Annotated in this window: 50 protein-coding genes and 1 other RNA gene (1 of these 51 cut by a window edge); 33 read left to right on the forward strand and 18 right to left on the reverse strand. The window is 49.0% G+C overall.

What is annotated here, in order from left to right:
* Positions 1–68: 68 nt before the first annotated feature.
* The 5 genes from coaBC to DN748_RS04910 all read right to left on the reverse strand — a co-directional run bounded on the left by coaBC (position 69) and on the right by DN748_RS04910 (position 4,251).
* Complete coding sequence (coaBC, locus tag DN748_RS04890; protein ID WP_112370650.1) at positions 69–1,289, reverse strand: bifunctional phosphopantothenoylcysteine decarboxylase/phosphopantothenate--cysteine ligase CoaBC; 1,221 nt, start codon at positions 1,287–1,289, stop codon at positions 69–71.
* Positions 1,290–1,293: 4 nt separating this feature from the next.
* The gene (locus DN748_RS04895; protein WP_112370651.1) at positions 1,294–1,620 is read right to left on the reverse strand and encodes a DNA-directed RNA polymerase subunit omega; all 327 of its coding nucleotides are present in this window, start codon (positions 1,618–1,620) and stop codon (positions 1,294–1,296) included.
* A 10-nt stretch (positions 1,621–1,630) separates the two neighbouring features.
* Positions 1,631–2,425 (reverse strand): outer membrane protein assembly factor BamD, encoded by a 795-nt coding sequence (locus DN748_RS04900; protein WP_112370652.1) that lies wholly within the window; start codon positions 2,423–2,425, stop codon positions 1,631–1,633.
* Positions 2,426–2,837: 412 nt separating this feature from the next.
* On the reverse strand, positions 2,838–3,722 hold the full coding sequence (dapA, locus tag DN748_RS04905; RefSeq protein ID WP_112370653.1) for a 4-hydroxy-tetrahydrodipicolinate synthase: 885 nt from the start codon (positions 3,720–3,722) through the stop codon (positions 2,838–2,840).
* Between the two features lies 1 nt (position 3,723).
* Entirely contained in the window at positions 3,724–4,251 is a 528-nt protein-coding gene (locus DN748_RS04910; RefSeq protein WP_112370654.1) for a DUF6913 domain-containing protein, read from the reverse strand.
* Between the two features lie 37 nt (positions 4,252–4,288).
* On the opposite strand from DN748_RS04910, the gene DN748_RS04915 reads away from it, so the two are divergent.
* The 3 genes from DN748_RS04915 (at position 4,289) to rnpB (ending at position 6,111) form a co-directional block, all read left to right on the forward strand.
* Complete coding sequence (locus DN748_RS04915; RefSeq protein ID WP_112370655.1) at positions 4,289–5,146, forward strand: 5'-nucleotidase C-terminal domain-containing protein; 858 nt, start codon at positions 4,289–4,291, stop codon at positions 5,144–5,146.
* Positions 5,147–5,243: 97 nt separating this feature from the next.
* Positions 5,244–5,765, forward strand: a complete 522-nt coding sequence (locus DN748_RS04920; protein ID WP_112370656.1) for a DUF7935 family protein — start codon at positions 5,244–5,246, stop codon at positions 5,763–5,765.
* A 35-nt stretch (positions 5,766–5,800) separates the two neighbouring features.
* Positions 5,801–6,111: RNase P RNA component class A (gene rnpB / locus DN748_RS04925), an RNA gene on the forward strand.
* 63 nt (positions 6,112–6,174) lie between these two features.
* Here the strand turns inward: rnpB and cysM are convergent.
* The 3 genes from cysM to porX all read right to left on the reverse strand — a co-directional run bounded on the left by cysM (position 6,175) and on the right by porX (position 9,190).
* Positions 6,175–7,056 carry a cysteine synthase CysM gene (gene cysM / locus DN748_RS04930; RefSeq protein ID WP_112370657.1) on the reverse strand — a complete coding sequence of 294 codons (882 nt, stop codon included), beginning with the start codon at positions 7,054–7,056 and terminating at the stop codon, positions 6,175–6,177.
* 69 nt (positions 7,057–7,125) lie between these two features.
* The gene (gene tsaE / locus DN748_RS04935) at positions 7,126–7,533 is read right to left on the reverse strand and encodes a tRNA (adenosine(37)-N6)-threonylcarbamoyltransferase complex ATPase subunit type 1 TsaE (RefSeq protein ID WP_112370658.1); all 408 of its coding nucleotides are present in this window, start codon (positions 7,531–7,533) and stop codon (positions 7,126–7,128) included.
* A gap of 109 nt (positions 7,534–7,642) precedes the next feature.
* On the reverse strand, positions 7,643–9,190 hold the full coding sequence (gene porX, locus DN748_RS04940) for a T9SS response regulator signal transducer PorX (protein WP_112370659.1): 1,548 nt from the start codon (positions 9,188–9,190) through the stop codon (positions 7,643–7,645).
* A gap of 93 nt (positions 9,191–9,283) precedes the next feature.
* Here porX and DN748_RS04945 point away from each other — a divergent pair, with 93 nt between their 5' ends.
* The 14 genes from DN748_RS04945 to DN748_RS05010 all read left to right on the forward strand — a co-directional run bounded on the left by DN748_RS04945 (position 9,284) and on the right by DN748_RS05010 (position 24,349).
* Positions 9,284–10,540 (forward strand): HD domain-containing protein, encoded by a 1,257-nt coding sequence (locus DN748_RS04945; protein WP_112370660.1) that lies wholly within the window; start codon positions 9,284–9,286, stop codon positions 10,538–10,540.
* Positions 10,541–10,679: 139 nt separating this feature from the next.
* Entirely contained in the window at positions 10,680–11,708 is a 1,029-nt protein-coding gene (gene lpxD / locus DN748_RS04950) for a UDP-3-O-(3-hydroxymyristoyl)glucosamine N-acyltransferase (protein ID WP_112370661.1), read from the forward strand.
* Positions 11,701–13,110, forward strand: a complete 1,410-nt coding sequence (locus DN748_RS04955) for a bifunctional UDP-3-O-[3-hydroxymyristoyl] N-acetylglucosamine deacetylase/3-hydroxyacyl-ACP dehydratase (RefSeq protein WP_112370662.1) — start codon at positions 11,701–11,703, stop codon at positions 13,108–13,110. The genes lpxD and DN748_RS04955 overlap by 8 nt, the downstream gene beginning before the upstream one ends.
* A 39-nt stretch (positions 13,111–13,149) precedes the next feature.
* On the forward strand, positions 13,150–13,935 hold the full coding sequence (gene lpxA, locus DN748_RS04960; protein WP_112370663.1) for an acyl-ACP--UDP-N-acetylglucosamine O-acyltransferase: 786 nt from the start codon (positions 13,150–13,152) through the stop codon (positions 13,933–13,935).
* Positions 13,936–13,975: 40 nt separating this feature from the next.
* Positions 13,976–14,542 carry an elongation factor P gene (gene efp / locus DN748_RS04965; protein ID WP_112370664.1) on the forward strand — a complete coding sequence of 189 codons (567 nt, stop codon included), beginning with the start codon at positions 13,976–13,978 and terminating at the stop codon, positions 14,540–14,542.
* Between the two features lie 14 nt (positions 14,543–14,556).
* Positions 14,557–15,495: a UDP-3-O-(3-hydroxymyristoyl)glucosamine N-acyltransferase gene (locus DN748_RS04970; protein WP_112370665.1), complete on the forward strand. Its 939-nt coding sequence runs from the start codon at positions 14,557–14,559 to the stop codon at positions 15,493–15,495.
* 128 nt (positions 15,496–15,623) lie between these two features.
* Positions 15,624–16,496, forward strand: coding sequence for a succinate--CoA ligase subunit alpha (sucD, locus tag DN748_RS04975; RefSeq protein WP_112370666.1), 873 nt, complete (start codon positions 15,624–15,626; stop codon positions 16,494–16,496).
* Positions 16,497–16,779: 283 nt separating this feature from the next.
* Entirely contained in the window at positions 16,780–17,526 is a 747-nt protein-coding gene (fabG, locus tag DN748_RS04980; RefSeq protein ID WP_112370817.1) for a 3-oxoacyl-[acyl-carrier-protein] reductase, read from the forward strand.
* Positions 17,527–17,549: 23 nt separating this feature from the next.
* Positions 17,550–19,571 (forward strand): VWA domain-containing protein, encoded by a 2,022-nt coding sequence (locus DN748_RS04985; RefSeq protein ID WP_112370667.1) that lies wholly within the window; start codon positions 17,550–17,552, stop codon positions 19,569–19,571.
* Between the two features lie 48 nt (positions 19,572–19,619).
* Positions 19,620–20,435 carry a prohibitin family protein gene (locus tag DN748_RS04990; protein WP_112370668.1) on the forward strand — a complete coding sequence of 272 codons (816 nt, stop codon included), beginning with the start codon at positions 19,620–19,622 and terminating at the stop codon, positions 20,433–20,435.
* Between the two features lie 79 nt (positions 20,436–20,514).
* Positions 20,515–21,180 (forward strand): DUF2461 domain-containing protein, encoded by a 666-nt coding sequence (locus DN748_RS04995; RefSeq protein WP_112370670.1) that lies wholly within the window; start codon positions 20,515–20,517, stop codon positions 21,178–21,180.
* A 172-nt stretch (positions 21,181–21,352) separates the two neighbouring features.
* On the forward strand, positions 21,353–23,164 hold the full coding sequence (locus tag DN748_RS05000) for a DNA polymerase III subunit gamma/tau (protein ID WP_112370671.1): 1,812 nt from the start codon (positions 21,353–21,355) through the stop codon (positions 23,162–23,164).
* Between the two features lie 122 nt (positions 23,165–23,286).
* The gene (murQ, locus tag DN748_RS05005) at positions 23,287–24,108 is read left to right on the forward strand and encodes an N-acetylmuramic acid 6-phosphate etherase (protein WP_112370672.1); all 822 of its coding nucleotides are present in this window, start codon (positions 23,287–23,289) and stop codon (positions 24,106–24,108) included.
* A complete protein-coding gene (locus DN748_RS05010) occupies positions 24,095–24,349 on the forward strand; it encodes a DUF6095 family protein (protein WP_112370673.1) in 255 nt (84 codons plus the stop codon). Before murQ ends, DN748_RS05010 begins: the two co-directional genes overlap by 14 nt.
* 69 nt (positions 24,350–24,418) lie before the next feature.
* Here DN748_RS05010 and DN748_RS05015 read toward each other — a convergent pair whose 3' ends face one another.
* The 4 genes from DN748_RS05015 to DN748_RS05030 all read right to left on the reverse strand — a co-directional run bounded on the left by DN748_RS05015 (position 24,419) and on the right by DN748_RS05030 (position 31,397).
* Positions 24,419–26,260, reverse strand: a complete 1,842-nt coding sequence (locus DN748_RS05015) for a CocE/NonD family hydrolase (RefSeq protein ID WP_112370674.1) — start codon at positions 26,258–26,260, stop codon at positions 24,419–24,421.
* Between the two features lie 186 nt (positions 26,261–26,446).
* Complete coding sequence (locus DN748_RS05020) at positions 26,447–28,405, reverse strand: protein-disulfide reductase DsbD family protein (RefSeq protein WP_112370676.1); 1,959 nt, start codon at positions 28,403–28,405, stop codon at positions 26,447–26,449.
* Positions 28,406–28,508: 103 nt separating this feature from the next.
* Positions 28,509–29,816 carry a tRNA lysidine(34) synthetase TilS gene (gene tilS, locus DN748_RS05025; protein ID WP_146746559.1) on the reverse strand — a complete coding sequence of 436 codons (1,308 nt, stop codon included), beginning with the start codon at positions 29,814–29,816 and terminating at the stop codon, positions 28,509–28,511.
* 282 nt (positions 29,817–30,098) lie between these two features.
* Entirely contained in the window at positions 30,099–31,397 is a 1,299-nt protein-coding gene (locus DN748_RS05030) for an anthranilate synthase component I family protein (protein WP_112370678.1), read from the reverse strand.
* 337 nt (positions 31,398–31,734) lie between these two features.
* Between DN748_RS05030 and DN748_RS05035 the strand changes: the two genes are divergently transcribed.
* The 13 genes from DN748_RS05035 (at position 31,735) to DN748_RS05095 (ending at position 45,329) form a co-directional block, all read left to right on the forward strand.
* Entirely contained in the window at positions 31,735–32,436 is a 702-nt protein-coding gene (locus DN748_RS05035; RefSeq protein ID WP_112370679.1) for a GNAT family N-acetyltransferase, read from the forward strand.
* A 72-nt stretch (positions 32,437–32,508) separates the two neighbouring features.
* Positions 32,509–33,705, forward strand: a complete 1,197-nt coding sequence (argG, locus tag DN748_RS05040) for an argininosuccinate synthase (RefSeq protein ID WP_112370680.1) — start codon at positions 32,509–32,511, stop codon at positions 33,703–33,705.
* A 150-nt stretch (positions 33,706–33,855) separates the two neighbouring features.
* On the forward strand, positions 33,856–34,833 hold the full coding sequence (argC, locus tag DN748_RS05045; RefSeq protein WP_112370681.1) for an N-acetyl-gamma-glutamyl-phosphate reductase: 978 nt from the start codon (positions 33,856–33,858) through the stop codon (positions 34,831–34,833).
* 27 nt (positions 34,834–34,860) lie between these two features.
* Positions 34,861–35,655: a pyrroline-5-carboxylate reductase gene (gene proC, locus DN748_RS05050; protein ID WP_112370682.1), complete on the forward strand. Its 795-nt coding sequence runs from the start codon at positions 34,861–34,863 to the stop codon at positions 35,653–35,655.
* Positions 35,656–35,750: 95 nt separating this feature from the next.
* Positions 35,751–36,869, forward strand: a complete 1,119-nt coding sequence (locus tag DN748_RS05055) for an aspartate aminotransferase family protein (protein WP_112370683.1) — start codon at positions 35,751–35,753, stop codon at positions 36,867–36,869.
* Positions 36,870–36,949: 80 nt separating this feature from the next.
* Complete coding sequence (locus DN748_RS05060; protein ID WP_112370684.1) at positions 36,950–37,897, forward strand: N-acetylornithine carbamoyltransferase; 948 nt, start codon at positions 36,950–36,952, stop codon at positions 37,895–37,897.
* Between the two features lie 10 nt (positions 37,898–37,907).
* Entirely contained in the window at positions 37,908–38,687 is a 780-nt protein-coding gene (gene argB / locus DN748_RS05065) for an acetylglutamate kinase (protein WP_112370685.1), read from the forward strand.
* A 51-nt stretch (positions 38,688–38,738) separates the two neighbouring features.
* Positions 38,739–39,797 carry a M20 family metallo-hydrolase gene (locus DN748_RS05070; RefSeq protein WP_201741429.1) on the forward strand — a complete coding sequence of 353 codons (1,059 nt, stop codon included), beginning with the start codon at positions 38,739–38,741 and terminating at the stop codon, positions 39,795–39,797.
* A gap of 98 nt (positions 39,798–39,895) precedes the next feature.
* Complete coding sequence (locus DN748_RS05075) at positions 39,896–40,273, forward strand: four helix bundle protein (RefSeq protein ID WP_112370686.1); 378 nt, start codon at positions 39,896–39,898, stop codon at positions 40,271–40,273.
* 86 nt (positions 40,274–40,359) lie between these two features.
* Positions 40,360–41,637 (forward strand): argininosuccinate lyase, encoded by a 1,278-nt coding sequence (argH, locus tag DN748_RS05080; protein ID WP_112370687.1) that lies wholly within the window; start codon positions 40,360–40,362, stop codon positions 41,635–41,637.
* Positions 41,638–41,810: 173 nt separating this feature from the next.
* Positions 41,811–42,623: a mechanosensitive ion channel family protein gene (locus DN748_RS05085; protein WP_112370688.1), complete on the forward strand. Its 813-nt coding sequence runs from the start codon at positions 41,811–41,813 to the stop codon at positions 42,621–42,623.
* 121 nt (positions 42,624–42,744) lie between these two features.
* Complete coding sequence (locus DN748_RS05090) at positions 42,745–43,611, forward strand: DUF6438 domain-containing protein (protein WP_146746560.1); 867 nt, start codon at positions 42,745–42,747, stop codon at positions 43,609–43,611.
* 206 nt (positions 43,612–43,817) lie between these two features.
* The gene (locus tag DN748_RS05095) at positions 43,818–45,329 is read left to right on the forward strand and encodes an AsmA family protein (RefSeq protein WP_112370690.1); all 1,512 of its coding nucleotides are present in this window, start codon (positions 43,818–43,820) and stop codon (positions 45,327–45,329) included.
* Positions 45,330–45,376: 47 nt separating this feature from the next.
* Here DN748_RS05095 and mgrA read toward each other — a convergent pair whose 3' ends face one another.
* From mgrA to DN748_RS05110, 3 genes are all read right to left on the reverse strand, one after another.
* Complete coding sequence (gene mgrA / locus DN748_RS05100; protein WP_112370691.1) at positions 45,377–46,396, reverse strand: L-glyceraldehyde 3-phosphate reductase; 1,020 nt, start codon at positions 46,394–46,396, stop codon at positions 45,377–45,379.
* Positions 46,397–46,499: 103 nt separating this feature from the next.
* Entirely contained in the window at positions 46,500–46,928 is a 429-nt protein-coding gene (locus DN748_RS05105; RefSeq protein WP_112370692.1) for a Dabb family protein, read from the reverse strand.
* 97 nt (positions 46,929–47,025) lie between these two features.
* Positions 47,026–47,562, reverse strand: a complete 537-nt coding sequence (locus DN748_RS05110) for an NADPH-dependent FMN reductase (protein WP_112370693.1) — start codon at positions 47,560–47,562, stop codon at positions 47,026–47,028.
* Positions 47,563–47,903: 341 nt separating this feature from the next.
* On the opposite strand from DN748_RS05110, the gene DN748_RS05115 reads away from it, so the two are divergent.
* Complete coding sequence (locus tag DN748_RS05115) at positions 47,904–49,001, forward strand: heparan-alpha-glucosaminide N-acetyltransferase domain-containing protein (protein WP_112370694.1); 1,098 nt, start codon at positions 47,904–47,906, stop codon at positions 48,999–49,001.
* Between the two features lie 82 nt (positions 49,002–49,083).
* Here the strand turns inward: DN748_RS05115 and lpdA are convergent, their stop codons facing one another.
* On the reverse strand, positions 49,084–50,490 hold the full coding sequence (gene lpdA, locus DN748_RS05120; RefSeq protein WP_112370695.1) for a dihydrolipoyl dehydrogenase: 1,407 nt from the start codon (positions 50,488–50,490) through the stop codon (positions 49,084–49,086).
* 105 nt (positions 50,491–50,595) lie between these two features.
* Positions 50,596–52,005, reverse strand: a complete 1,410-nt coding sequence (locus tag DN748_RS05125) for an MATE family efflux transporter (protein WP_112370696.1) — start codon at positions 52,003–52,005, stop codon at positions 50,596–50,598.
* Positions 52,006–52,266: 261 nt separating this feature from the next.
* On the opposite strand from DN748_RS05125, the gene DN748_RS05130 reads away from it, so the two are divergent.
* The gene (locus DN748_RS05130) at positions 52,267–53,415 is read left to right on the forward strand and encodes an MFS transporter (RefSeq protein WP_112370697.1); all 1,149 of its coding nucleotides are present in this window, start codon (positions 52,267–52,269) and stop codon (positions 53,413–53,415) included.
* A 43-nt stretch (positions 53,416–53,458) separates the two neighbouring features.
* On the opposite strand, the gene DN748_RS05135 is transcribed toward DN748_RS05130, so the two are convergent.
* The gene (locus DN748_RS05135) at positions 53,459–56,707 is read right to left on the reverse strand and encodes a cytochrome c biogenesis protein CcsA (RefSeq protein WP_112370819.1); all 3,249 of its coding nucleotides are present in this window, start codon (positions 56,705–56,707) and stop codon (positions 53,459–53,461) included.
* A 297-nt stretch (positions 56,708–57,004) separates the two neighbouring features.
* Here DN748_RS05135 and DN748_RS05140 point away from each other — a divergent pair, with 297 nt between their 5' ends.
* Positions 57,005–57,671 carry the 5' portion of a succinylglutamate desuccinylase/aspartoacylase family protein gene (locus DN748_RS05140; RefSeq protein ID WP_201741430.1) on the forward strand. 425 nt of this gene lie beyond the right edge of the window, so only the first 667 of its 1,092 coding nucleotides appear in the window; the start codon lies at positions 57,005–57,007; its stop codon lies beyond the right edge, outside the window.

Below are 57,671 nucleotides of genomic sequence, written 5' to 3' on the forward strand. Positions count from 1 at the left end.
ATATAGCAGGTTGCCGGCTACAGGTTTATAATTTACAGAAATGTCATTCAGAGCGAAGCGCAGCGTAGTCAAGATATCTCTATCCCGGTTCTCCGGCCTATTTCCCTGAAAATATCCAGGGCCACTTCCGTCTTGGGTTTCAGTTCAAACGGGGTCATGTGCCGGTCCCGGTCTATAAAAGTAATCTTATTTGTGGATTTCCCAAAACCTGCCCCTTCGTCTCTCATGGAATTCAGCACAATGGCATCCAGGTTTTTCCTCTGAAGTTTTTCGAGGGCATGCTCTGTTTCACGATCCGTTTCCAGGGCAAACCCTACCAGGAACTGGTGTTTCTTTATGTTCCCCAGCGAAGCCAGAATATCTTTTGTAGGTTCCAGGGTCAGCGTCAGCGAAGCATCTTTTTTCTTGATCTTGCTGTCGGTTACCACAGCAGGACGGTAATCGGATACGGCCGCGGCCAGTATGGCAATATCGGCATGGTCAAAAGCACGGTGTACAGCGATATACATCTCTTCGGCGCTTGTGACCCTTACGGTATCGATACGGGAATGATCTGCAGACAGCGAAGAGGGGCCCAGCACCAGCGTAACCTCTGCCCCGAGACCGGCCGCAGCCTGTGCGAGTGCCATTCCCATCCTGCCTGACGAGTGATTCCCGATAAAGCGTACCGGATCTATGGCTTCGTAGGTAGGTCCTGCCGTAATGAGCACCTTTTTACCGTAAAGAGGCAACGATTGCAGAATATGGTCTTCCATAAAACCCACGATCTCTGCGGGTTCTTCCATACGTCCCTCTCCTGTCAATCCACTGGCCAGTTCACCATGTCCGGCAGGAATGATCACATTGCCAAACCCCTGCAGGGTCTTGAACGTGTTTCTTGTGGAAGGGTGTTTATACATGTCCAGATCCATCGCAGGGGCGATGTATACCGGGCATTTGGCAGAGAGATAGGTAGCGAGAAGAAAATTATCGGAAACCCCGTTGGCCATCTTTGCCATCGTATTGGCCGTTGCAGGGGCCACAATCATGTAATCGGCCCACAGCCCCAGCTCGACGTGGTTATTCCATAACTCACTTTCCCTTTCCTTGTCCGTAAACTTGGAGAGTACCGGGTTTCTGGACAGGGTGGACAGGGTAAGCGGAGTAACAAACTCCCTGGCATTTTCGGTCATGACCACCCGTACCTCCGCACCCGCCTTTATAAAAAGCCTTACGAGAAAAGCAGTCTTATAAGCGGCAATGCCCCCGGTTATGCCTAAAAGGATTTTCTTGCCGCTTAACACCGACATATCGCTATGCTTCCTTTTCGGTATCCCTGTAGTAAATCTTGTCGTTCAGCCACTCTTCTACGGCAATGGCGTGAGGTTTGGGAAGTTTTTCGTAGAACTTGGATACCTCTATCTGCTCCTTGTTCTCGAAAATTTCCTCGAGGCTGTCGGTATAGGTAGCAAACTCCTCCAGTTTTTCGATCAGCTCCTTCTTGATCTCCGCATTGATCTGTGTTGCCCTCTTGGCAATGATCGATATGGCCTCGTAGATGTTCTCCGTAGGGGCATCTACCTTATTCTTGTCAAGGGTAATGGTAGAAACCGGGGCTTCTGTTTTTCTCAAATTGCTCATTGCACTCTTCTTATTTGCTAAATTGTTGTAATTCTTCTTCCACTGTTGCCATCATCTTGTCGGCTTCACCGGTATACTGTGTTTCAGGATAATACCGCTTTAAGGTATTATATGCATCCCTGGTATCATTATAGCGTTCTTCCTGCAGGACATATATACTGTTTACTGCCAGGTTATAGGATGACAGCATACGGTAGTACATCGCATCTTCCCGGTATACCGTGCCCGGATAATTGGACAGAAAATTGTCCAGGGACTTGATCGCCGCCTTGTAATCCTTGATACGGTTGTACTGTTTGGCTATTTCCAGGTCCTTTTTTTCCAGTTTGGACCTCAATTCCCTGATCAGTACATTGGCATCGTCCAGGTATTCCGAATCCGGATAACTGTTTATGAACAGTTGCAGTTTATCCAGTGCCGTATTGGTTTCTGTCTGGTCGAGGCTGTATTTGGGAGACAGCATATAATAACTCCGGGCCCCGAGGAACGCGGCTTCTTCTGCCTTGTCACTTCTCGGGTAGGACTTTGAGAACCTGTCGAACTGATAGGCAGCCAGGTAATAGTCCTTGGTCTGGTAATATGCGTTGGCGTGAAAATACACCACCCTCTCCCCCTGTGGTTTGCCTGCGTACTGGGGGACGATCTGTTCAAAAAGCCGGTTGGCCTTTTTGTAATCTCCCTTCTCGTAAAGCTTCTCCGCCAGATCGTATTTTACTTTGGTATCTTCGCTTTTCAGAGCTTTCTGAAACTCGCTGCACGAACCCAGCAAAGCCGCAGTGATTGCAATATACAAAAATCTTTTCATGAATAATCGCCTGGTTTTTAGTGACCTTTCACCTGAACACCCATCACGGCATCTACCGCTAAAATGAGCGGCAAAATTAGCCAATAATCGGATAATACAAAACTAATTATCGCCGAAGATACAATTTAGCGGTATTCCCGGAAAGAATACGGGACTAATTTTAACCATATTTTAGAGTTTTGTAGTTCTTAGTTGTTAGTTCGTAGTTTCAACTGGTTGCTGGTTTGCAGGATGGGCAAGATCAATGTCATTCAGACCGTAGGGAAGAATCTCAACCCCAGATCAAAGGGGCTTCAACAGTATAACCCGAAAGCCCGGGGATTCTTCGACTGCGCTCAGGATGACAGTTCACAATACCGCCATCCCCGGAACTCTGAACTCCGAACCGGATTCGTGTTACACCAACCAGGAACTAAACCAGCCTCACATTTTGCTCCACAAAGGCAACAATACGGGCCTGCAGGTCATTGTCGGCTTTTACCAGAGGTAATCTTACCGTATCCCTGCACAGTCCGAGGGCCTTGAAGACCGCCTTGATCCCGGCAGGATTGCCCTGTTCAAAGGCCATGTCCACCATATCCATCAGGTTGTAATGAATGTCGTATGCTTCGCGGGCCGCCCCCTCAAGTCCGAGACGTACCATCCGGGAAAACTGTTCCGGAACACCCTGCCCTATTACCGAAATAACCCCTGCCCCTCCGGCGAGCACCATGGGTAAGGTAAGCATATCATCCCCGGAGATCACCAGGAAATCTTCAGGCTTATCCTTTATAAGCCGCATCGCCTGTACGATATCACCGGCTGCTTCTTTTATCCCGATAATATTATCCAGCCCGGCCAGTCTCAGTACCGTGTCCGGCAGCATGTTGGAAGCCGTACGCCCCGGCACGTTATACAGGATAACCGGTAGCGGGGAAGCTTGTGCAACTGCTTTGAAATGCTGATATATCCCTTCCTGTGTAGGCTTGTTATAATAAGGAGATACCGAAAGAACAGCGTCAAAACCGGAAAGACCGGAGGCCTGCAGTTCGTTTATCACACCGGCCGTATTATTACCTCCTACTCCGAGTACCAGGGGAAGCTTCCCCGCATTGGCCCTGATCACAGTCTGTTTCACAACCTCCTTTTCCTCGCTGCTCAAAGTCGCACTTTCTGCCGTAGTCCCCAAAACTACGAGATAGTCGATCCCTCCCTCTATACAGTGGTTTACCACACCTTCAAGTGCCGTAATGTCCACATCGTTGTCCTCGTTAAACGGGGTTATCAACGCCACCCCCGTACCTGTGAATTTTGACATCCTAAATCTTATTTAATATGGTCAGATATTTTACTAACTCTCTTTTAAACTCCGGAAAATTTTCCGGACTAACATTAATGATCAAATCGTTCATCTTTTCATACACCCCGGCAAGCCCGGCCCGGAAAGAACTCCCGATCCCCGTGGAAGCCAGCGCCAGGACCGGGGAAGCAACGCTGTAATAATTCAGCAACAGGTCGTAATGCCTGTCCTTCATTCCCGAATATCCCTCATGGCGTATTTTCCCCTTCCATCCCAGGTCGGTTTTCCTCATAACGGGAATACCCGGACTCTCATAAGCATTGTTCTTCCCGCTAAATCCCAATATGTGAAAATGCTCCGGGTCCACTTCCAGACTGTGCGATAAGCCCCGCAGTGCCTCCACATCATCAAATTCGTCAAGATTTACCAGACAGGCCACCGAAGATATTCTCTTCGCCTCCGAAGTGCCCTTCGGACCCGTGGGATATGCCAGTTTTTTTTTAAGAATTTTATAGGCGGCTTTCTCCTTATATTTCTTAAAAAACATATACCTTAGCTTTGTTCTGCAAATGTAATACATTACCATGCACAAAAACACCGGTATAGCACAACTTAATAACATAAAAATAACACATTTTGTTATTTTCATAACTTTCACTTTACTTTTATCCTGCAAACAGGAGTCTTCTGTTACAAAAAAACAGATTCTTCGTATTGAAGGCAAGGAGATCAATATCAACGACAGCATAGCGTCAGACACCTCGATCGACAGCTTTGTACGGCCCTACCGCGACCATATAGACCAGGACCTGAAGGCCCCTCTCGCTTACAACCCCTATAAACTGGATAAATCTGACGGAGCGCTCAATACTGCTATCGGGAACCTGATGGCCGATGTGGTCATGCAAAAAGCCGGTGATATTTTTAAACGGAGAACGGGCAAGGATGTGGACGGCGTCCTTTTAAATTTCGGAGGAATAAGGGCGGCCATTCCCCCCGGCCACGTCACGGCAAGAACGGGGTACGAGATCATGCCTTTCGAAAATGCAATGGTAGTACAGGAACTCAGCGCTGCCAAAATGGAAGAAATGGCCGGCTACCTGGCCGCAAACCAGACGGCACACCCCATAAGCGGCTTCCAAATCAGGCTTGACGGGCAGGGAAACTTAAAAAATTTCCTCGTAGGCGGAAAGCCCCTGGACCCGGACAGGAGTTACTATATCGCTACCTCCGATTACCTGATGAACGGCGGGGATAATATGAATTTTTTCCTGGACGCCCTCAGTTCCACCCCCCTGGATTACCGCATACGCAATGCGATGATCGATTATTTTTCTGAAACAGATACCATCCGGACCCAAAGAGACGACCGGTATACCAGGGAAATAAGTCTATATCACCGGAAACCAGATAACAAATACCGGGGTACAGACGTTATATAAATCCCGGGATGAAATTCCCCTAAAAAAACCGACCTCGCAAAGTGCTGCGTATTTCAATACAAATACAGAGTTCACCCAGTGAATAAAAGAACATATTATGATACAGCTCACCGATATTCTACTCTATATACTTCCGGCAGCAATCACCGGACTCGTCGCGTATTATTTCTTCGCCCAGTTTGTAAAAAACGAACAGCTGAAACGGCGGTTTCTCTTGCAGCGGGAGGCACAGAAGCACACTTTTCCCATCAGGCTACAGGCCTATGAACGCATGGCACTTTTCCTGGAACGCACAGACCCGGTCAAACTGTTGTTACGGGTAGTGCCTTCCCGCAGTATGAACACCGCAGAATATGAAGCCCTGCTCATCAGGAGTATCGAAGAAGAATACGACCATAACCTTTCGCAGCAGATCTATATGAGCGACCAGTGCTGGAGCATTATAAAAACTGCAAAAAACAGTACCATACAACTCATCAGAAAGGCCAGCATGACGGCCCAGCCGGATTCGCCGGAAAAACTCCGGGAGGTCATACTCAGTGAAATGATGGACAAAACCTCCCCTTCGGCAACCGCCCTGCAATTTATAAGAAAAGAGGTGAGGGATTTCATGAATTAAACCCCGCTTATTTTCTCCCGGCTTCGTACCTTTGTCCCGCAGGCCGTCTTATCGCTCCCGGCAGGGAGAGGAAAGTCCGGACACCACAGCGCAGCGTAGCGGGTAACACCCGTCGTCCCGATACCGGGAAAGGACCAGTGCAACAGAAAGTATGTACAGGTAAGGCTGTAGTGAAATCAGGTAAACTCTACGCGGTGCAACGCCATGTATACCGGCATCAGAGGGTTGCGCGCCCGAATCGCCCCGGGCGAGTGCCGGAGGGTAGGCGGTTAGAGATACCGGGCAACCGGTATCCCAGATAAATGATAAGACACGACAGAATCCGGCTTACAGGCCTGCATTTTTTTACAAGGGGCATATTGGAAGTAGGAGAACCCCGGGCTTCCGGCTTCGAACTACCAACCAGGCACTAAAAAAGCCCGGAAGACAAATACCGGTCGCCCCGGTCACATATGATGGTCACGATAACCCCCTTATCCAGCGTTTCCGCCAGTTTTAATGCTGCACATACCGCTCCCCCGCTGCTCATTCCCGCAAAAACCCCTTCTTCACGGGCCAGCCTCCGGGTCATTTCTTTAGCCTCCTCCTCGCTCACTTCTATGATGCTATCCACTCTTTCGGGGTCAAAGATCTTCGGCAGGTATGCCTCCGGCCATTTCCGTATTCCAGGAATACTGGAATCATCTGTGGGCTGCACTCCGACGATGGTGATGTCCGGGTCCTGTTCTTTCAGATAGGCAGAGGTCCCCATAATGGTTCCGGTTGTTCCCATGGCCGACACAAAATGCGTTATTTCCCCGTTGGTGTCTCTCCATATCTCCGGACCGGTGGTCTTGTAATGCGCTTTCCAGTTATCATCATTGCCAAACTGATTGAGCGATACATACCCTTCCTCATCCACTTTTTTCTCCGCATAGTCCCGCGACCCTTCAATACCGGCATCTGAAGGGGTAAGCGTTACCTTTGCCCCGTATGCCCGCATGGTCTGTACCCGTTCCCTGGTAGAATTTTCCGGCATTACGAGTTCGATGTCCAGGTGGAACAAACCGGCAATCATGGCCAGGGCTATCCCCGTATTCCCGCTGGTGGCCTCTATAAGTTTTGTTTCCTTATCTATATCTCCGCGCTCCAGGGCACTCTTTATCATATTATAAGCCGCCCGGTCCTTAACACTTCCCCCGGGATTATCTCCTTCCAGTTTCAGCAACAGCTTTACCGCTTTGCCCGGTATCAAGGTTGTCGTTGCCACCAGGGGGGTGTTCCCTATATTTTCAAGTAATGTTTTGTACATATATTCTGTTTTATATATAGAACTCGTCTTGAGTTATTATAATTTGCTGCAAATCCCTGTTTATTCCCGTCAAAAAGACAAGGCCCTCCGGCCATCTTCGAGCTCTTCCATATAGATATCCACCGCATCTTCGGGCAGTAGTCCCCCTATTTTTTCCGGCCACTCTATAAAAAGCCAATCACCGGAATAAAGATATTCCTCCACGCCCATGTCCAGGGCCTCGGTTTCATCTTCTATCCGGTAAAAATCAAAATGATAGACCGGTAGTCCATCTTTGTCCCGGTATTCATGTACCAGCCCGAAAGTGGGGCTTCCTGTCATATCCCCCACACCGAGTTTAAGAGCCATGGCTTTGATAAGGGTGGTCTTTCCCACTCCCATATCCCCGTGAAACAGAAGGGTCTTTCCACGTGCCTCTCCCAGGACCCGGGAGGCGACAGCCTCTATCTCCCGCAATGAATAAAGGATCTTTTCCACACAAATAAATTTTAATTATTCCTGTATTAAGGTTGAAGGTTACAGGTTGCAGGTTTAAAGTTGCAAAACCTGTAACCTTCAACTTTTAACCTGTCCCCCCCCCGGGGGGCTATCTCGGTTCCAGCACTACAAAAGGCACGATCATTTCTTCAAGGGATATTCCCCCGTGCTGATAGGTGTTCCGGTAGTATCCCACATAGTGATTGTAGTTGTTCGGGTACGCAAAGAAAAGATCGTCCTTGGCAAAAATAAAAGAACTGCTCATATTTATGGAAGGAAGATGAATATCTCCCGGGCGTTTTACGGCAAAAACATCCTTGTTCTCATAAGACAGGCTTCTTCCTGTCTTATACCTCAGGTTCAGGCTGGTTTCCTTATCACCGATTACTTTCGACGGGTTCTTTACATTGATCGTACCGTGGTCGGTAGTGATAATGAGTTTGAACCCGAGTTGCTGAGACTGCTGAATGATCTCCAGTAAGGGAGAATTCCTGAACCAGCTCTGGGTAAGCGACCGGTAAGCCTTATCGTTGGATGCGAGTTCCTTAATAACCTCCATCTCGGTCTTTGCATGAGAGAGGATATCGACAAAATTATACACGATCACGGTAAGGTCGTTCCCTTTCTGCGATTTGAAATTCTGTGCCAGCTGTTTCCCTGCCCTCAGGCTGGATATCTTGTGATATTCCCACTTGACATCCAGTCCCAGCCTGCGTATCTGCTCATTGAGAAAATCTGCCTCATACAGGTTCTTCCCTCCTTCATCGGTATCGTTTTTCCATAATTTCGGATACAGCTTTTCCATTTCCACAGGCATTAAGCCCGAGAAAATGGCATTGCGCGCATATTGCGTAGCCGTAGGGAGGATACTGCAGTATGGCTTCTCACTCTTTTCCTTGTAATGTATATTAATGGTATCGGAAATGGCCAGCCATTGATCGTATCTCAGGTTATCGATAACCACCATCAGGGTCGGCGCCTTTTTTTCAAGTTCGGGCAACACCAGCTCACGGAACAGGGTATGTGACATCACGGGGCTTTCTTCTCCCGAAAACCAGCCGGGATAATTTTTTTCGACAAATTTCCCGAACTGGGTATTGGCTTCTGTCTTCTGGGACTCCAGGATCTCAACCATCCCTATATCCTCTATGTTTTCCAGTTCCAGCTCCCAGTAAAGCAGCCTCTTGTACAGTTCCACCCAGTCTTCATACGTATTGGCCATGGCCATATCCATGGCTATCTTCCGGAATTCCTGCTGGTAACTGGCGGTAGTCTTTTCCGAGACCAGCCTGGAATGGTCCAGGTTTTTTTTGAGCGACAGCAATATCTGGTTCGGGTTGACAGGCTTTATGAGATAATCGGCTATTTTCGAACCTATGGCTTCCTCCATCAGGTATTCTTCTTCGCTCTTCGTGATCATTACCACAGGTACATTAGGCCGTTTGGCCTTGATTTCCGTAAGGGTTTCCAGGCCCGAAAGTCCGGGCATGTTCTCATCCAGAAAAATAATATCGTAATTATTGCGGTCCACATCTTCAATGGCATCGGCCCCGCTCTGGCATGTGGTAATGTCATAATTCTTTTTCTCCAGAAAGAGGATATGTGGTTTCAACAGGTCAATTTCATCATCTACCCACAGTATTTTTATGTTACTCATATGCTTATATTTGTATTTTTACATCATTTATGTCAAACACCGGTAACGGCCTCCCGACTTTGCGGTTTACAGGTCCGTGCTCAAAACAAACGTATGCAACGCACCAATAAACTCAAAATATTTAACGACCCAATTTACGGATTTATTACCATTCCCAACACCCTGGTTTTTGATCTGATCGAACACCGGTATTTTCAGCGGTTGCGGAGAATATCCCAGATGGGCCTTTCCTACCTCGTATATCCCGGAGCACACCATACCAGGTTCCACCATGCCATGGGCTGTATGCACCTGATGCAAAAAGCGATACAAACCCTTCGTTTTAAGAAAATTGAGATCTCTGAAGAGGAAGAAGAAGCCCTGCTCGTAGCCATATTGCTGCACGATATAGGTCACGGACCCTTTTCACATGCCATGGAACACAGCATCGTGGAAAATGTGAGCCACGAACAGATCTCACTGCTGTTCATGGAAGAGCTCAACCGTGATTTTAACGGAAGTTTAACGTTGGCTATCAAGGTTTTTCGCGGACAGTATCACCGGAAGTTTATGCATCAGCTTATTTCCAGCCAGCTCGATATCGACCGTACCGACTATCTGAAACGGGATAGTTTTTATACCGGGGTAGCAGAGGGCAACATCAATTCCGAAAGGCTCATTTCCATGCTGAATGTGGTAGACAATGAGCTGGTCATTGAAGAAAAGGGGATTTATTCCGTAGAAAAATTCCTGGTTGCCAGGAGACTGATGTACTGGCAGGCCTACCTTCACAAGGCCGGGATCGCAGCAGAACAGCTGCTTATAAGGGTACTGAAAAGGGCTAAGGAACTGGTTTCGGAAGGAGTAACCCTGAAATCGAGCACTGCCCTGGAATACTTTCTGAAGAACAAGGTAGACCTCGACAATTTTTCCACCCCTGTACTCGAAATATTTTCAAGACTTGACGATTACGATATCATCTCGGCCATGAAAGAATGGCAGTTTCACGAAGACTTCGTCTTGTCCCGCCTCTGCAGCATGATACTGAACAGGGACCTGCTCCGGATTAAATTCCGCAAAAAGCCGGTCTCCGGGAAGAAGCTGGAGAAACACACCCGGCTTTTCATGGACGAATTTGACGTTTCCGACCGGGTAGCACGGTATTTTGTATTTACCGGGCAGGTGGAAAACATCGCTTACAGCATCGATCAGGAGAACATCAGGATACTCACCAAGGCAGGCAAGGTTTCCGACGTGGAAAAAGCATCCGACCTGCTCAACATCAAGGCCTTGTCCAGGGCGGTCACCAAATATTTTATCTGCTACCCCAAGCAGGAGAACAGTATGGCCGGGATCAGCCCGCACCCTTAGAAAGGCCGCTGTTTTCCTTAAATCATCCGGAACGGGCATACCTTGCTTTACCTGGTAAAAACCGGCGTGTTTTAAGGATTTCCCCATTAACTCAACACCCCGGTAACTTGATATTTACTTTTTTTATACTTTTGCAGGAATGAAATTTACAGCAAGTCAAATAGCAGGTATATTAGAAGGTGATGTCGTCGGAAACCCGGATGTCGAGGTTTCAAAGCTGGCCAAGATCGAGGAAGGGACGGAGGGCGACCTCACTTTTCTGGCCAACCCCAAGTACACATCATATATATATACCACAAAGGCCTCCGTTACGATAGTAAACAAGGACTTCGAGGCCGAATCGGAACTTTCCACCACCCTGATAAAGGTGGAGGATGCCTATAAATCCTTTTCCAGGCTGTTGGAATACTACAATCAGGTAAAGCTGAACAAAACCGGTATTGAGCAGCCTTCCTATATTTCGGAGACCGCTTCGCACGGGGAAAACATTTACCGGGGCGCTTTTTCCTATATAGGTGAAAATGTGCGTATAGGCCACAACTGCAAGATATACCCCAATGCCTATATCGGTGACAATGTGACCCTGGGGAACGATGTCGTCGTATTTGCGGGCGCCCGGATCTATTCGGAAACAGTGATCGGAAATCATTGTATCATACACAGCGGGGCCGTTATCGGAGCAGACGGTTTCGGTTATGCCCCTGACGGGAACGGGGCGTATTCGAAGGTGCCCCAGACGGGAAATGTAATACTGGAAGATTATGTAGATATCGGTGCCGGAACAACCATCGACAGGGCTACACTGGGATCTACCGTTATACGCAGAGGTGTAAAACTGGACAACCAGATACAGATTGCCCACAATGTGGAAATCGGCGAAAATACGGTAATTGCAGCCCAGACCGGCATTGCCGGTTCTACAAAAATAGGACGCAACTGCATGATAGGAGGCCAGGTAGGTATTGTAGGCCACCTCACCATTGGAAACCGGGTTAAGGTACAGGCCCAGTCGGGAATCACCCGGAATGTTCAGGACGATGAAACACTACAGGGGTCGCCGGCCTTTAACCTCAGTGACTACAACAAGTCGTATGTCCATTTCAAGAATCTTCCCAAATTAGTACAAACTATTCATCAATTCGATAAAAAACGGAACGATAATGAGTAATGCCAGAGTTGCCAAGCAACGTACCATTGCAAAAGAAGTAACGCTCCAGGGTGTAGGTCTTCACACGGGGCATGAAGTTACCATGACCTTTAAAGCTGCTCCAGAAAACCACGGTTATGCCTTTAAGCGCATTGACCTGGAAGGCTGCCCCGTCATAGAAGCAGATGCCAATTATGTGGTCAATACCCAACGGGGAACCAATCTCGAGAAAAAAGGGGTGAAAATACACACCTCCGAACACGTACTGGCTGCATTGGTAGGACTGGAAATAGACAACGTTCTGATTGAGCTCAATGCCCCGGAGCCGCCCATCATGGACGGGTCTTCCAAGTTTTTCGTGGAGGCGCTCGAAAGTGCGGGGATCGTAGAACAGGACGCAGAGCGGGAAGAATATATTGTCAAGGACGTTATTTCGTATACGGATGAAGAGACCGGAAGTGAGATCACGGTAATCCCCGCAGAGGAATACCAGGTCACTGCCATGGTCGATTTCGGCACCAAAGTCCTGGGAACACAGAACGCCACGCTGAAACACCTTTCCCTGTTCAAGAAAGAAATATCAAATGCCAGGACCTTCAGCTTTCTCCACGAGATCGAAACACTGCTGGAACACGGGCTTATCAAGGGAGGAGACCTCAACAATGCGATCGTATATGTAGACAAGGAACTCTCCAGGGATACCATGGAAAAACTGAAAGTCGCCTTTAACAAGGAATCCATTTCCGTAAAGCCGAACGGTATTCTCGACAACCTGACCCTGCACTACCCCAACGAGGCGGCCAGGCATAAACTACTGGACGTTATCGGCGACCTCGCCTTGGTAGGCACCCGTATCCGGGGAAAGGTTATCGCGAACAAGCCCGGGCATTTTGTAAACACCCAGTTTGCAAAAAAACTGTCGAAAATGATCAAGATCGAAAAGCGCAACAAGGTACCGCAATACGACCTTAACCAGGTTCCCCTGATGGACGTTACCGCCATCATGCAAAAACTGCCGCACAGGCCTCCGTTTCTGCTTGTAGACAAGATACTGGAACTCTCCGACACCCATGTCGTGGGGGTAAAGAACGTTACGATGAACGAACCCTTTTTCGTAGGGCACTTCCCCGGGGCTCCCGTTATGCCCGGGGTATTGCAGGTAGAAGCCATGGCACAGGCGGGGGGCATACTGGTACTCAGCACTGTTCCCGACCCGGAAAACTACCTTACATTCTTTATGAAAATAGACAATGTAAAATTCAAGCAACAGGTAGGTCCGGGAGATACCCTGATATTCAAGCTCGAGCTGGTGACCCCCATACGAAGGGGAATATGCCATATGCAGGGCTATGCCTATGCCAACGGCAAACTGGCCACGGAAGCGGAAATGATGGCACAGATCGTAAAAGTAAAAAATGATTAGGAACACCGTTGTGTTCCCGAATGATATTAATCGACACACATGAATCAACCCTTAGCATATGTCCATCCCGGGGCCAAAATAGCCAAGAACGTGGTGATAGAACCCTTTACCACGATTCACAACAATGTGATTATCGGCGAAGGCACCTGGATAGGTTCCAATGTCACCATCATGGAAGGTGCCCGGATAGGTAAGAACTGTAATATTTTCCCGGGTGCCGTAATTTCGGCTACACCGCAGGACCTCAAGTTCCAGGGAGAAGAAACCATTGCCGAGATAGGAGACAATACCACCATCCGCGAATGCGTGACCATAAACCGGGGCACGTCAGACCGCATGAAAACGGTGATCGGGCAGAGCTGCCTTATCATGGCCTATAGCCATATAGCCCACGACTGTATTGTGGGCAACAACTGCATTTTCTCCAACAACAGTACCCTGGCCGGCCATATCACTGTCGGGGATTATGTAGTCCTGGCCGGAATGACTGCCGTACACCAGTTCTGTTCTATCGGGAACCACGCTTTCGTGACCGGCGGATCACTGGTGCGAAAAGATGTCCCCCCCTACGTAAAAGGGGCAAGAGAACCCCTTTCCTATGTCGGGATCAATTCCGTAGGCCTGAGAAGAAGGGGCTTTTCTGCCGACAAGATCAGGGAGATCCAGAATATATACAGGATACTGTACCAGAGAAATTACAACAACACCCAGGCCATCGAAATTATCGAAGCCGAAATGGAAGCCACTCCGGAACGGGATGAGATCCTCCAGTTCATCCGCGACTCGCAACGCGGTATCATGAAGGGGTATTTCACTGCCGGATAATAATGCCAAAAGAACAGAAACAAGCAATAAAACCCATAGTATGGCAACAACTTCAGACATACGGAAAGGATTGTGTATCCGTTATAACCACGACATCTATAAGATCGTGGAGTTTCTCCATGTAAAACCCGGAAAAGGCCCTGCCTTCGTACGTACCAAGCTCAAGAGCGTGACTACCGGAAAGACCTTAGACAACACCTTCTCTGCCGGTCACAAGATAGACGATGTGCGGGTAGAGACCAATACATTCCAGTACCTGTACCCGGAAGGAGACCTCTTTCACTTCATGAACACCGAAGATTTCAACCAGATCTCCCTTCCTAAAAACGCACTGGATTCCCCTGAACTGCTCAAGGAAGGAGAAATCGTGACCATCATTATCAACGCGGAAGACGGTATGCCGCTTTCTGCGGAGATGCCTGCTCACGTGATCCTGGAGGTAACCCATACCGAACCCGGTGTAAAAGGAAATACAGCTACCAACGCAACAAAACCCGCCACAGTGGAAACGGGAGCCAGCGTAAATGTCCCGCTGTTTATCAATGAAGGGGACAGGATAAAAGTGGAAACGGAAAAAGGGACCTACGTAGAGCGGGTCAAAGAATAAGTTCCGGATATCTCATGAAATTCCCAAAGGTATACACCTTACACCAGATTGCCGGTATCCTGGACTGCCGGTATGTAGGGAGCGAAGACTTCCCGGTACGTGGCATGAACGAAATCCATGTCGTGGAGCCGGGAGATATCGTCTTTGTAGATCATCCGAAGTATTACGACAAGGCACTCCAATCGGCAGCCACCGTAATACTTATCAATAAGGAAGTAGCCTGTCCGGAAGGCAAGGCATTACTCATTTCCGATGATCCTTTTCGCGACTTTAACAGGCTGACCCATCACTTCAACCCGTTCCGGAAGGCCGTGGCCACCATAGCACCTACGGCTACCGTTGGCAAGGACACCATTATCCAGCCCGGTGTTTTTGTGGGAAATGATGTGGTTATAGGAGATCACTGTCTCATCCATCCCAACGTGATCATCTACGACAACACGGTTATCGGCAACAATGTGACCATACATGCCGGAACTGTCCTGGGAGCGGATGCGTTCTATTACAAAAACAGGCCGGAAGGTTTTGACAAACTCCTCTCCGGCGGAAAAGTCGTCATAGAGGATAATGTTGACCTCGGGGCCCTGTGCACCATAGACAGGGGAGTTACCGGAAGTACCCTGATCAGGGAAGGCAGCAAGATCGACAACCAGGTACATATAGGACACGACACGGTAATAGGCCGGAAATGCCTTATCGCCTCCCAGACCGGGATTGCGGGTTGCGTGGTCATAGAAGACGAGGTTACCATATGGGGACAGGTAGGTATGGCCAGCGGTATCACCATAGGCACCAAAGCAGTTATACTGGCACAATCCGGTATCAGCAAGTCGCTGGAAGGGCACACCACCTATTTCGGGTACCCGGCAGAGGAAGCGCGGAAAAAATACAGGGAACTGGCCTCGATACGGAAGATACCGGATATCATAACCCGGCTGAAATCCGGTTCCTGAATATCGGTGGTCCGCACGGGAAGCCGCAACCAAAAAATAACCGGAACAGGGCAAGATTAACCCGTTTGGAATACCGGTTTATCCATATAAAACCCTATTTTTGCATAGCCTATTAAAAACAAAATATAATGAGTGTTTTAGTCAACAAGGATTCAAAAATAATCGTACAAGGTTTTACCGGTAGTGAAGGAACCTTTCACGCCGAACAAATGATAGATTACGGCACCAATGTAGTGGGAGGTGTAACTCCCGGAAAAGGAGGCCAGGAACACCTCGGGCGCCCGGTATTCAACACCGTAAAGGACGCGGTAGACCAGGCAGGAGCCGATACCACCATTATTTTCGTTCCGCCGGCTTTTGCGGCCGATGCCATTATGGAAGCCGCCGATGCGGGTATTAAAGTGATCATTACCATTACCGAAGGCATTCCCGTAGCCGATATGATCAAGGCCTATAACTATATCAAGGGCAAGGACTGCCGCCTTATAGGCCCCAACTGTCCCGGTGTCATTACCCCGGGCGAAGCCAAAGTAGGGATCATGCCCGGATTCGTGTTTAAAAAAGGAAATGTAGGGATCGTATCCAAATCGGGAACCCTTACCTATGAGGCCGCCGACCAGGTGGTACGCCAGGGACAGGGTATTACCACGGCCATAGGTATAGGTGGAGACCCCATTATAGGAACAACTACCAAAGAAGCCGTGGAACTGCTCATGAACGATCCCGAAACCGAATGTATTGTCATGATAGGGGAAATAGGCGGACAGCTTGAGGCCGATGCGGCCCGGTGGATCAAGGAGAACGGGAATAAAAAACCCGTTGTAGGCTTTATTGCCGGGGAAACTGCTCCCAAGGGACGTACCATGGGGCATGCCGGAGCCATTGTAGGCGGTGCCGACGATACGGCCGAAGCCAAAAAGAGGATCATGAAGGAATGTGGTATCCATGTGGTAGACTCCCCTGCCGAAATCGGCAAGAAAGTTGCCGAAGTTCTGGGGTAGTTTCACAAACGACATAGCGATATATCCGAAAATCCGGCAGCAGGTACTGCCGGATTTTTTTGTGTTATACCGCCTTTTTCGTACCTCTACTTTTGTTTTATGCTGCATCTATTTGCTATATTTGGCCCTGCACGGTAAAATACCGGCATTTAAAAACAGAACATGTCAAAAAAGCCTGTAATCCGCGAAGCAAATTCGGGACACGCAGGGCGTTTAACAAACAACGGCCATTACCTGCCGATATCGGTAACGCATTTCAATGGCCCGGAAATTTTTAATACGGATGAAACTTTTAGAAGGAAAAACAGCTATTATTACAGGAGCAAGCAGGGGCATCGGAAAAGGCATTGCACAGGTTTTTGCCCGGGAAGGGGCCAATGTGGCCTTCACATACAGTTCATCGGCAGAAGCCGCTGCCGGACTGGAAAAGGAACTCACCGCACTGGGTGTAAAGGCCAAGGGCTACCAGAGCAATGCGGCCGGTTATGAAGAAGCCCAGAAACTGGCGGAAGCAGTCCTTTCAGAATTCGGGAGTATAGACATCCTGGTCAACAATGCCGGGATCACCAAAGACAACCTGCTGATGCGTATCTCTGAAGAAGATTTCGACAAGGTGATCGAGGTCAACCTCAAGTCTGTTTTCAACATGACCAAGGCCGTACAGCGCACCATGCTCAAACAGCGTAAGGGGTCTATCATAAACATGAGCTCCGTAGTAGGTGTCAAGGGAAATGCAGGACAGGCCAACTACGCCGCCTCCAAGGCGGGTATCCTCGGGTTTACAAAATCGGTAGCCCTGGAACTCGGTTCCCGGAATATCAGGTGCAATGCCATTGCTCCCGGGTTTATAGAAACAGAAATGACCGCCAGGCTCGATGAGAAAACCGTTCAGGGATGGAGAGAGGGTATCCCGCTGAAACGCGGCGGAACTCCCGAAGACGTGGCCAATGCATGCCTCTTCCTGGCCTCGGACCTCAGTGCCTATATTACGGGACAGGTACTCCATGTAGACGGGGGCATGCTTACCTGAGCCCCTAACCAAACAGACATTAAATGTATGTAATAGAATGTATTGTAGCGGGTATGGCAGCCTTAACGGTTGCTTTTTTCCAATACGGCAGGGCAAAAGGCAGGTCGGTACAGGGCCTGCTTTTTGCCTTTCTGCGTTTTCTGTCTGTATTTGCACTCGTACTGCTATTGCTCAATCCCGAAGTACGGACCACCACCTCACAACAGGAAAAGGCCACTCTTGCCGTACTGACCGACAACTCCTCCTCCATCGCTTTCCTCGGGCAACAGCAGACCGCAGAAGAACTTGTCAGCAATATCCGGCAGCACACTGCACTACGGGAAAAGCTCAATGTCGATTTCTATACCTTCGGACCTGGCCTGCAGCACGGAGATTCCCTGGGTTTTGACCTGCCGCGGACCGATATCGGCAATGCACTGGCTTCTCTGAAAGATATTTACAGGGGTAAAAATACCGCCGTATTATTACTCACCGACGGCAACCGGACCTACGGAGAAGATTATACCTATACTTCCCGTCAATACCCTTTTCCCGTATTCCCGGTAACCATAGGGGATACCACTACCTATGACGACCTCAGCATCAGCCGGCTCAATGTAAACCGCTATGCCTATTTCCGGAATAAGTTTCCGGTGGAGATACTGTTGCGGTATGACGGTGAAAAGGAAGTGACTTCCCGTTTTACGATCTCTTCCGGCCAACGCACCCTCTTTTCAAAAAGGGTCCGCTTCTCGCCGGAAAAAAAATCAGAGATCATCGAGACCTATCTCGATGCGGACAGCAAGGGGATCCTGACGTATAAAGCAGGTATCAGCCCCCTGGAGAATGAAAAGAATACCCGGAACAACACCAAAGAATTCGGTATTGAGGTTATCGATGAAAAAACCGGGGTTCTCATCGTTTCCGGCATATCACATCCCGATCTCGGAGCATTGAAACGGAGTATAGAAAGCAATGAGGAGCGCGAAGTGACCTTGTCCGGGCCTGATATCGATCCGGCCAGGCTCAACGATTATCAGCTCATCATACTCTACCAGCCCTCTTCCGCTTTCGATGCCGTTTTCAAACAGCTTGAACAGGCGCCCGGCAATACGTTTATTATCGCCGGTGAAGACACCGACTGGAATTTCCTGAACAAGGTACAATCTGCCTTCTCCCATGAAAGCAGTATGCTGACCGAAGAAGTACAGGGCAGCTTTAATACTTTTTTTACTGCCTTTACCGCGGAAGATCCCGGTTTCGGGCACTACCCTCCCCTGCTGGTATCTTTCGGCGATGTCAATATCAACACCTCATATGAAACCCTGCTCCATCAAAAGGTAAAAGGCACGGAGACCGACATCCCCCTGCTGTTCATCCTGGAAAAAGACCGGAAGCGGCAGGCCGTACTGCTCGGGGAGAATTTGTGGAAGTGGAGAATGCAGGACTACCGGGAGAACGGCAATTTCGAAAAGTTCGACACGTTTACGGGAAAACTGGTGTTCTTCCTGGCTTCCGACAAAAAGAGAGACCGGCTGGAAACCGAATACGAAACACTTTACGATGGCAGCAGGCCGGTCGTGATCACCGCACAGTACTTCGACAGGAATTATGTCTTTAATCCCGATGCTGCTCTCAGGCTGGAAATATCTGCCAGAGACACCTCGCTTCGGAAAACCTATCCCATGCTGCTCCGAAACAATTATTACCAGGCCGACCTCAGCGATCTGGAAGCGGGAAAATACAGCTTTACCGTGCAGGTAGAGGGAGAACAACTGAAAAGGTCGGGAGAATTCAGCATACTCCGGTTCGATGTGGAACAGCAACACACCAGTGCCAACGTCAATGGCTTGCAGAAACTGGCCGTTCAGTCCGGCGGTAAACTGCTGTACCCCGACACCCTCGACAGTATATACCCTTTTCTTACGGAGAGCCCCGAGTTTAAGCCGGTCCGGAAAACCAGCCAGAAAAGCGTGCCGCTCATTCACTGGAAGATACTGCTTTTTATCATCATCGCATGTCTTTCCGCCGAGTGGTTTTTACGCAAATACAGGGGGTTGACATGATTTGTGATAAATCCAAAATAAATACTAACTAAAAATCAATATACAGACATGGACAGGCTATCAAAAATCGGACTTCCGTTAATTCTCGGAGCTGTTTTATTCATCATCATAATCACAAAATCAACCATAACCATCGGTTCGGGAGAGGCCGGTGTACTGTACCGTACTTTCGGAGGAGGAGTGGTTACCGACCAGCCCCCTATGGGAGAAGGGTTTCACTTCGTAATGCCCTGGAACAAGGTTTTTGTGTATGAAGTGAGGCAGCAGGAACTTTCCGAAAAAATGCTCGTACTGTCTTCCAACGGACTCGAAATAGGTGTAGACGCCACCGCCTGGCATCAACCCTTTTACAATAAACTGGGAGCATTACACCGGGAAAAGGGAGAACAGTATATCGACCGTGTTATCCGCCCCGCCATACGCTCGGCGGTTCGCAGCGTAGTAGGCAGGTATACCCCGGAACAGCTATACTCTTCAAAAAGGGATGCCATTCAGAACGAAATCCATGAGGAAACAAAAAGGATACTGGACGAGCAATATGTACAGCTCAATGAAATACTGGTAAAAGACATCACACTGCCCGCCACCATAAAAACAGCCATAGAGACCAAACTGCGGCAGGAACAGGAATCGCTGGAATACGAATTCCGGCTGGAAAAGGCAGAGAAAGAAGCAGAACGCCAGCGTATCGAAGCCGAAGGAAAAGCCAATGCGAACCGTATCCTCAATGCATCGCTCTCCGACCAGATCCTCAGGGAAAAGGGAATACAGGCCACCATAGAATTGTCAAAATCGGAAAATGCCAAGGTCATTGTCATAGGTTCCGGAAAAGACGGCATGCCTATCATACTGGGGAACCAATGATCACCCGGTATTGTTTCCCGGTGATATGAACAACCAGATAACAAAATCCGTAAATTTGAACGGACAAAACATCTAAGCCATGATCTCCAAAGAAACGCTTGATTTTCTCAAAACACTCAAAAACAACAATCAGCGCGATTGGTTCAACGAGCACAAAAAACAGTTCAGGACCGCAGAGGCAGAAGTAAAGCATTTTGCCGATGCCCTGTTCGCCATACTGCGGACGCATGACGATGTAGACCGGGTAAAGCTTTTCAGAATATACAGGGATGTGCGCTTTTCCGCTGACAAGCAACCTTACAAAACCCATTTCGGAATGACTTTTCACCGCCAGAAGCCGAAATTCAGGGGAGGATATTACCTGCATATAGAGCCCGGAAATTCGTTTATTGCCACCGGTTTCTGGAATCCCGAAAAAGAAGACCTGAACCGTATTCGCAAAGAATTTGAGGCGGATGACTCCGAAATGCGGAAAATTGTGAACGACAAAAAGTTTCAGGCCGTCTGGGGGCTGTTAAAAGGTGATGAAGTGAAAACGGCCCCCAAGGGCTTCAGCAAAGATCATCCGGCCATAGACCTTATACGGAAGAAACAGTTCATCTTCACCAGGAACTTTACGGATAAGGAAGTCCTCGACCCCGAATTTGCGGAAAAAGCAGACCGGTCTTTTCGCGCCATACGCTCCTATTTCGATTATATGAGCGATGTGCTCACGACCGACCTGAACGGGGTTTCCCTGTTGTGAACCGAAATTCACCCTTAAAATCCGGCGGGTAAAAACTAAATTCCCTTTCCGCTGAAAAATACAACTGCAATTTTTATATTTGCCAATATAAGCCGCCCCGCACAAGGGGCGAAAAATTCCGGCACCACTGCCGGGGCATTTTTAACCTCAGATGGTGATTTAAGTTTTTTCTATGGAACAATTTATAGTTTCGGCACGCAAGTACCGCCCGCAGACCTTTAAGGATGTAGTGGGGCAACAGGCTATTACCAATACCCTGCTCAATGCCATAGAAAACAATCACCTGGCCCAGGCCCTGTTGTTCTGCGGACCGCGTGGTGTGGGAAAAACCACCTGTGCCCGTATCCTCGCCAAAAAGATCAATGAAGACGGAGTGGAAAACCCGGAAGAGGATTTTGCCTTTAATATTTTTGAGCTGGATGCCGCTTCCAACAACTCGGTAGACGATATCCGCAACCTCATCGACCAGGTCCGTATCCCTCCGCAATCCGGTAAATACAAGGTGTATATCATAGACGAGGTCCACATGCTTTCACAGGCAGCGTTCAACGCTTTTCTGAAAACCCTCGAGGAACCGCCAAGGCATGCCATTTTTATCCTTGCCACTACCGAAAAGCACAAGATCATTCCCACCATTCTCTCCAGGTGCCAGATATTCGACTTTAAGCGTATTACCGTAAAGGACGCTGCCGAATACCTCAGGTACATCGCAGAAAACCAGGGGATAGAAGCTGATGACGACGCGCTTCACATCATCGCACAGAAGGCAGATGGTGCCATGCGCGATGCCCTGTCCATTTTCGACCGGGTGGTGAGCTTTTCGGGAAAGCAACTGACGCGCCAGGCAGTTACCGAGAACCTCAACGTGCTGGACTACGACACCTATTTCAGGGCTACCGACCTTATTCTGACCAATAATATCCCCCAGCTCCTGATCGATTTTAACGAAACACTCGCAAGGGGATTTGACGGGCATCATTTTATCGCAGGGCTGGCATCGCATTTCAGAGACCTGATGGTCTGTAAGAACGAAGCCACGATACCACTTCTCGAAGTGGGAAGCGAGGCCCGGCAACGCTACCTGGAGCAGTCCAGGAAAACTTCGGTCCCCTTCCTGATGCACGGTATCGAACTTGCCAACACCTGCGACCTCAGCTACAAGACGAGTAAAAACCAGAGACTCCTCGTAGAGCTCTGCCTCATGCAACTGGCCTCCATCACTTTCGATGGAGAAAAAAAAAACTATAAGCAGTTCATAATATCCCCGCAGTATTTTAAACAACGGGAAAACGGGGAAATCAAAAAGGCAGGCCCGGACGCAACAATCGGAATACAGCAGCCTGCTCCGGCCGTCAGCCTCAAAGAAAAGCGATCCGCAACCGAAGTGTCCGCAGCGGCAGAGTCCGAAGACAATAAATACACTCCGGAACCGGTATCGCAAGCCTATCCCCATCCGGCAGAAGAGCTTGCAGGTGAGGTACCACAACCACAAAAAACCACGGCCGGACTGGATATCAGGAAAAAGCACGTTTCCGGCCTGTCGCTTTCCAGTATACGTACCAAAAAGGAATTGGAAAAGAACCGAAAGGAAACAGTTGTCGACGAATCTGCCCTCCCCCGGGAAAGCTTTACGGAAGAGGAAATGAGAAAGTCATGGGACCATTATATCGAAGAAATGAACAGGAAGGGAAAGAAGATCATCGCTTCCAACCTGGCTACCGACCGCCCGAAACTGAAAGAGGACAATACCATATGGATAGAACTGCCCAACGACACCATGAAAAAGGAGGTGGAACGGGAACAGTTCCCCTTGATGGAATTCCTGAAAAACGAACTGAAAAACCATTTTATCCGGCTCCAGGTAACGGTCAACGAAAAAACAGAGCGGAAATATGCCTTTACCCCTCATGAAAAATATATAAAGTTTGTAGAGGCCAATCCGCTGATGGATACCCTCAGAAAAGAATTCGATCTCGATATATGATAAATTGCCGGAAGTCCGAAGTCGGGAGTTGTCATCCAGACCGGAGGGAAGGATCTATACCCGGGCACAAAGGAACTTCAGTGCAACTAACAACTACGAACTAATAAACTATAACCTCATATATGACCTTCGTTAAAACCACCGAACAGGACTCTGATTACCGGGATCTGGAAAAGATGCCGGTAGCGGAGATCCTGAAGAATATAAACAGGGAAGACCGTTCGGTGCCCCTGGCTGTGGAAAAGGCCATCCCCCGGATAGAGGCCCTTGTATCACAGATCGTTCCGAGGTTGCGGGACGGCGGGCGACTGTTTTATATAGGGGCAGGTACCAGTGGCCGGCTCGGGATACTCGACGCTTCGGAATGCCCGCCCACTTTCGGCGTTTCCGACCAGCTGGTCACAGGCCTTATCGCCGGGGGTGACAAAGCCATACGAAAAGCCGTGGAATTTGCAGAAGACGACCGCAACCAGGCCTGGAAAGACCTGCAACAACACGACATCAATTCCCGCGACGTCGTTGTCGGTATTGCAGCTTCAGGAACTACGCCCTATGTTATCGGCGGGCTGGAAGCGTGCAATAAGGCCGGTATAGCTACGGGGTGTATTACCTGTAATGCCGGAAGCCCCCTGGCCGAAGCCGCCCGATTTCCCGTAGTGGCCGTAGTAGGGCCCGAATTCCTCACCGGGAGTTCCCGCATGAAGGCAGGTACGGCCCAGAAGCTGATCCTCAATATGATCTCGACGGCCACCATGATACAGCTGGGTCGCGTTAAAGGCAACAAAATGGTGGATATGCAGCTCAGCAATACCAAACTCGTGGATCGCGGCATACGCATGCTTATGGAGACCCTGGAGATTACTGCCGAAAAAGCAACGGCCCTGCTGGAAAAGCACAGCAATGTGAGAAGTGCCATAAAAGCATATCGCCATGAAAAACAATAATGAAAAACAGAACACCGTGAGAAGAACAGACCGGGAACTATTCTTTAAAAGCCTTAAATACTTCGCCTATACCCTGATCCTGATGTTTACGGCCCCCACCATCATTTACCAGGCCTTTAAAAACCAGGACCACTTCCTCTACTGGCCCGTACTGATCGTCGGGCTGCTCGCGGCCATAGGCGCCATAGGCATGGCCTTCTTCAGCCTGCGCACCATGATGAGGTCCTTTTTCGGCGATTAAGCCCTGCCCCCGGATCATCATTCCGGAAGCAGGTTAGCATACGTAGATCGTTTTCCGTATATCCGATCCCTATTCTTTCTTAAGTACCGTAAATTCTATCGATGATGAATTATACACCCTATGGGTCTGCTTCTGGAAATCTTTCTCTTCGGCGTAAAAAATATTGTCTACATAAGTCTGCGGGTTCAGGTCGATAAGCGGAAACCAGGTGCTCTGTACCTGCACCTGTATCTTATGTCCCTTTTTAAAAGTGTGGAAAACATCCTGCAGCTTTACGTTTACCGGGGTTACCTCACCGGGTACAAAGGGCTCGGGTTTTTCAAAACTGTTCCGGAAACGGCCGCGCATCACTTCACTCCGTACCATCATGTGGTAATTGCTCATTTTCAGGTAATCCTGGGTTTCCTCATAATCTTCGGCATCGGGAGGAAATACGTCGATCACCTTGACGATCCAGTCGGCATCGGTACCGGTAGTAGACACCTGCAGTTTTGCCAGGATATCCCCCGCCAGGGTCATGTCTTCCTCCAGCACTTGCGTCTCAAAGACCAGCACATCAGGCCTCCGGGCAGCAAAACGCTGGTCATCGGTCATATATTTCCTGGGGGTAAACACCACTTTAATATCCTCCGAATACGGGACGGGTTTTTTAGGGTCACTGACAAATTCCCGGTATGAAAACTCCATGGTCATCACCTGCGACAGGTTTTGATTTCTCCCCATTCCGTATGACTCCTTAGTTGTGTTTTCGGGTGGCCAGGTGTCGAACTTCTGCCATTCGCACTTCCCGGTATCATACATATAGGCTTCCGGCAAACCGGAGTTCCCGTCTCCGCTGTCCTTCAGGAAATGGTCGAAAAACGGGGTTTCAATCTCTTCCTGGTAGAATGCGGATATATCATCCCCGAAATACACATTGCCGATGGCCTGCCGCTTGTTGAGCCGTATCCAGTCGCCATGACTCCAGGGGCCCATCACTATGGAGTGATAGTTATCACTGCTCTTCATGGCCTTATAGGTCTCCAGAGGGCCGTACAGGTCCTCCGCATCAAACCAGCCTCCTACAACCATCACCGCAGGCTCTATGTCCCTGACGTGCTGGATAATGCCCCGGGACTGCCAGAATTCATCGTAATTCGGATGGTCTTTCAGCTGCTGCCAGAATACGTTGTCCTCCTTAAAATACTGGTCCAGGTTAGACAACGGCCCCACATCGAGAAAAAACTGGTACTGGTCCTGGGTTCCCAGGTCCGGCAATTCGTACCAGGCATCCGTAGTCGGTTTGTCTTTCATATGCCCGAACAGGGGTGTTACCCTCCAGTAGCTCAGCATATATGCCCCATTGTGATGAAAATCGTCAAAGAAGAAATCACCTATGGGCGCCTGTGGCGATACGGCCTTAAGCGCGGGATGCGGGTCGAGAAGGCTGTAAGTGGAATAGAAGCCGGGGTATGATCCTCCCCATACACCTACTCTTCCGTTGTTGTTCGGCACATTTTTTACCAGCCAGTCTATGGTGTCATAGGTATCGGAAGCCTCGTCGGTCTGTTTCCTTTTTTTCTTCGGGATATAGGCCCTCATGTTATCGTATACCCCTTCGCTGTTCCAGCGCCCCCTTACATCCTGGTATACGATAATATATCCCTCCTTCATCATGGTTTCGTTAGGCCCTATCTTGGAGCGGTACTGATCCTCTCCATAAGGTGCACAGCTATACGGAGTACGCTGCATGATTATGGGATACTCCCCGGATTTGTCCTTCGGACTATAGATCGTGGTATGCAGTTTAATGCCATCTCTCATGGTAATGGCTACTTCCTGCTTGTCGTAATGTGCCTTTACATCGTATTCCTGTGCTACACAGGCGATAAAGACAAATAAGGCAAAAAACAAAACGGAAAATCTCTTCATTATCAGTAGTTTTATTCGTGTAAGACATTTAGCCGGAAGCTGCTGCTCCGCAACAATACATGCATTGCAAAAGCCCGGAAACCACTCCGGGCCGGCGCGGAGTACGGCAATACTCCCTGATTACGTAAATATAACAAAAAAAGCACGGTAAATACCGCACTCTTTCTGTTTCATTAAAAGGAGTTCTTATTGAACACTTTCGGCACCGGACTTTAACCAGTTGTAATAGGTGTCGGTGTCGGAATATTGCTGCGGAGCCCCCAGTAATTCCATCTCCGGCGTCATAATGATATAATAGGGCTGGGAGGCGGTCTGAAAGTTTATGGCCTGGAAAGTAGCCCATTTTTCTCCTATGGTACGGATCTTCTTGACCCTTCCCGACTCCATCTGGAAATTGAACTGCTTGTCTTCGGGAAGCTCCTTGCGGTCGTCCACATAGAGCGAGATAAGCACATAGTTGTCCCGGAGCTGTTCGTATACTTTGGGAACACTCCATACGTTCTCCTCCATCTTCCGGCAGTTCACACAGGCCCATCCCGTAAAATCGAGCAGGATGGGTTTATTGTTGGCCCTTGCGTATTCCAGTCCCTCATCAAAATCCTTAAAACAGTTAAGCCCCAGCGGGCAATCACTTTCCTGTTGCTTTACGCTGTAGAAGGCCGGCGGGGGAAACCCACTCAAAAGTTTGAGATTATTCCCGAAGATCCCGCTAACCAGGTAAACCACAAAAGCCGCAGAGAGTATCGCAGTACTTATCCTCAGAAAACCGAGCTTCTTTAAGGGCCCGTCGTGGGGGAACCTGATCTTCCCGAAAAGGTATAAGGCCATAAGCGCAAAGATCACGACCCATATCCCCAGGAATATTTCTCTTTTGAAGATCCCCCAATGCTGCACCAGGTCGGCATTGGAAAGGAATTTGAAGGCCAGGGCCAGTTCCAGGAAACCAAGCACTACCTTTACCGTGGTCATCCACCCCCCGGAACGCGGCAGGGAATTCAGCCAGTTGGGAAACAGGGCAAACAAGGCAAACGGCAGGGCCAGGGCAAAACCGAAACCGGTAATCCCCGCGGTGAGTTGCATGGCTCCGCCTTCGGCAGTCAGCGACCCTACCAGCAGCGACCCCAGAATAGGGCCCGTACAGGAAAAAGACACTATGGCCAGGGTGAGCGCCATGAAAAAGATCCCGATCACACCTCCGGCCCCGGAAGCGGAATCCATCTTATTGCCCCATGAACTGGGAAGGGTAAGCTCGTAATAGCCGAAAAAGGAGAAAGCGAAAAACACAAAGATCACAAAGAACGCCACATTCAGCCAGACATTGGTCGAAATGGTATTCAGTATTTCAGGATCTATGGAGTCCAGAAAATGAAACGGCAGGCTGAGCAATACATAAATGAGCACGATAAAAGCGCCGTACAGCACCGCATTGGTCACTCCTTTCTTCCGGTTTCCCGAATGTTTGGTAAAAAACGATACCGTAAGCGGGATCATGGGAAAAACACAAGGGGTGAGCAATGCGATCAGCCCCCCGAGAAAACCTATGGCAAAAATACTCAACAGCCCCGCATTCTGATCGTGCCGCTGATCAGACTCCAGCAGTAATTCCGCATTTTTAAGATCCAGTTTCAGCTTTTCCGAAAGCTGTGCACTCTTATCGTCGACTTCCAGCTGTTTTACTTCCGCCTTTCCGCCGTCCAGGGAAAATGCCAGGTCGGCATCAGAGAATATACAGCTCTTGTCGTCACAGGCCTGGTACTCCACCAGTCCCTGTATGGCGGACAGTTCCGGATTGAGCAGGGTGATCTTTTGTCTGAATACGGCTTCCCTGTCAAAAAAGGAAAGTTCCATCTCGAAGATATTGTCGTATTCCGTATGCGCCTCACTCTCCACGATCTCCCCTTCCAGCTTAAAATCCTCTCCCTCTCCTTCAAAAGTAAAAGAAGTGGGAATAGGCCCCCCTTCGGGGATATCGGTCGTATAGAGGTGCCAGTTTTCGACTATCGATGCCTTCATGACCAGCTCGTATTCCGCGTCCGATATTTTTTCTACGGACGTCGACCAGCTCACCTGTTCTCCCTGGGCAGAAAGCAGCTGTGAAAAGATGGTAAATAAAAATACGGTTAAAACAGGAAAAAGTTTTTTCATCCCTCTTGAAATTAGAATATTTAATTAGTGTTGGTCTTCTCTATATTATCCAGGCCGGTATATGCCGGTTCCACACATTCCGATCCGGCTTATAACCATTGTTTTAACTATCGCACAACACAACCCGGAGTATATTTCCGGTATCCGGCGCTACCTTGAAACGATCGTCCAGCCGGTGTCCTACTATCCATACGATATCCTTTCCCGAGCACAACAGCCAGGTATCTTCCTTATCGAATACCGAAAACCTCTCATCCTTAAAGAACTTGCTCACTTTCTTTCGGTTAGTCATCCCCAGCGGATAAAAGTAATCCCCTTTTTCCCATTTCCTCAAAACGAGCGGGTACTTTAACTTATCTTTATCAATCATTGCCGTATTCGCCGACGATTTTCCGGTAGCTTCTCCCTCGAGAAACTGCAGGTGGACCGGGGTAAAGATCTCCCTGGTCCCCGGTGGGATCTCGTACTGTCGTTTTTCTCTCTCTTTTTGTGGGGTTATGATCAGCTCCTCCCTGTTTTTCAGCATGACATACTTGTCCGAAACAATGAATTTTCCGGACATGGCATACAGAAGCTTGCGTATTTCATCGACCGGAAAATCAAATTCCCTGAAAAGGTAGTACAGGTAGGTTTCCTTCGGGTCGAGGGCCTTGAGATCATCGACGGCAACCGTCCACCGTTCCCCCTTCCTGAAAAACACCCGGTCTCTCACTGCGTCCATATGTCCTTCCAGTATCTGCTCACACTCCCGCAGGTGCCGCTGGGTACGGCCGAACTGTTCCAGGAACCCCTGCGAAAGCTGTTTCAGCTCCGGCACTACCCGGTGCCTTATCCTGTTTCTCAGGTATTTGGTATCCGCATTGCTGCCGTCTTCCCGCCATGTCCATCCGTTTTCCTGCAAATAACCGAAAAGCTGTTCCCTTGAAAACGGAAGGAGCGGCCTTGCGATCTTTCCGTTTACTGCCGGGATCCCGGCCAGTCCCTCTATTCCCGTACCCCTTGAAAGGTTGATCAGGAAGGTTTCCAGCATATCGTCGGCATGATGGGCAGTGAGCAGGTAATCGTACCCTTCGGCATCCAGCACTTTTCCGAACCAGTCATAGCGCAGTTCCCGGGCTGCGATCTGTATCGATATTCCCCGGGCCGCCGCATATTCCTCCGTCCGGAACGAGGTGGTAAAAACCGGTACGCCGAGTTCTTCCGCCAATGCCCTTACAAAATCTTCGTCCCCGTTACTGTCCTCTCCCCTGAGATGAAAGTTACAATGTACCAGAGCCATCTTCAGCCCTGCCGTATGGCACAACCTCGCCAGGACCACACTGTCGATGCCCCCGCTGACGGCCACCAACAGCCCCGCCTCTTCCAGAAAAGGAAAACTGTTTCTGATATGCTCCTTAAACCATGCTAACATCCGGCTAAAATAATAGTTCTCGGCAAAAGTCAAAAATAAACAGATCGAAGCAAAGGAATGTAAACATTGTTACATTAGGGTATTTTGTCCGCTACAGGTCGGTGGCTTCGGTACATTCCGACCGGAAGCCGGAACACTCATCCTCCTTAAGGCGTCGTTTTAAACTCGCAGAAAATACAAAACGACCGAACCAAGGTAGCTGAATGCCGGAGCAAAGCGATCGGTGTATCGAAGTCACAACTAAGAACTAAAAAACTACGAACTAAGAACTAAAAAACCACATCACTCCTCCAGCACGCTGCGCAGGGCCCTCGCCTTGACCATACACTCCTCGTATTCCCGCCCGGCATCAGACGCTCCCGTAATGGCCCCTCCCACACTGAAAGACACGTAGCCGGCAGAGGCATTGTAAAGTATGCTGCGTATCACCACATTAAGGTCAAAATCACCGGAAGGAGAAAAATATCCGACCGCCCCGCTGTATACCCCTCTCCTGGTCTCCTCGAGCGACTCGATGATCTTCATGGCCGATATTTTCGGGGCGCCGGTCATGCTCCCCATGGGAAAAGTAGTCCGTATAATATCTACCGAAGCTGTGTTGTCATCCACTTCCGAAGTTACCGTGGAGATCAGCTGGTGTACCTGTTCGAACGTATATACCCCGCATAGTTCCTCTACCCGTACGCTTCCCTTTTTTGCGGTAACAGACAGGTCGTTGCGCACCAGGTCCACGATCATAATGTTTTCCGAGCGTTCCTTGGGGGTGTTTACCAGGCGGTCCTTCAGTTCCGCATCTTCCCCCGGAGAGGCTGCCCGCCCCGAGGTCCCTTTTATGGGCTGGGAGATCACCGTATTGCCTTCCCTTTTCAGGTAGCGCTCCGGGGAGGCCGACAGCACATACCTGTCTTCCAGTTTCAGGTAACAGGCAAAAGGCGGCCTCGAAATGGCATTGAGCCTCGAAAAAACACACAGGGGATCTATTTCTGCGCGATCGGCATAAAATTCCTGGCAAAAATTAACCTCGTAGACATCTCCCCGGTGAATATGTTCCAGCAGGCGGTTGACCTTATTCTCATATACCTCCTCCGGAATACGCGCTTTTATCTTTCCTGCCCCGGGCGACGGACTATGCCGTTCGGAGTGCACCCCTTCACAGATGGCCCTGAAATCGTCCCCGATCTCGTCGTCTACCATGGGCATATACGAAAACCTGGCCTTGTTCCCTTCTATAAAAACAAGTTTTTTGGGCTGAAAAAAATAGAGATCCGGAAACCCCAGGTGGTCGGGATTGGCAGACTGCAGCATTTCCACATCGTTCTTCAGGTCGTAGGCCAGGTACCCGAATATCCAGTCGGCCGTAACCTGCCGGTACTCCTTCAGATCGTCGAAGGCGCAATAGTAATCGGTTTTTATGGCCGTGAGGGCGTCCACGGCCAGGACAGCGTCGAAAGAAGCGTATAAATGACGGTAGCTGTTGCTGTCCAGCCATATAACCTCGTTGTATTGTTGTGCCCAATCCAGTATCTTTTCCTTAAAGTTTTCCTCCTCCTCCAGGGAGAATATGACTTCGGTTCGCCGCATTCCTCAGGTTTAGAAAATAAGAATGTTACAAATTTAACAAATACTTTAAGAAAGATAAACCGGTAAAAAGAAAATATTTTGTAGTATTGCAATGTGAAAACAGGTACTGGGGACGACATTTCTGATCTCCTCATTATTTTAGTTGAAAATAAAATGCAAAACACTCACAACATATCTGCTTCAGTTTTCCTGAGACTTCCGGTTTCAGCGATCCGTCCTGTTGTGCGTCGTACTCCCCGTCGCCCGTAAGGGTGTACTTCTAATTCTGGAACTTAGGTGAGTCCGGTTCCCCTCTCAAAGAAATCTTTACTGATTTTTTCAACCAAGAAAAAGTGAAATGGACATTGTTATTGCTGACAAGTCGCATATCAGATATGCCTCTCTTATCTGTGATACCATAGAAGCCTCCGCAAAAGTAAGGGGTACGGGTATTGCCAAGAGAACCCCGGAATACATTATCTCCAAAATAGAGAACGGCAATGCGGTTATTGCCCTGGAAGGAGACAAGTTTGCCGGATTCTGCTATATCGAAGCCTGGGGACACGAAAAATTCGTGGCCAACTCCGGGCTGATCGTACATCCCGATTTCAGGAATATGGGACTGGCCAAAAAAATTAAAAAAACCATCTTCGACCATTCCAGGCAAAAGTATCCCGATGCCAAGATCTTCGGGATCACGACCGGCCTGGCCGTCATGAAGATCAATTACGAACTGGGATACCGGCCCGTTACCTTTTCGGAGCTCACGGACGACCCCACCTTCTGGAAAGGATGCCAAACCTGTAAGAATTACGATATCCTGCAACGGACACAACAGAAAATGTGCCTTTGTACCGGCATGATGTATGACCCGGAGGAAAAGGAAAAGGCCGAAGAGAAGCACCCGTATAACAGCAAGGTACTCCAAAGGTTGAAAAACATAAAACAGAACCTCTTTCTGAAAAACAAAAAACCTTCCAAAGACTCCGTAATCCCCCTGGAAGAAGGTTATATCAGCTTGAAGAAGGTCATGAACAAATTAAAAGGAAATAATAAATAATTGTGTCAATGCCTGCGTAAACCGGCGCATTGCCGGATTTACCGGCTTGCAAATTAAAACAACAGATTAACAATGAAAAAACTCGTTTTGGCCTACAGTGGCGGACTGGACACTTCCTATTGTGCCAAATACCTGTCTCAGGAAAAGGGATATGAAGTACATGCCGTAAGTGTGAATACCGGTGGGTTTACCGCGGAAGAGAAAAAGGAGATCGAAGAAAAAGCCGTGAAACTGGGCGTAGCCAGCTACACCAATATCGAGGCCAGGGATACTTTCTACAAGGACGTGGTAAAATACCTCATCTTTGGCAATATCCTCAAAAACAACACTTACCCGCTCTCGGTCAGTGCCGAAAGGATCGTTCAGGCGATAGAAATTGTAAACTACGCCAAAAAGATCGGGGCGCAATATATTGCACATGGCAGTACCGGTGCCGGTAACGACCAGGTGCGGTTCGACATGATCTTCCAGATCCTGGCCCCGGAAATAGAGATCATAACGCCCATCCGCGACGAACAGCTCGCCCGGCAGGACGAAATTGCATACCTGCAAAAAAACGGGGTCGACATGTCGTGGGAAAAGGCGAAATACTCCATCAACCGCGGCTTGTGGGGCACCAGTGTAGGCGGCGAGGAAACCCTTACCTCCCACCGGTCACTCCCCGAAGAAGCCTATCCGAGCCAGCTTGAAAAAGAAGGTTCCCGGCAGGTAAAACTGAGCTTCCGGAAAGGTGAACTCGTAGCCATAGACGACAAGGAAGATACCCCGGTAAACAATATAGAACTCCTGAACAGCATAGCTTCTGCCTATGCCATAGGGCGTGACATACATGTAGGGGATACCATTATCGGGATCAAGGGAAGGGTTGGTTTTGAAGCCGCTGCCCCCCTGGTCATTATAAAGGCCCACCATACCCTCGAAAAACACGTCCTTACCAAATGGCAGCAACACCACAAGGAATACCTGGCCAACTGGTACGGAATGCTGTTGCACGAAGGGCAGTACCTGGACGAAGTGATGCGAAACATAGAAACGTTCCTCGCCGACACGCAAAAAAATGTTACCGGCGATGTATTTGTCACCCTTGCTCCCTACCGCTTTGTGATAGACGGCATACAATCGGAGCACGACCTGATGAACGCTTCCTTCGGCAGCTATGGAGAAATGAACAAAGGCTGGACCGCAGAAGATGCCAAAGGGTTTATCAAGCTCAACGCCAATCAGAACAAGATCTATCACCACGTCAATCAAAACAGTTCAGAGTTATGAGTTATGGGTTCAAATCATAAACTACAAACTACGAAATGGCCGAAAGTCCGGAGTCGGAAGTTGTCATCCAGACCGAAGTGCCTGTCGGACCAGGCGGGAGTTTTGCTCAGAATGACAATAACAGACTAAGAACTAACAAACTAAACTACTATGATACAAGCAGGAATAATCGGAGGGGCCGGATATACGGCAGGAGAATTAATACGATTGCTACTGCATCACCCTGCCGCAGCGCTAAATTTTGTCTACAGCACCTCCAATGCCGGAAACCTCCTGAGCGATGTCCACCAGGACCTTCAGGGAGATACAGACAAGCGGTTTACCGGGGAGATCAACCCGGATGTGGATGTCCTTTTCCTTTGCCTCGGGCACGGAAACTCCAGGAGCTTCCTGGAAAAGCACACTTTTTCAGAAAAAACCAGTATTATCGACCTCAGCAATGATTTCAGGCTTTCCCCGGATGCCGATTTCGGGGGAATGCACTTCGTATACGGTTTGCCGGAACTCCACAAGTCAGAAATTGAGAATGCACAGTATATCGCCAATCCCGGGTGTTTTGCCACGGCCGTTCAGCTGGCCCTGCTCCCGCTGGCACAACACGGTCTGCTGCAGCAGGACGTTCATATCACCGCCGTAACCGGGGCAACCGGGGCAGGTACCTCGCTGTCACCTACCTCTCACTTTCCCTGGAGGGATAATAATTTCTCCTATTACAAACCCTTTGCACACCAACATCTCGGGGAAATAGAACAGAGCATTACCGGGCTGCAGGGCAGTTTCGCCAAAAAAATAAGGTTTATGCCCTATCGCGGTGATTTTCCGAGGGGGATCTTTGCCACGGCATATACGGCATTTGACGGGGATATCGGAAAAGCAGAAGAACTCTATGAGGATTTTTATAAAAATGCGGCCTTCACCCATGTCAGCGACAGGCAATTACACCTCAAGCAGGTGGTCAATACCAACAAATGCCTTATCCACCTGCAGAAACACGACGATCAATTGCTGGTGACTTCCATCATCGACAACCTGACCAAGGGGGCTTCCGGACAGGCCATACACAATATGAACCTGGTATTCGGACTTGAAGAAACCCTCGGGCTCGGGTTAAAGGCATCCTATTTCTAATTTATCAACACGTCATAAAGTAAACCCATGAAAATAGCCATCATAGGAAGCGGAAACCTCGGGCTTTCCATAGCCAAAGGACTCCTTGTCAGCAATTCGGTAACCACCCTTTACCTGACCAAAAGGAACCCCCGGGCCATTAAAAGCTGGGAAGACTACGGCAATGTTACCGTTACTTCCGACAACCGGGAAGCCGTACGACAATCGGATATCCTGATCTTTGCAGTACAACCCGGGCAATTCGGGGGAATACTTGAAGAGATCAGGGACCTGCTGAACGAAAAACACGTCCTTATTTCCACCATTACCGGGTTTAAGATAAAAAAGATAGAATCCGTCGTCGGCCGGGACCAGTATATCATACGCAGCATGCCCAATACGGCCATCTCCGTGGGAAAATCGATGACCTGTATCTGCAGCAACGAAAAGGGCAGGCAACGGACAGACCTGGCCAAAGCCATTTTCAACAAACTGGGCACCTCTATCGAGATCCCGGAAGAACAGATGCGTGCCGCCACGGTAATCTGTGCCAGCGGTATCGCGTTCTGGATGCGCCTTATCCGCGCTACTACCCAGGGGGCCATACAACTCGGGTTCGACGCCAGGGAAGCACAGGAGCTGGCCATGCACACCTGCATGGGGGCCGCTACCCTGCTCGTGGAATCGGGCCATCATCCGGAAGAAGAGATCGACCGGGTAACCACCCCTAAAGGATGCACCATAGAAGGGCTCAACGAGATGGAACACAGCGGACTGAGTTCTTCCCTGATCAAGGGTATTGTGGCCTCGTTCAACAAGATAAACCAGATCGCAGATCTGTAATTGTATAGATGTGAGATTATAGATTTTAGATATGAGATGTAGTTTAAAATCTAAAATCTCACGTCTAAAATCTCATATCTAAAACCTATAAAAAAATGAAACTATTTGACGTTTACCCATTATACGATGTTACTCCCGTCAGGGGAAAGGATGTATATGTATACGATACCGAAGGGACCCCCTACCTGGACCTCTATGGCGGGCATGCCGTTATTTCCATAGGGCATTCGCACCCGGAATATGTCGCCGCAATTTCGGAACAGGTAAAAAAGCTGGGGTTTTATTCCAATGCCATACAAAATCCGCTGCAGGTGGAACTGGCTGACAAGCTCGGCGCCCTTTCCGGGTGTGATGATTACCAGCTATTTCTGTGCAATTCCGGGGCCGAAGCCAATGAAAATGCGTTAAAACTCGCCTCTTTTCACACCGGAAAATCCCGCGTTATCGCCTTTAACAACGCTTTCCACGGACGGACCTCCGCAGCGGTTGCTGCTACCGACAACAAGAATATAAATGCTCCTATCAATGTACAGCACCAGGTGACTTTCCTGGAACTCGGCGATACCAAAAGCCTGGAACAGGAATTGCAAAAAGGCGATGTATGTGCCGTAATCGTAGAATTTATCCAGGGCGTAGGCGGGCTCGACGAGGCCACTGCCGATTTTTATGAAGAAACCGGCCGCCTGTGCAAGGTGCACAACACTGTTTTTATCGCAGACGAAATACAGTGCGGCTATGGACGGACAGGAGATTTCTTCGCCTTCCGGAAATACGAAGTGACCCCGGATATCATCTCTACGGCCAAGGGTATGGGGAACGGCTTTCCGGTAGCGGGTATTCTTATCCATCCTTCCATTCCTGCAAAATACGGTATGCTCGGAACCACCTTCGGCGGGAATCACCTGGCCTGTGCCGCAGCCATCGCCGTACTGGATGTATTAAAAAAAGAAAAACTCATGGAAAACGCCCGGGAAATCTCTGCCTATTTTATCGAAAAAGCACAGCGTATCCCGCAAATAAGGAAAATAAAAGGAAGAGGGCTTATGCTGGGGATAGAGCTGGACTTCGAGGTAGGCGAACTCCGGAAAAAACTGATTTACGACCATCACATCTTTACCGGCGGAAGCAGCAACAAAAAACTGTTGCGGATCCTGCCCCCGCTCACCGTGAAAAAAGAGCATATCGATACCTTTTTCGAGGCATTAAATACGTAGAGACGCAAAATTTTGCGCATCCACATATCAATTTTGCGTCTCTACCGCATACCACACAACATATAAAATAAAAAAACAAGATGAAACATTACCTGACCACAGACGACATAGACAGTGTCCCGGAAATCATCACAGAAGCCATCGCATTAAAAAAAGACCCTTACCGGTTCGAGCAGCTGGGAAAACGCCGGACCCTGGGGATGTTGTTCTTTAATTCCAGTCTGCGTACCCGCCTGAGCACACAAAAAGCGGCAATGCAACTGGGGATGCAGGTCATGGTCATGAATTTTGCGGGCGAAGCATGGTCGCTGGAGTTTGAAGACGGCAGTATCATGAACGGTTCCACCTCCGAGCATATTAAAGAGGCCGCGGCCGTGGTTTCGCAATACTGCGATATTATAGCGGTCAGGGCATTCCCCACACTTACCGACAAGGAAAAGGATGAGGAAGAGTACGTATTGAATAGTTTTCAGAAATACGCCTCGGTACCCATTGTAAACATGGAAAGCGCCACGGCACACCCGTTACAGGCACTCACGGACGCCATTACCATCACCGAACTGAAAACCATAGAGAAACCCAAAGTAGTGCTCTCCTGGGCGCCACATCCCAAGGCACTACCCCATGCGGTAGCCAATTCCTTTACCTCCATGATGCAGAAAATGGATGTGGAATTTGCCATTACTCATCCCGTAGGATATGAGCTGAACCCGGAAGTTACGGGAAATACCCCGATAATATACGACCAGGACGAAGCTCTGAAAGACGCCGATTTCGTCTATGTCAAAAACTGGAGCTCGTATAAGGATTACGGCAAGGTGCTCCACTCCGATCCGGCATGGAAGATCACCGCGGAAAAAATGGCACTGACCAACAACGGGAAATTCATGCACTGCCTACCGGTAAGAAGGAATGTCATTGTGGATGATGCCGTGCTGGACAGCCCGCAATCGGCAGTAATCCGGCAGGCCAATAACCGGACATTTGCAGCACAGATCGTCCTGAAACATATATTGCAATCCCTGTAAAAACCAAAAAATGAAACCCGAATTATCCGTAGTCAAAATAGGTGGCAACATTATAGAAAACGAGTCGGCCTTAGGTGATTTTCTCAACGATTTTGCCGCCATGAAAGGGAATAAGATCCTTGTTCACGGCGGGGGAAGGACCGCAACACGTATTGCCGGGCAGCTGGGTATACCGGCACAAATGACAGGCGGAAGGCGGATTACCACCAGGGAAACGCTCGATGTTATTGTCATGGTGTATGGCGGGCTTACCAACAAGAATATCGTGGCCCGGCTGCAAGGCCTGGACTGCAATGCCATAGGGCTGTCCGGTGCAGACGGCAATACGATCACCTCCGGTAAAAGGCCGGTAAAGGATGTCGATTACGGGTTTGCCGGGGATATCCGCGAGGTAAACGGTAAAGCTGTAAAAGCATTGCTGGAAAGCGGCATGACCCCTGTTTTCTGCGCCATAACACACGATGGAAAAGGCCAGCTGCTCAATACCAATGCCGATACCATAGCCTCGGAAGTAGCCATAGGCATGAGCGAACATTTCGAAACCTCGCTGTATTACTGTTTTGAGAAAAAGGGCGTACTCCGCAACGTGGAAGATGACAACTCGGTCATTCCCCATATCGATACGGAATCTTATAAACAGTTGCTGGAAACCCGTGTTATTGCCGACGGTATGCTGCCGAAAATGCACAACTGCTTTAATGCCCTGCAACGGCATGTGGGCAAGGTACATATCGGCCTGCCGGGCATGATCGCCGGGAAAGAAGACCTGTTTACCACACTGACGTTATAACGCGGAGTAACTGCAAAGATGATCTCACTAAAAGATATAAATGAAATTAACATGACAGACCAACTCACACCATCAGCCATTGCCCTTTTAAAACAACTGATCGGTACTCCTTCCTTTTCGTCGGAAGAAGACAGGACGGCGGCGCTCATAGAAAGCTGGCTGGAATCGCATGGTATTCCCTATCAGCGAAAGGACAATAACGTATATGCCTTTAACAAATATTTCGGGGAAGGAAAGCCCACACTGCTGCTCAACTCCCACCACGATACCGTAAGGCCCAACAGCGCTTATACCAAAGACCCTTTTGACGCACATATCGAAGACGGGAAACTGTTCGGGCTGGGAAGCAACGACGCAGGAGGGTGCCTGGTGTCGCTGCTGGCAACTTTCGTCCATTTTTACGACAAGCCCCTCAATTACAACCTGGTCATCGTGGCCTCGGCAGAGGAGGAAAGTTCCGGGGACAAAGGGCTGAACAGCATGATTCCCGTACTGCCGCACATCGATGTGGCCATTGTGGGAGAACCTACCCTGATGCAACTGGCCGTTGCGGAAAAAGGGCTCGTCGTTTTCGACGCCGTGGTTAAAGGTACTCCCAGCCATGCCGCACATCCCAACGACAACAATTCCATTTACAACACCATCAGGGTACTGGAATGGTTCCGCGATTACCGGTTTGAAAAAGTCTCCGATGCCCTGGGCGAAGTAAAGATGACAGTGACCCAGATCAATGCCGGCAAGCAGCACAATGTCGTTCCGGCGGAGACCGGCCTGGTGATCGATGTACGGGTAAACGACAGGTATACCAACCGGGAAATTGCAGACCTGCTGCAGGCACAATCGCCCTGTGATATTATTACGCCCCGGTCGTTACGCCTCAATTCATCCTCCATTCCGGAAGATCATCCCCTCGTACAGGCCGGGATTGCCCTGGGCAGGGAAACATACGGTTCCCCCACCCTTTCAGACCAGGCCGTGCTGACGTGCCCGTCCCTGAAATTAGGCCCCGGAGACTCGACACGATCGCATTCGGCCGACGAGTTTATTTATGTGCGGGAGATCGAGGAAGGGATCCGGTTATATGTTCAATTGTTGGAAAAAGTATTGTAGAGTTAATAGGTTATTGAGTTATTTAGTCGACGTACAATAATCTTATTTAAACCGTATATTTAAACCCTAACTGATGTTAATTTACAAAACATTAAATTATGGGTTATCAAACTTTTGAAGACTTGGAGGTGTGGAAATTAGCACGGCAGCTCAAAAAGGATATCCGGAAATTAACCCGTGAATTTCCTGCAGAGGAAAAATACAGGCTTACAGACCAGGTGATCCGTAGCAGCAGATCAATAGGTTCAAATATTTCTGAGGGTTTTGGAAGATTTCATTATAAAGAAAATTCAAAGTTCTGCCGCAATGCAAGAGGAAGTCTGATGGAAACCCTGAGTCATTTGATAGACGCATTTGATGAAGAATATATAAATGAACAAACCCTATCCAGATATAAAATACAGATACTGCACTGTAACAAGGTTCTCAATGGTTATATTGCCTACCTTAACAAACGCAGTATGGATAATCAGTAGTATCGTTATCAGGTTATCGAAGGCAATCCCAATAACTTAATAACCCAATAACCCAATAACCCAATAACTTAATAACTTAATAACCAATGAAACTCTGGGACAAAGGCTTTAGCACCGACAAGAAAATAGATCACTTTACCGTAGGAAACGACAGGGAACTCGACCTGCTTCTGGCGAAATACGATGTTATCGCATCTGCGGCACATGCCCGTATGCTGGGCAAGATCGGTTTGCTTACCGAAGAAGAGGTTACGCAACTGACCGGGGAACTCGATCGTATAGGAGAAGATATCGAGGCCGGTACATTTACCATAGAAGACAGCTTCGAAGACATGCATTCCAGGATCGAGTACCTGCTCATTCAGAAGCTGGGCGATACGGGAAAAAAAATACATACGGCACGTTCCCGGAACGACCAGGTACTGGTAGCCATGCACCTCTACCTGAAAAACGAATTACAGGAGATCAGACAGGACACTGTGGCCCTGTTTAACCTGTTAATGGAACTGGCCGGGAAATACAGCGGTATACTCCTCCCCGGCTATACTCATTTACAGATTGCCATGCCTTCCTCCTTCGGGCTCTGGTTTTCCGCCTATGCAGAAAGCCTGATAGACGATCTGTACTTTATCGATGCTGCCTATAAAGTAGCCGACCAGAACCCGCTCGGAAGTGCGGCAGGTTACGGGAGTTCCTTTCCCATAGACCGTACTTACACTACGAAAGAACTCGGTTTCGGTACGATGAAATACAATGTAGTCGCCGCACAGATGGGGCGGGGCAAAGTGGAAAAGAGTACTGCATTCGGACTGGCAGGTATAGCAGCCACCTTATCCAAAATGGCTATGGATGTATGCCTTTACATGAGCCAGAATTTCAATTTTGTCTCCTTCCCTGACGAACTCACTACCGGAAGCAGTATCATGCCCCATAAGAAGAACCCGGACGTTTTTGAACTTATCCGCGGAAAGTGCAACAAGATACAGGCCGTACCCAACCAGCTCACCCTTATCACCAACAACCTCCCCAGCGGATATCACCGCGACCTGCAACTGGTCAAGGAAGTAATCGTACCCGCTATACAGGACCTGAAAGCCTGCCTGGAGATGGCTGCATTTACACTGAAAGATATCCGTGTCAACAAAGGTATTCTCGAAGATCCGAGATACGACTATCTCTTTAGTGTAGATACCCTGAACGAACTGGTACAATCGGGCATGCCCTTCCGCGACGCCTATAAGAAGATGGGGATGGAGATCGCCAACGGAAATTTCAAACCGAAAAAGGATATTCATCATACCCATGAAGGGAGCCTGGGGAACCTCTGCCTGGATGCGATCAGGAAGAAAATGGACCAGGTATGAGCAAAAACAAAGCCTGATAAGCTTTTATCCCCTTAAATTTATTTGATATATTTGGTCTTTAAATCAGAAAAGCATTCCGGCATTGCCCGACATAGTACGTTTCGGCACAAGTTCCGGATCGTTTTAAAGCTCATTTAGTCGTAAAATTTAACCTGCAAAAAACATTCGTCTGTATGGAAACCCAAATGTGGATAGACAAAGGAATTCAACTGGTAATGGAGTATGCTCCGAAAATCCTGCTGGCCATTGCGATATGGTTTATCGGCCTCTGGATATTCGGAAATATTGTGAAATATGCCCGCAAGATCATGGAAAAACGCCGCTATGAAGCGGGGTTGCGGAATTTCCTGGCTACCCTGCTGAGCTGGGCATTGAAAATACTCCTGATCATTGTTATTCTGGGTACCCTCGGAGTAGAGACCATGTCTTTTGCCGCGGTAATCGCATCTGCCGGGCTGGCCATAGGCCTGGCACTCCAGGGGTCGCTGGCCAATTTTGCCGGCGGAGTGCTGATTCTTATTTTCAAACCCTTCCGCGTAGGCGACTTTATAGAAGCCCAGGGACTTTCCGGTACCGTAAAGGAAATAGGGATTGTCAATACCACCCTTACCACTTTCGGAAACCAGCTGGCCATTATCCCGAACGGAAAACTGTCTAATGAAAATATCGTAAACTACAGTGCGGAAAATATACGGAGGGAAAACATCATCGCCGGGATCAGCTATGATTCCAATATCAAAAAGGCGAAGGATATCCTTCTCGATATCGTAAATTCAAAGGAAGGCGTACTGCGGGACCCCGCCCCTATGGTTATTGTTAACGAACTGGCCGACAGTTCCGTAAACCTTTCCCTTCGCTACTGGGCCAGGAACGAGGACTTCTGGGACTGCCGGTGGTATGTACTGGAAGAAATGAAAAACCGCTTCGATTCCGAAGGTATCGAAATCCCGTATCCTCACCAGGTAGAGATCCACAAAGAGGTATAAAAGAAACGAGACATACAACAACTCTTCAAAATCCCGGAAATCCGGGATTTTACTTATGGTGGCATTGTCCGTAGTTTTGTATAAGTGAAATTGTTGGTCGTCAATGTCCAACCCGATATCTATGAAAAAACCGCTATTGCTATCCCTGCTCCCACTCCTGTTTATCAGATGTTCCGGATTGGAAAAACGGGACAACTACTCCGGCCATATCAGGGGGGACTGGGTTACGGATTTTGTTCACAGTGATGCAAACAGGCCATTCTATACGTTTTCATTCCAGGACAGTATCTGTTCTTATATCCATCCCTCGGGTGCTTATTCTCCATACACCGTAAAACAGGACACGCTGGTCATCACGGAATCGGCTCCACGGGGCGGCATGGCAGAAAAACAGGGAAAATATCATTTCAGGATCACTGCACTGGACGACCATGCGCTTTCACTCTATCCCATTACTCCGGAAACGGCAGAGCTCACTGCCACATCAGGGGAAAGGGCAGATACCATACACCTGAAAAAAATCCCTGAAAAGAACGATGAAAGGCTGGTGAGAATAGGCTTCTACAGCGGTCCCTGCTTCGGGGTCTGTCCTTCCATGTATCTCGAGATCGACAGTGAAGGCAATATATTATTCGACGGACTCGCTCATACGTCAAAGCAAGGCATGCATTCCGGGAAAATTCCGGAATCCGAATTAAAGCAGATAGCAAAAAAACTGCAGCGTATCGAACTCGGCAAGCTGAAAAAGGAATATGCCGCAAGATGGACCGACGACCAGGCATGCAGGATAAAAATAGAGACCGGTAAGGGAATGTATGAATCCAGCGTCTACGGATTCGACAAAGAGCCCGTAGCCCTCCGGATGTTATTGCACAAGCTTATGGAAACCTATAAAACCGCAACGTTGAAACAGGATTCCTCCATCGTGCGGAAATTTGCCTTCCCCGGTTTCCAGCAGAGCGGTTTTCCCACATCTCCGGGACAGTAAAAGTGAGCGGGACAGCAAATCACAGACGCTTTCTGCCACCGGTCAATAATCCTGGATCAGGACTTCTGTCGGAATACGGAGGGGTATTATTCGCGTCTATTTTATCATATTCCGCATGTGTTCCAATAATCGGGTAAAATTTACAAAAAAACACTATCCTTTCATAAAAAGAATATTAAATTAGTGATGTTCAAACGCTGTTTTATTTGAAAAGGAGATCCATTATCGCGCTTTCTGTTCTGGCCCTGGTTGTCGGGGGATATGTTATTTTAAATCACCTGGCCCACCGGAAAATAGGAAGCCTGCTGGACGAACAGGTGGAAAAGGGAAACCTGGAATACAAAAACTTCAGTATATCCCTGCTGCGTGGCAATGCTGCCATTTACCAGGCAAATTACCGGAAGGGGAGACAACGGATAAAAGCGGACCAGGTCAGGGTAAGAGGCTTCAGCTACTGGCGTTACCTGCTGAAAGACCAGGTATCCGTACAAAAGATCATTGTAGATACCCCTCACCTGGACATCAGGAGAACAGCAGGTACCGGCGCCGATAGCTCAACGGAAGCGCAAAAGAATACCACCCCTGGCAAGAATATCCGTATCACACAACTGGACATTCACAACGGGAGCCTGAATCTTGTAAAAGACACCTCGGCCATCCTGACCGTGAAAAAATACGATCTGCAGCTACGGGACATCACGGCAGACCAGCAGAGCCTGCAGCGGAAAATACCGGTCAATTACGGAGCTTTTTCCCTGGAAGTATCAGAATTATGGCATGACCTGAATACGTTACAGGAAGTAAAAGTATCGCACCTCTCTCTTTCAGAAAAAACTGCAGAAGCCCATAATATCAGGTTGATCCCTAAATATACCGTAAAAGATTACGTCCGTGTCATCCCGTATGAAAAGGACCTGATGGAATTAAAGCTGGATACGCTTTCCATTCCGCAGTATCAACTGGAGCTGAATAAGGAAAATCCCCATTTTTCAGCTCCCGGAGTCTTTCTCCGGGATATCGATTTCGATGTCTACCGGGATAAAACGGTGGAAGACGATATACATATTAAAAAACTCTACAGTCATATGCTTCGCGAACTGGAGCTGAAACTGGACATCGATTCCCTCCACATAGACCGCGCACGGATAAGATACCGGGAACTGATCCACAAGGAGCGCCCTCCCGGGGAGGTATTTTTTACCGGCATGAAGGCAGTAGTTACGGGGTTGACCAATACAGGCCTGGAAAGAAAAGACTTTCCCGCTACGGAGCTGGCCATAGAAACGATGTTTATGGGCAAGTCTCCCCTTTCGGTACACTGGTCATTCCGTGTAAACGATCCTTCCGACACCTTTACCATCAGCGGTAAGAGTTCCGGTATTCCTTCGGAATCCATCAATTCCTTCTTTGTCCCGGCCTTTCATACGAAAACCCAGGGAGAAGTAAACCAGTTATACTTTAATTTCGGGGGTGATCTCCATACGGCCTCGGGAGATTTCCAGATAAAATTCAGCAATTTTACCGTTGAGGTGCTCCGGAAGGACGGAAAGGAAAAAAGGGGCTTCCTGACCTGGATAGCCAATATCTTTGTCAGGGAGAGTTCGGAAGGGCAGGATATCGCCAAACACGTGGATAAGGTAGAAAGGGACAAGACCAAATCGTTCTGGAATTACTTCTGGTCCTGCATAGAGGCCGGGCTTGCCAAAACCCTGATATAGAGGATACGGTACGGTAATAGTTTACCCGCCCCGTATCCCCGTATCCATTATTTCAGTATGGCTTCGATCTCCTGTAACTCGCCGGAAGTAAATTCCGAATTGTTCAGGGCAGCGGCATTATCCCTTAATTGTTCGGGACGGCTGACCCCTATCAGTACACTGGTTACCCGTTTATCCCTCAGCAGCCATGCTATGGCCATCTGTGCCAGTGACTGCTTTCTTTTCCGGGCTATGGCATTGAGCTTCGCCACCTTATTTATAAGCACATCGGTAATCTGGTCGGCTTTCAGGTACCTTCCGTCTTTCCGGGCACGGGAATCTTCGGGTAATCCGTCCAGGTATTTATCGGTAAGCACACCCTGTGCCAGGGGAGAAAACACAATAGCCCCTGCCCCCTGCTCTTCCAGGGTATCCAGCAGGCCGTCGCGTTCTACCCAGCGGTCCAGCATGTTATATCTCGGCTGATGTATCAGGAAGGGTGTCCCCATGGCCTTGAGTATCTCAGATGCCCGGGCGGTATCTTCGGCACTGTACTGGGAAATACCCGCATAAAGTGCCTTTCCCTGCCTCACCAGCTGGGCGAGAGCTCCCATGGTTTCTTCCAGCGGGGTTTCCGGATCGGGCCGGTGGTGGTAGAAGACATCCACATAATCTATTCCCATCCGTTTCAGGCTCTGTTCACAACTGGCGATAAGGTATTTCCGGGAACCGTAATTGCCATAAGGCCCGGGCCACATGTCCCAGCCGGCCTTGCTGGATATAAAAAGCTCATCCCGGTACGGCATGAAATCCTTTTTAAAGATACGGCCGAAGTTTTCTTCTGCCGCACCGTAGGGCGGACCGTAATTATTCGCAAGATCGAAGTGGCATATCCCCAGGTCGAAAGCAGTTCTCAGAATGATCCTGGCCTTTGTAAAATCGTCAGCATGCCCGAAATTATGCCACAATCCCAGGGAGAGGGCAGGCAAAAGTACGCCACTCCGGCCGCAACGACGGTATTGCATGCCGTTATAGCGCTCTTCATTGGCCGCATAGGCAGCAAGCGGGTTGGTATCGTTAATATTCATGATACGGTTCTTATTTTTAGTTTACAATTTATTGAGCCCGGCCTCTTCGGAAGCCAGGTTATTTTCCAGGTTGTGTACCGCGTAAGGGGCAATACGACTTCCGCTACTTAACCGCTTCCAGTACAGAATCGTGTACGGTCACTTTTTCCCAATAGTGGCCGTATTGCTCTATGGCCTCCATATGCAACGGGTGTACCCCGTAGACCTCGAGGGCTTCCAGCGAATCGAACTGTATCATCAGGTTATAGTCAAAGCTGTTATCTACTACCTCCCTGTCTTTGCTGTCTGCCGGCCCCCCATAGTAAAAACTGCGGATTCCCGGGACCTTGCGGAGCAGATCGAAAAATCCGGTAAACGCTTCCTTTTCGTCCCGATTCAACGTTTTCTTCAGCCAGAAAAGTACGTAGTGATTAATCATTCTGTCCTGTGTATCCTGTTCCCGGTCACCGGAACGGCCAATGGCAGTTACCGGCAGTATCACACCGGTCGTTACGGCTGCCGTAGTTGCCCTGACAAAGTTTCTTCTTTTCATATCGGTTAAATTCAATGTTTATCTACTGTACTCATAAATACCTGTAAATATACGACGGTATCACCTCCGGAAGCGTTAAAAAAAAGCTTTATGCCCTTCAGGATAATTCCTCCAGAAAAGTGTCCAGGGCTTTTCGATGTGCTGCCCGAAGTTCAGCGTCTGTGATCCCTCCTTCTGCCGGAGAAAAATGCTGTCCGAACGAGGGAAGTGAAAAAGTAGCCGTGATCGTGGCCCCGAAACGGGGAAGCGTCTTTAAAGCAAGAGACAGCGAATTCCTCCCGGCGCCCTGACCGGTAGAGGTGCTCATCAGGAAAACCTGCTTCCCTGCCAAAAAATTCCGGTCTGCACGCGAAAGCCAGTCGATAAGGTTCTTGAAATAGGCCGAAAAGTTACGGTTGTGTTCATTTACCGCTATGATCAATGCCGCGGCATTTCTTATTTCATCGAGAAACCCGGTTACCTCTCCGGGAATACCATCGTCCCTTTCACGGTCCATACTATACATCGGGAAAGGCTTCCCGGACATATCAAACCGGCGTATATTGTGATTTTCGATCATGGAAACCGTATAGGTGACCAGTTGATAATTGATAGAAGCAGAGGAATTACTTCCTGCAAAAGCCAGTACAGACATAAATTCTTATAAATTTTAACCTTACTAATATAAAAAATACTTTGGTAGTACAGGAAAAACCTGAAATATATCGCCCCATGCTGCGTTTAAAAACCGGGAAACCGTTCTAAAAGATCCAAAATTCCGTTTTCGGAGTATATATTAAATCACTATGGGCATGAAGTCCATTGATTATTAAGTTATTTGGTTATTAGGTTAATAAGTTATTAAGGTAAGACACATAAACTCAATAACCCAGTAACTTATTAACCTAATAACCCGTTAAACCATAACCTTTCGGAAACCAAAACGAGATCCGCTAAAGGGCGTAGGTTTGATTTTAACTGAGACCACTAAATATAATGATCGACCGGAGATCCGAAAATAAGACAAAGCGACTGTATTTTATCGATGCCATGAGGGCATGGGCGATACTCATGATGCTTCAGGGACATTTTATAGATGGCCTGCTGGATCCTGTGTTCCGAAATGCCTCCGATCCGCTGTTTGCCGTCTGGGCCTATAACCGGGGGATTACGGCACCGGTTTTCTTTACTGTGGCAGGATTTATATTCGTGTACCTGCTCATACGCAACCGGCAGCAGTCCGGCTGGGCGAACCCGAGGGCAAAAAGAGGGCTTAGGAGAGGGCTTATGCTTCTTGCCCTCGGGTATGTGCTCCGCCTGGATTTTAAGGGTTTTCTGCTTCGGGGAGAGGTTTATGACAACTTTTATATGCTGGATGTACTGCACTGTATCGGGTTGTCCCTGCTGTTTCTCACCGGCCTGTACCTGCTTACCTGCCATCGCGGCAGGCATGTTATGCCGGTCGCTTTCGGGCTATCCACACTGGTGCTGTTTGCCCTGGCCCCGCTGTATACCGCGGCAGACTACAGCTTTTTCCCGAAAATGCTCGCCAATTATTTTACCAAAGCCCACGGTTCGGTATTTACGGTATTCCCCTGGTTCGGCTTTGCCTCCTTCGGGGGCCTGATGGCCACCCTGTTCCACCGTTTCGGGGACAGAAAGGCACTCTATCCGGCGGCTATCAGCCTGTGCCTGTCTGCCGGGATATTGCTTATACTGATATGTTCTTTGCCCGATTTTCACAACGGATGGTTCTCACGGCTGGGGAATGTCCTGGTGTTCTTTGCAGTATTCATGCTGGCCCGGAAAATATTTACTCCCGGAATATTCCTGACCATCGGGCAGAATACCCTTTCCATTTACATGATCCACTATATCCTGCTCTACGGCAGTCTGTTCGGCCTCGGATTATACCAGCCGTTCCACCATTCCCTGCCTCCTTATATTGCTATTCCCGGGGCTATCGTATTCGTACTCGCCGTAACCTGGCTGTCATTCAGGTACAACAGCCTGAAACCGAGGTTACGGGAAATACAGGCCGCACTGTTGACAAAAGGCAGGTCCTGGTTGCGCCGCCGTGTGATCCGCAATTAAAAAAACCACCTCCGGTCACAGGCCGGAGATGGTCGTTTTAAACGGTAATGGCGAATAACCTTCAGCACATTTTCCCCGGAAGTTAAACGTGCAAAGCCCGGTTATCGGTCGCAGCCAGGGCCGCTTCCTTCACCGCCTCGGCATAGGTGGGATGCGCATGGCTCATACGGGAAATATCTTCTGCACTGGCCCTGTATTCCATAGCCGTTACGGCTTCGGCAATAAGATCGGCCGTACGGGCCCCTATCATATGTACCCCGAGCACTTCATCGGTGGCCTTATCTGCAAGGATCTTTACAAAACCGTCAATATCCATGCTGGCCCTGGCACGTCCGAGAGCACGCATCGGGAATTGTCCCACTTTATAATCCACCCCGGCTTCCTTGAGTTCTTCTTCGGTTTTACCTACGGCAGCCACTTCCGGCCAGGTATACACGACCCCCGGGATCAGGTTATAGTCGATATGGGGCTTTTGCCCGGCGAGGGTCTCGGCTACAAAAACCCCTTCTTCTTCCGCCTTATGGGCGAGCATGGCGCCTTTGACAACATCTCCTATGGCATAGATATTTGATGCGCCGGTCTGCAGGTGGTCGTTTACTTCAACCTGCCCCCTGTCGTTCAGTTTCACCCCGGCAGCTTCGGCATTCAGTCCGTCCGTATACGGGCGACGGCCTACCGATACCAGGCAGTAATCTCCTTCAAGCACCACTTCTTTGCCCTTTTTATCATCGGCCTTAACCGTCACTTTGTCCCCGTCGCGGCTCACTTCCCTGACCTTGTGCCCGGTGTAGAATTTAAAGCCCTGTTTTTTCAGTACTTTAGTCAGTTCTTTGGAAAGCGCTCCATCCATTCCCGGGATGATGCGGTCCATAAACTCTACCACCGACACCTCGGCGCCCAGCCTTTTATATACCTGCCCGAGTTCAAGACCTATCACCCCTCCGCCGATAATGACCAGGTGTTTGGGCACTTCTTTCAGTTTAAGCGCTTCGGTAGAGGTAATTACCCTCTCCTTGTCTATTTCAATAAAAGGAAGTGCAGAAGGTTTGGACCCCGTTGCAATGATAGTGTGTCTGGCTTCTATTTTTTCTTCCCCGCCATCACTTTTTTTCACTGTGATATGTGTGACATCCTCAAAACTTCCCACACCTTCATAAACATCTATCTTGTTCTTGTCCATCAGGAATTTCACCCCGGCACAGGTCTGGTCTACCACAGCCTGTTTGCGGTTTATCATTTTTTCCAGGTTGAGTTTTACCTCTCCCGGGATCTCGATACCGTGTTCCTCAAAATGTCTTAAGGCATCGTCGTAGTGGTGGGAAGAATCCAGAAGCGCCTTCGAAGGAATACACCCCACATTAAGACAGGTTCCGCCAAGGGTCGCATATTTTTCAATGATCGCTGTTTTCATCCCGAGCTGTGCACAGCGGATGGCTGCCACATACCCTCCGGGACCTGAGCCGATAACGGCTACATCGTATGAACTCATAATATGTTTTTTGAGAATGTGTTTTAAACTTACCTGAGACAAAAATACAAATGTTTTGCAAAGCGACCGCCCTGTAAGACAGGTATTCTCGTCACGGAAAAAAAACTATACGTTCACCGTTTTCCAGTGTCCCTTTTTGAACCATATCAGCGCTATAACCGCGATCAGGGTTTCCGCAAGTGTTATACCTGCATAAACGCCCACCGGCCCCCATTGCAGTACGATGGCAGCGAGGTAGGCAAAAGGAAGCTGAAAGAGCCAGAAACAGAAAAAATTGATGACCGTCGGTGTCCGGGTATCTCCTGCCCCGTTAAAGGCCTGGGTGATCACCATCCCGTAAGCATAGAAAATATAACCGGCAGCCACGACCTGCAGGCTCAGACTGCCGTATTTTATCACCTCCGGGTCTGCACTGAACCAGCCTATGATATGGGGTGCGAATGCCAGGTAAACCAGGGATACGGTAAGCATGAAAACAGCATTGTATTTGCCGGTCTGCCATACCGATTTCTCCGCCCGGTCGGGTTGCCCTGCACCGAGATTCTGCCCTACCAGTGTTGCCGCAGCATTACTCATACCCCATGAAGGCATCATGGTAAACATCATGACCCGTATGGAAATCGTATAGCCGGCCAGGACCTCACTCCCGAATTCCGACATGATCCGCATTAACACCACCCAGCTGGACGTCCCGATCAAAAACTGTCCTATACCGCCGAGGGAAACCCTTACGAGGTTCCACATCACCTGTCCGCGAAATACAAGGTCGGCTACCTGAAGTTTGATCCTGCTCCATCCGAAAAACAGGATCCAGAGCTGAAACAGTACCGCAGTTCCCCTTCCTATGGTCGTTGCAATGGCGGCTCCTTCCACTCCGAAGGCCGGGACGGGCCCCAGGCCAAAAATAAAAACGGGATCGAGAATGATATTGAGGATATTGGACAGGATCAGCGACCACATGGCGATAGAAGCATCTCCGGCTCCCCTGAAGATCGCATTGATCAGGAACAAAAGAAATATGGTAATGTTCCCTCCTATCATGATCTGGGTATACCGGTATCCCTCCTCTATCAATCCGGGCTCTCCCCCCATAAAAGAAAGTATCTGCCGCGGATAGAGTACCCCTGCAACCCCCACCGCAACAGCAACAATGATACCCAGCCCGATGGCCTGTACGGCCGTCTGCCGGGCACTTCGCAGGTCCCGTTCCCCTACACGTCTCGCAATAACCGCAGTGGCGGCCATGCTCAATCCCATGGCTACCGCATAGAGCAGCGTGATCACCGATTCGGTAAGGCCTACGGTGGCTACGGCATTGACGCTTACCCGTGACAAAAAGATAATATCCACCAGGGCAAAAACCGATTCCATCATCATCTCCAGGATCATGGGGACTGCCAGCAGGAATATGGACCTGCGAATACTCCCGCTGGTATAATCGTTTTCCTTACCGGTAAGGGAATCTCTCAGAAAAGAAACAATACTGTGGAATGAATACTTGTGAAGACGGCTCATAACTGATTACAGAATTACAAAAGATTAAGGTGAAAGAAATATAAAAACCTCCGCGGGCCAGGGTACGGCCCGACAACAATTCCCGCTTTCCCTGCAGGGAAAATTGTTAATGTCTTAATATAATTCTGTGAGCTTCATGATGCGGCAATATTAAGAACTTTTTTTTATATATTTCCTTCTTTTCCGGTTTTTAACAGCTTCTCCTTGCCGGACAGTAAATATTTTTATAACATTTGCGGTGGGAAAAAGACCTTATATTTAATGAATATCAATCTCAAAAGACGTGTGGCTGTCAGTGCCGTATTTTTTCTCAGTGGCATATGCTTTGCCAGCTGGGCCAGCCGTATTCCGGACATCAAGAACAGGCTGCAGCTTAGCGAGGGGGAACTCGGCGGGCTCCTTCTCGGCATGCCTACCGGCTCACTGCTGGCGCTGCCTCTTGCCGGGTTGCTCGTGCACCGTTTCGGAAGCCGGAAAGTGGCCGTGGTCTCTGCCATACTCTATGGGGCTGCCCTGCCCCTGTTAGGGCTCGCTGCCACCAGGCTGGAATTACTGGCCGCGGTGATACTCTTCGGCCTTATCGGAAACCTGATCAACATATCGGTAAACACACAGGCCGTAGGTGTTGAATTCCATTACGGAAAGACCATTATGGCCTCCTTTCACGGATTGTGGAGTTTTGCCGGTTTTATCGGGGGAGCCATCGGGGCAGGGATGATCGATCTCAGCATCACCCCTTTTATACATTTCACAGGTATAGGCCTTGTCAGTTTATTTATCATATTCTTCGCCTACCGCAACATGCTGACCGAAGATGTCAATACCACCGACCAGAAAGGACTGGTACTGAAAAAACCCGACAAGCTGTTGCTCCGTATCGGACTGATCGCCTTTTGTGGCATGATGTGCGAAGGATGTATGTTCGACTGGAGCGGGGTGTACTTCGACAAGGTGGTAAAGGTAGACGCCGGGCTGGTCACACTCGGGTATATTGCCTTTATGAGCACCATGGCCACCGGAAGGTTTGTGGCCGATCATTTTACCCAGCGTTTCGGGGCGGTCAGGCTTTTACAGTACAGCGGACTATTGATATTCTCGGGGCTGCTGCTTTCGGTGATCTTTCCGGGTATCGTATTTTCAACGGTCGGTTTCCTGATGGTAGGAGCCGGCACTTCGGCGGTCATCCCCCTGTCGTTCTCCATGGCAGGGCGATCAAAGAATTTTCCTCCCGGCATTTCCCTCGCACTGGTCTCTACCATCGCCTATTTCGGTTTCCTTTTCGGGCCTCCCGTTATCGGGTTTATAGCCGAGCATGCAAGCCTCAGGGCCTCATTCCTGCTTATCGCCTTTGTAGGTGCTGCCATAACCGTATTGTCGTATACCGGACGGGCCATGCTCCGGAAAAGCTGATCACTTGACAGGCCCCACGGTTGTCACAGGATAAGAGCGCAATCTATTCTTCCCTTGCGGAGACAGCCTTCTTCCCGTTATCCCCGTAATGTATACGGTACCTCCAGTAGGCTACGACCCCGAGCAACAGCACTATCGCCCCGGTGTAATACACAAAATCGGGGGTGATCATCTTGTCGCCGCTGGCATAACTATGCAGTCCCACCAGGTAGAAATTCACCCCGAAATACGTCATCATAATGCTCGCATAGGCGACAATGGCAAGATAATTAAAGGCAAACCGTCCCCTTAATCCCGGTACCAGGCGCATGTGCACTACAAAGGCGTACACCATAATACTGATAAGGGCCCAGGTTTCCTTGGGGTCCCATCCCCAGTAGCGCCCCCAGCTTTCGTTGGCCCACTGCCCGCCGAGAAAATTACCTATGGTCAGCATGACAAGGCCCACGGTAAGTGCCAGTTCATTGATAATGGTGATCTCCCGCAGGTGCAGGTCCATTTTTTTCTTATTCCGGCTATTGGTGAGCATAATGAGCAGCAGGGCCACTACCCCCAGTATCATTCCCAGGGTAAAAGGTCCGTAACTGCCCACGATCACCGATACGTGAATCATAAGCCAGTAGCTGTCCAGTACCGGCTGAAGGTTGGCTATGGCCGGATCAAGCCAGTTCATATGCGCCCCGAATAAAACTATGGAAGTCACAAAAGCGGTAGATGCTACGGTAAGGTCTGATTTTCTCCCGAAGATCAGTCCGAAAAGCATGGTGGCCCAGGCTACGTAGATCATGCTTTCATAGGCATCACTCCAGGGTGCATGCCCGGAAATATACGAACGGGTGATCAGTCCCAGCGTGTGCAACACAAAAAGTACAACTATGCCGATTTGTCCGATACGGATAAGGATATCCAGAAACCTTTTTTCATAGAAGATACGGAGTACGATAAGGAAGAACAGGATCAGCCCGCCTACCATATACCACATCAGCAGGCGCTGGAAGATATTCACTTTGTTATAAAGGGCTTCCACTTCTATCCTGCGTTCGGACGGCAATACTTCGGCACCGTAATTTTCCTGGTTCCGGCTAAAGGCTTCCAGTATTTTTTCTGCTTCGGTATAGTCGTCAGTCCTTATCGCCCTGCGCAGAGACATCAAGTACAGGGTCACGGACTTGTCGATAAAATTGGCATAAAGGGAATCTCCCACCACATGCTGCCCCGTCCTGAAATCAACCGCAGACACCCATTTATTGTTCTCGTGATCCGGCAGGGGAAAAATTTTCAGGATTTCCCCGCCCAAAGCCCTGTTCAGCAGGGCAAGCCGCTGGTCGGCCTCCTTGAATTCCTTCTGGAACTGGTTGGGTACGTTGGTGGCATATGCTTCCTGCAGATAAGGAGCCAGCTTATAATTTCCTTTCTCATCAAAGAAATCTATGGCCCTAACATATTTTTTTCCTTCTTCTACCCCTATCAGCCGGTGCAGGCTGTCGTTGCCTTTTTTCATATAGATCACCTCCGCATTGTACCACGCAGCCGGGTTTTGCAACATGGAAAGGAATGTCTGGTCGGCATCCATTCCGTTGTAGTGATCGCTTTTACTTATTTTGCGCAACAATTCCGAAGCAAAGGTATTGACCGGTTTCATCCGCCCGCCATCGTCCTGTATTACCAGTTTCCCGAAACGGTCGGCATGTGCCTGGCTTACAGTGGTGGCCTCTATGATGGAATCTATCTCCGCTTTTGTCGGTACGGCCACCGTATGCCGGTGGCCTTCGTCCGTAACCTCTACCTCCGTGTCATGAGGGTGTACTTCCGTGTCATGCTGGTGGTCTTCCTGGGCAAAACCGGCCATTCCGAGAAACATGACTGCCATCGTCGCAGCCATCTTTACCTTGTCCTTCTTCACCTTTTTCAGCATTTCTCCCAGTTTTTTAAATCTTGTTTTGCCGTAGAACATAATTCCCAGAAGCCCTATATACAGCAGGGTATATCCAATATAGGTGATCCATGTTCCGTAAAAATCGTGATTTACCGAGAGCACCGTCCCCTTCTCGTCCGGGTCGAACTGTGCCTGGAAAAACCGGTATCCCCGGTAATCGAGGATGTGGTTCATATAGATATCGTAATCAAAAGGCTGGTCGTCATTTACGGTCACCTTACTCATAAACGAGGAATATCCGCTTTCGGTCCCGGGGTATTTTTCCGCTATAAAATCGTTCAAGGTAATACTGAAAGGCAGCTTGCGCTCTATGGAACCGAACGAAACATGAAAATCAAGACCGCCCACCTGGGTGGTCACCGGCTGGTTTACCATTCCTTTTCCGCCCAGCACCCTGATCCTTTCGGTTGCGCCCCCGGTGGTAATGTCGAGAATAATGGCATCCTGCGCTGCACTGTTCTTGTCCTCTGCTTCTATAACACCGTAATTTCCCCGCACTACCGGGTCAGGAAAGACGACCTGCATGTTTGCCAGGGTATAAAGAGACCGGAGTTGCAGGGGCTGTACGCTGTCTTTATACACACTGTCACGGTGCTGGTCGGCCATACGCATATAATTTCCCTCAAAGGGGGTGGATATGGTATAACCATCTCTATCGGTATTGATATTTATGGCCCCTTCGGTAGGTTTGTCCAAAGCAAAGAGAATGTTGTGAATACTGCTTACCTCCCCGCTTTTTATATAGTGCTCATGCCTCGTACCCCCGCTGGCTTCCACAAGTTTCAGGTATTCTTCCCCGTTTTCATCGGGGACCAGTCCCTCTTCAGCGCCGTCGATATAACCGACATACGAAACGGTAAAGGACTGCCCGTTAAAATCGGACCTCCAGGGCAGCCTGGACTGAATACCTTCGGGAGAGACCAGGATGTCTTCCCTCATGGATTTCCGCATCGGGTTACCGTCAATATCGCCGTCTACAAATGCCGTGAGATAGGTTTTATCCGACAGGAATGAATCCGCTGTTTTTCCTTCCCGGATAGGCATGACTCCTTCATAACTGATATAGCGGGTAACAAAAGCCCCTATCAATATAAACAGGAAAGACAGGTGTACCAGCAAAACGGCCCATTTCTCCCGTTTATGCAAACGGTAACGCACAATGTTTCCCGCAAAGTTTATGACAAAAAATACCATAATGGCTTCAAACCACCAGGCGTTATAGATCCATATACGCGCCGTGGTGATGCTGTACCAGCTTTCTATAAAAGTACCGAAAGCCATTGCGACAGCAAAGACCAAAAACAAAACAGCCATTAAACGTGTGGAGAAGAGAGTTTTCCTGAAGAAGTCTGCCATTACAACCTTTTTATGTGCCGCAGCACTGATCCGTTTCCGCATGCAAAAATAGGGCGTTTTTATGAGATTTAAAGGCTATGGAGCAGGCAAGAAGGCCTAAAAGAATGTTAATATGTTCTTAACAGGGGAAACAGCCTCGTTTTAATTTACGAAATTCAGAAGTCAATTCCGGATCCACTGTTTTATCACAACCTGCTAAACCCCTTGTCTTTGTACATCTGCCGGCAGTAATGCCCTCCATAGTGAAAAGATTACATTATATTTGCAACTACATCGCATCAAAATCCAAAACCGCATATGATGAAAAAGAAAGATATGCCAGTCCGCCGTTTTCCCGAAGGCCTGCACCCATATGTGATAACACACTGTACGATACTCCTTTTCGCCCTGTTCCTCAACGGTGTAAGCGCACAGGAAAACAGGTCTTTTATCCACGGTCCGGAACCGGGGGAGCGACTCGATACACTATTGCGGGTCTACGATTCCGGGAATACGGCTTCGCTTCCCGTAAGCGTTATAAGGGGAAAGCAGAAGGGCCCGGTATTTACGGTCGTGGCCGGTATTCACGGTTACGAATATCCTCCCATTATTGCCGTGCAGCAACTTATGGCGGAAATAGACCCCGACAGGCTCAGCGGTACACTGGTGGTAATTCCCATAGCCAATACACCCGCTTTTTATGGCAGGAGTGTTTTTCTGAACCCGCAGGATTCCAAAAACCTGAACAGGGTCTTTCCCGGGGATAAGGCCGGATCCGTAACCGAACAGATCGCCTATCGTATCTCAGAGGAGATCATTCCGGTATCCGACGTATTCCTGGACATCCATGCCGGGGATGCCAACGAAGACCTGCTGCCCTTTGTGTGTTACTACGACAAACGGGATGCCCCGCAGCAAAACGAACTGGCACGGAGACTCACTGCAGCGGCCGGTTTTGAATATAATGTAGTGTATCCTTATAACA

It is taken from the genome of Sinomicrobium soli (assembly GCF_003285545.1).
Lineage (GTDB): Bacteria > Bacteroidota > Bacteroidia > Flavobacteriales > Flavobacteriaceae > Sinomicrobium.

What these genes read in the sequence shown, in the direction of transcription:
- coaBC (WP_112370650.1), bottom strand. Translation starts at nt 1,289, where the DNA reads ATGTCGGTGTTAAGCGGCAAGAAAATCCTTTTAGGCATAACCGGGGGC.
- DN748_RS04895 (WP_112370651.1), bottom strand. Translation starts at nt 1,620, where the DNA reads ATGAGCAATTTGAGAAAAACAGAAGCCCCGGTTTCTACCATTACCCTT.
- DN748_RS04900 (WP_112370652.1), bottom strand. Translation starts at nt 2,425, where the DNA reads ATGAAAAGATTTTTGTATATTGCAATCACTGCGGCTTTGCTGGGTTCG.
- dapA (WP_112370653.1), bottom strand. Translation starts at nt 3,722, where the DNA reads ATGTCAAAATTCACAGGTACGGGGGTGGCGTTGATAACCCCGTTTAAC.
- DN748_RS04910 (WP_112370654.1), bottom strand. Translation starts at nt 4,251, where the DNA reads ATGTTTTTTAAGAAATATAAGGAGAAAGCCGCCTATAAAATTCTTAAA.
- DN748_RS04915 (WP_112370655.1), top strand. Translation starts at nt 4,289, where the DNA reads ATGCACAAAAACACCGGTATAGCACAACTTAATAACATAAAAATAACA.
- DN748_RS04920 (WP_112370656.1), top strand. Translation starts at nt 5,244, where the DNA reads ATGATACAGCTCACCGATATTCTACTCTATATACTTCCGGCAGCAATC.
- cysM (WP_112370657.1), bottom strand. Translation starts at nt 7,056, where the DNA reads ATGTACAAAACATTACTTGAAAATATAGGGAACACCCCCCTGGTGGCA.
- porX (WP_112370659.1), bottom strand. Translation starts at nt 9,190, where the DNA reads ATGAGTAACATAAAAATACTGTGGGTAGATGATGAAATTGACCTGTTG.
- DN748_RS04945 (WP_112370660.1), top strand. Translation starts at nt 9,284, where the DNA reads ATGCAACGCACCAATAAACTCAAAATATTTAACGACCCAATTTACGGA.
- lpxD (WP_112370661.1), top strand. Translation starts at nt 10,680, where the DNA reads ATGAAATTTACAGCAAGTCAAATAGCAGGTATATTAGAAGGTGATGTC.
- DN748_RS04955 (WP_112370662.1), top strand. Translation starts at nt 11,701, where the DNA reads ATGAGTAATGCCAGAGTTGCCAAGCAACGTACCATTGCAAAAGAAGTA.
- lpxA (WP_112370663.1), top strand. Translation starts at nt 13,150, where the DNA reads ATGAATCAACCCTTAGCATATGTCCATCCCGGGGCCAAAATAGCCAAG.
- efp (WP_112370664.1), top strand. Translation starts at nt 13,976, where the DNA reads ATGGCAACAACTTCAGACATACGGAAAGGATTGTGTATCCGTTATAAC.
- DN748_RS04970 (WP_112370665.1), top strand. Translation starts at nt 14,557, where the DNA reads ATGAAATTCCCAAAGGTATACACCTTACACCAGATTGCCGGTATCCTG.
- sucD (WP_112370666.1), top strand. Translation starts at nt 15,624, where the DNA reads ATGAGTGTTTTAGTCAACAAGGATTCAAAAATAATCGTACAAGGTTTT.
- fabG (WP_112370817.1), top strand. Translation starts at nt 16,780, where the DNA reads ATGAAACTTTTAGAAGGAAAAACAGCTATTATTACAGGAGCAAGCAGG.
- DN748_RS04985 (WP_112370667.1), top strand. Translation starts at nt 17,550, where the DNA reads ATGTATGTAATAGAATGTATTGTAGCGGGTATGGCAGCCTTAACGGTT.
- DN748_RS04990 (WP_112370668.1), top strand. Translation starts at nt 19,620, where the DNA reads ATGGACAGGCTATCAAAAATCGGACTTCCGTTAATTCTCGGAGCTGTT.
- DN748_RS04995 (WP_112370670.1), top strand. Translation starts at nt 20,515, where the DNA reads ATGATCTCCAAAGAAACGCTTGATTTTCTCAAAACACTCAAAAACAAC.
- DN748_RS05000 (WP_112370671.1), top strand. Translation starts at nt 21,353, where the DNA reads ATGGAACAATTTATAGTTTCGGCACGCAAGTACCGCCCGCAGACCTTT.
- murQ (WP_112370672.1), top strand. Translation starts at nt 23,287, where the DNA reads ATGACCTTCGTTAAAACCACCGAACAGGACTCTGATTACCGGGATCTG.
- DN748_RS05010 (WP_112370673.1), top strand. Translation starts at nt 24,095, where the DNA reads ATGAAAAACAATAATGAAAAACAGAACACCGTGAGAAGAACAGACCGG.
- DN748_RS05015 (WP_112370674.1), bottom strand. Translation starts at nt 26,260, where the DNA reads ATGAAGAGATTTTCCGTTTTGTTTTTTGCCTTATTTGTCTTTATCGCC.
- DN748_RS05020 (WP_112370676.1), bottom strand. Translation starts at nt 28,405, where the DNA reads ATGAAAAAACTTTTTCCTGTTTTAACCGTATTTTTATTTACCATCTTT.
- tilS (WP_146746559.1), bottom strand. Translation starts at nt 29,816, where the DNA reads ATGTTAGCATGGTTTAAGGAGCATATCAGAAACAGTTTTCCTTTTCTG.
- DN748_RS05030 (WP_112370678.1), bottom strand. Translation starts at nt 31,397, where the DNA reads ATGCGGCGAACCGAAGTCATATTCTCCCTGGAGGAGGAGGAAAACTTT.
- DN748_RS05035 (WP_112370679.1), top strand. Translation starts at nt 31,735, where the DNA reads ATGGACATTGTTATTGCTGACAAGTCGCATATCAGATATGCCTCTCTT.
- argG (WP_112370680.1), top strand. Translation starts at nt 32,509, where the DNA reads ATGAAAAAACTCGTTTTGGCCTACAGTGGCGGACTGGACACTTCCTAT.
- argC (WP_112370681.1), top strand. Translation starts at nt 33,856, where the DNA reads ATGATACAAGCAGGAATAATCGGAGGGGCCGGATATACGGCAGGAGAA.
- proC (WP_112370682.1), top strand. Translation starts at nt 34,861, where the DNA reads ATGAAAATAGCCATCATAGGAAGCGGAAACCTCGGGCTTTCCATAGCC.
- DN748_RS05055 (WP_112370683.1), top strand. Translation starts at nt 35,751, where the DNA reads ATGAAACTATTTGACGTTTACCCATTATACGATGTTACTCCCGTCAGG.
- DN748_RS05060 (WP_112370684.1), top strand. Translation starts at nt 36,950, where the DNA reads ATGAAACATTACCTGACCACAGACGACATAGACAGTGTCCCGGAAATC.
- argB (WP_112370685.1), top strand. Translation starts at nt 37,908, where the DNA reads ATGAAACCCGAATTATCCGTAGTCAAAATAGGTGGCAACATTATAGAA.
- DN748_RS05070 (WP_201741429.1), top strand. Translation starts at nt 38,739, where the DNA reads ATGACAGACCAACTCACACCATCAGCCATTGCCCTTTTAAAACAACTG.
- DN748_RS05075 (WP_112370686.1), top strand. Translation starts at nt 39,896, where the DNA reads ATGGGTTATCAAACTTTTGAAGACTTGGAGGTGTGGAAATTAGCACGG.
- argH (WP_112370687.1), top strand. Translation starts at nt 40,360, where the DNA reads ATGAAACTCTGGGACAAAGGCTTTAGCACCGACAAGAAAATAGATCAC.
- DN748_RS05085 (WP_112370688.1), top strand. Translation starts at nt 41,811, where the DNA reads ATGGAAACCCAAATGTGGATAGACAAAGGAATTCAACTGGTAATGGAG.
- DN748_RS05090 (WP_146746560.1), top strand. Translation starts at nt 42,745, where the DNA reads ATGAAAAAACCGCTATTGCTATCCCTGCTCCCACTCCTGTTTATCAGA.
- mgrA (WP_112370691.1), bottom strand. Translation starts at nt 46,396, where the DNA reads ATGAATATTAACGATACCAACCCGCTTGCTGCCTATGCGGCCAATGAA.
- DN748_RS05105 (WP_112370692.1), bottom strand. Translation starts at nt 46,928, where the DNA reads ATGAAAAGAAGAAACTTTGTCAGGGCAACTACGGCAGCCGTAACGACC.
- DN748_RS05110 (WP_112370693.1), bottom strand. Translation starts at nt 47,562, where the DNA reads ATGTCTGTACTGGCTTTTGCAGGAAGTAATTCCTCTGCTTCTATCAAT.
- DN748_RS05115 (WP_112370694.1), top strand. Translation starts at nt 47,904, where the DNA reads ATGATCGACCGGAGATCCGAAAATAAGACAAAGCGACTGTATTTTATC.
- lpdA (WP_112370695.1), bottom strand. Translation starts at nt 50,490, where the DNA reads ATGAGTTCATACGATGTAGCCGTTATCGGCTCAGGTCCCGGAGGGTAT.
- DN748_RS05125 (WP_112370696.1), bottom strand. Translation starts at nt 52,005, where the DNA reads ATGAGCCGTCTTCACAAGTATTCATTCCACAGTATTGTTTCTTTTCTG.
- DN748_RS05130 (WP_112370697.1), top strand. Translation starts at nt 52,267, where the DNA reads ATGAATATCAATCTCAAAAGACGTGTGGCTGTCAGTGCCGTATTTTTT.
- DN748_RS05135 (WP_112370819.1), bottom strand. Translation starts at nt 56,707, where the DNA reads ATGGCAGACTTCTTCAGGAAAACTCTCTTCTCCACACGTTTAATGGCT.